Source organism: Roseateles sp. P4_D2, from assembly GCF_056401875.1.
In genome coordinates this window covers 1-56,935 of record NZ_JBFUIM010000012.1, presented here as the reverse complement: position 1 = coordinate 56,935, position 56,935 = coordinate 1, and the positions used below count along the sequence as shown (strand labels likewise).

Annotated in this window: 48 protein-coding genes, 2 tRNA genes and 1 pseudogene (1 of these 51 cut by a window edge); 24 read left to right on the top strand and 27 right to left on the bottom strand. The window is 67.5% G+C overall.

The features are described from left to right. The 4 genes from AC1DW0_RS20815 to AC1DW0_RS20800 form a co-directional block, all read right to left on the bottom strand. On the bottom strand, positions 1–221 hold the 5' end (the start) of the coding sequence (locus AC1DW0_RS20815) for a protein kinase domain-containing protein (protein WP_477947718.1). 2,551 nt of this gene lie to the left of the window's left edge; only the first 221 of its 2,772 coding nucleotides appear in the window; it begins with the start codon at positions 219–221; the stop codon falls past the left edge of the window. Next, complete coding sequence (locus tag AC1DW0_RS20810) at positions 218–808, bottom strand: ECF-type sigma factor (RefSeq protein WP_457326558.1); 591 nt, start codon at positions 806–808, stop codon at positions 218–220. Before AC1DW0_RS20810 ends, AC1DW0_RS20815 begins: the two co-directional genes overlap by 4 nt. A gap of 69 nt (positions 809–877) precedes the next feature. Next, complete coding sequence (locus tag AC1DW0_RS20805) at positions 878–2,248, bottom strand: esterase-like activity of phytase family protein (protein ID WP_477947716.1); 1,371 nt, start codon at positions 2,246–2,248, stop codon at positions 878–880. A gap of 143 nt (positions 2,249–2,391) precedes the next feature. After that, positions 2,392–2,694, bottom strand: a complete 303-nt coding sequence (locus AC1DW0_RS20800) for a c-type cytochrome (protein WP_056201431.1) — start codon at positions 2,692–2,694, stop codon at positions 2,392–2,394. A gap of 59 nt (positions 2,695–2,753) precedes the next feature. Here AC1DW0_RS20800 and AC1DW0_RS20795 point away from each other — a divergent pair, with 59 nt between their 5' ends. Continuing rightward, positions 2,754–3,014 carry a TIGR04438 family Trp-rich protein gene (locus tag AC1DW0_RS20795; RefSeq protein WP_056201434.1) on the top strand — a complete coding sequence of 87 codons (261 nt, stop codon included), beginning with the start codon at positions 2,754–2,756 and terminating at the stop codon, positions 3,012–3,014. A gap of 229 nt (positions 3,015–3,243) precedes the next feature. Here AC1DW0_RS20795 and ilvD read toward each other — a convergent pair whose 3' ends face one another. Further along, on the bottom strand, positions 3,244–4,923 hold the full coding sequence (gene ilvD / locus AC1DW0_RS20790) for a dihydroxy-acid dehydratase (protein ID WP_477947713.1): 1,680 nt from the start codon (positions 4,921–4,923) through the stop codon (positions 3,244–3,246). Between the two features lie 91 nt (positions 4,924–5,014). Here ilvD and AC1DW0_RS20785 point away from each other — a divergent pair, with 91 nt between their 5' ends. From AC1DW0_RS20785 to AC1DW0_RS20760, 6 genes are all read left to right on the top strand, one after another. Continuing rightward, positions 5,015–5,869, top strand: coding sequence for a LysR family transcriptional regulator (locus AC1DW0_RS20785; protein ID WP_477947711.1), 855 nt, complete (start codon positions 5,015–5,017; stop codon positions 5,867–5,869). 74 nt (positions 5,870–5,943) lie between these two features. Further along, a complete protein-coding gene (locus AC1DW0_RS20780) occupies positions 5,944–6,915 on the top strand; it encodes a tetratricopeptide repeat protein (protein ID WP_477947709.1) in 972 nt (323 codons plus the stop codon). Positions 6,916–6,971: 56 nt separating this feature from the next. Continuing rightward, complete coding sequence (gene lgt, locus AC1DW0_RS20775; protein ID WP_457390458.1) at positions 6,972–7,787, top strand: prolipoprotein diacylglyceryl transferase; 816 nt, start codon at positions 6,972–6,974, stop codon at positions 7,785–7,787. Position 7,788: 1 nt separating this feature from the next. Continuing rightward, on the top strand, positions 7,789–8,517 hold the full coding sequence (dnaQ, locus tag AC1DW0_RS20770) for a DNA polymerase III subunit epsilon (protein ID WP_457353146.1): 729 nt from the start codon (positions 7,789–7,791) through the stop codon (positions 8,515–8,517). A gap of 34 nt (positions 8,518–8,551) precedes the next feature. After that, positions 8,552–8,626: transfer RNA gene (locus AC1DW0_RS20765), tRNA-Val, on the top strand. Positions 8,627–8,664: 38 nt separating this feature from the next. Continuing rightward, a tRNA-Val gene (locus AC1DW0_RS20760) sits at positions 8,665–8,739 on the top strand. A gap of 198 nt (positions 8,740–8,937) precedes the next feature. Here the strand turns inward: AC1DW0_RS20760 and AC1DW0_RS20755 are convergent. After that, the gene (locus AC1DW0_RS20755) at positions 8,938–9,147 is read right to left on the bottom strand and encodes a hypothetical protein (protein WP_235532046.1); all 210 of its coding nucleotides are present in this window, start codon (positions 9,145–9,147) and stop codon (positions 8,938–8,940) included. Positions 9,148–9,431: 284 nt separating this feature from the next. Here AC1DW0_RS20755 and aceE point away from each other — a divergent pair, with 284 nt between their 5' ends. The 16 genes from aceE to AC1DW0_RS20675 all read left to right on the top strand — a co-directional run bounded on the left by aceE (position 9,432) and on the right by AC1DW0_RS20675 (position 32,525). Next, positions 9,432–12,104, top strand: coding sequence for a pyruvate dehydrogenase (acetyl-transferring), homodimeric type (gene aceE / locus AC1DW0_RS20750; protein WP_477947706.1), 2,673 nt, complete (start codon positions 9,432–9,434; stop codon positions 12,102–12,104). A gap of 11 nt (positions 12,105–12,115) precedes the next feature. After that, on the top strand, positions 12,116–13,699 hold the full coding sequence (gene aceF, locus AC1DW0_RS20745) for a dihydrolipoyllysine-residue acetyltransferase (RefSeq protein ID WP_477947704.1): 1,584 nt from the start codon (positions 12,116–12,118) through the stop codon (positions 13,697–13,699). A gap of 16 nt (positions 13,700–13,715) precedes the next feature. Beyond that, a complete protein-coding gene (lpdA, locus tag AC1DW0_RS20740; RefSeq protein WP_477947702.1) occupies positions 13,716–15,470 on the top strand; it encodes a dihydrolipoyl dehydrogenase in 1,755 nt (584 codons plus the stop codon). Then, on the top strand, positions 15,471–16,259 hold the full coding sequence (locus AC1DW0_RS20735) for an alpha/beta fold hydrolase (RefSeq protein WP_477947700.1): 789 nt from the start codon (positions 15,471–15,473) through the stop codon (positions 16,257–16,259). 36 nt (positions 16,260–16,295) lie between these two features. Then, positions 16,296–18,593 (top strand): NADP-dependent malic enzyme, encoded by a 2,298-nt coding sequence (locus AC1DW0_RS20730; RefSeq protein ID WP_477947699.1) that lies wholly within the window; start codon positions 16,296–16,298, stop codon positions 18,591–18,593. 8 nt (positions 18,594–18,601) lie between these two features. After that, a complete protein-coding gene (gene lipA, locus AC1DW0_RS20725; protein ID WP_477947697.1) occupies positions 18,602–19,534 on the top strand; it encodes a lipoyl synthase in 933 nt (310 codons plus the stop codon). A gap of 53 nt (positions 19,535–19,587) precedes the next feature. Beyond that, complete coding sequence (locus AC1DW0_RS20720) at positions 19,588–20,934, top strand: dicarboxylate/amino acid:cation symporter (RefSeq protein WP_477947695.1); 1,347 nt, start codon at positions 19,588–19,590, stop codon at positions 20,932–20,934. Positions 20,935–20,970: 36 nt separating this feature from the next. Further along, positions 20,971–22,293 carry an NAD(P)/FAD-dependent oxidoreductase gene (locus AC1DW0_RS20715; RefSeq protein WP_477947693.1) on the top strand — a complete coding sequence of 441 codons (1,323 nt, stop codon included), beginning with the start codon at positions 20,971–20,973 and terminating at the stop codon, positions 22,291–22,293. Positions 22,294–22,532: 239 nt separating this feature from the next. After that, entirely contained in the window at positions 22,533–24,161 is a 1,629-nt protein-coding gene (gene phaC / locus AC1DW0_RS20710) for a class I poly(R)-hydroxyalkanoic acid synthase (protein WP_477947691.1), read from the top strand. Positions 24,162–24,196: 35 nt separating this feature from the next. Beyond that, entirely contained in the window at positions 24,197–25,378 is a 1,182-nt protein-coding gene (locus tag AC1DW0_RS20705) for an acetyl-CoA C-acetyltransferase (RefSeq protein WP_477947689.1), read from the top strand. 34 nt (positions 25,379–25,412) lie between these two features. Then, on the top strand, positions 25,413–26,159 hold the full coding sequence (gene phbB / locus AC1DW0_RS20700; protein WP_477947687.1) for an acetoacetyl-CoA reductase: 747 nt from the start codon (positions 25,413–25,415) through the stop codon (positions 26,157–26,159). Positions 26,160–26,169: 10 nt separating this feature from the next. Then, positions 26,170–26,868 (top strand): DUF6781 family protein, encoded by a 699-nt coding sequence (locus AC1DW0_RS20695; protein WP_477947685.1) that lies wholly within the window; start codon positions 26,170–26,172, stop codon positions 26,866–26,868. A gap of 23 nt (positions 26,869–26,891) precedes the next feature. Then, on the top strand, positions 26,892–28,301 hold the full coding sequence (locus AC1DW0_RS20690) for a cytochrome ubiquinol oxidase subunit I (protein WP_477947683.1): 1,410 nt from the start codon (positions 26,892–26,894) through the stop codon (positions 28,299–28,301). Then, positions 28,298–29,302: a cytochrome d ubiquinol oxidase subunit II gene (locus AC1DW0_RS20685; RefSeq protein WP_477947681.1), complete on the top strand. Its 1,005-nt coding sequence runs from the start codon at positions 28,298–28,300 to the stop codon at positions 29,300–29,302. Before AC1DW0_RS20690 ends, AC1DW0_RS20685 begins: the two co-directional genes overlap by 4 nt. Positions 29,303–29,358: 56 nt before the next feature. Then, complete coding sequence (locus AC1DW0_RS20680; RefSeq protein WP_477947679.1) at positions 29,359–31,155, top strand: sensor histidine kinase; 1,797 nt, start codon at positions 29,359–29,361, stop codon at positions 31,153–31,155. After that, positions 31,152–32,525, top strand: a complete 1,374-nt coding sequence (locus AC1DW0_RS20675) for a sigma-54-dependent transcriptional regulator (RefSeq protein WP_056201505.1) — start codon at positions 31,152–31,154, stop codon at positions 32,523–32,525. The genes AC1DW0_RS20680 and AC1DW0_RS20675 overlap by 4 nt, the downstream gene beginning before the upstream one ends. A gap of 183 nt (positions 32,526–32,708) precedes the next feature. On the opposite strand, the gene AC1DW0_RS20670 is transcribed toward AC1DW0_RS20675, so the two are convergent. The 15 genes from AC1DW0_RS20670 to AC1DW0_RS20600 all read right to left on the bottom strand — a co-directional run bounded on the left by AC1DW0_RS20670 (position 32,709) and on the right by AC1DW0_RS20600 (position 50,929). Continuing rightward, positions 32,709–34,604 carry a glycoside hydrolase family 9 protein gene (locus tag AC1DW0_RS20670; protein ID WP_477947677.1) on the bottom strand — a complete coding sequence of 632 codons (1,896 nt, stop codon included), beginning with the start codon at positions 34,602–34,604 and terminating at the stop codon, positions 32,709–32,711. Then, positions 34,568–37,402, bottom strand: a complete 2,835-nt coding sequence (gene galA / locus AC1DW0_RS20665; RefSeq protein ID WP_477947675.1) for a beta-galactosidase GalA — start codon at positions 37,400–37,402, stop codon at positions 34,568–34,570. The genes AC1DW0_RS20670 and galA overlap by 37 nt, the downstream gene beginning before the upstream one ends. A gap of 167 nt (positions 37,403–37,569) precedes the next feature. Continuing rightward, positions 37,570–38,313: a PEP-CTERM sorting domain-containing protein gene (locus tag AC1DW0_RS20660; protein WP_477947673.1), complete on the bottom strand. Its 744-nt coding sequence runs from the start codon at positions 38,311–38,313 to the stop codon at positions 37,570–37,572. Between the two features lie 151 nt (positions 38,314–38,464). Continuing rightward, a complete protein-coding gene (locus tag AC1DW0_RS20655; protein WP_477947671.1) occupies positions 38,465–39,379 on the bottom strand; it encodes an ACP S-malonyltransferase in 915 nt (304 codons plus the stop codon). Beyond that, on the bottom strand, positions 39,380–40,210 hold the full coding sequence (gene mdcB, locus AC1DW0_RS20650) for a triphosphoribosyl-dephospho-CoA synthase MdcB (RefSeq protein WP_056201517.1): 831 nt from the start codon (positions 40,208–40,210) through the stop codon (positions 39,380–39,382). After that, a complete protein-coding gene (mdcG, locus tag AC1DW0_RS20645; protein WP_477947668.1) occupies positions 40,207–40,839 on the bottom strand; it encodes a malonate decarboxylase holo-[acyl-carrier-protein] synthase in 633 nt (210 codons plus the stop codon). Before mdcG ends, mdcB begins: the two co-directional genes overlap by 4 nt. 3 nt (positions 40,840–40,842) lie before the next feature. After that, on the bottom strand, positions 40,843–41,544 hold the full coding sequence (locus AC1DW0_RS20640; RefSeq protein ID WP_477947664.1) for a biotin-independent malonate decarboxylase subunit gamma: 702 nt from the start codon (positions 41,542–41,544) through the stop codon (positions 40,843–40,845). Next, entirely contained in the window at positions 41,544–42,404 is an 861-nt protein-coding gene (locus AC1DW0_RS20635; protein WP_477947900.1) for a biotin-independent malonate decarboxylase subunit beta, read from the bottom strand. Before AC1DW0_RS20635 ends, AC1DW0_RS20640 begins: the two co-directional genes overlap by 1 nt. Then, a complete protein-coding gene (gene mdcC / locus AC1DW0_RS20630) occupies positions 42,404–42,721 on the bottom strand; it encodes a malonate decarboxylase acyl carrier protein (RefSeq protein WP_457322086.1) in 318 nt (105 codons plus the stop codon). Before mdcC ends, AC1DW0_RS20635 begins: the two co-directional genes overlap by 1 nt. A gap of 7 nt (positions 42,722–42,728) precedes the next feature. After that, on the bottom strand, positions 42,729–44,393 hold the full coding sequence (mdcA, locus tag AC1DW0_RS20625; RefSeq protein ID WP_477947662.1) for a malonate decarboxylase subunit alpha: 1,665 nt from the start codon (positions 44,391–44,393) through the stop codon (positions 42,729–42,731). Between the two features lie 10 nt (positions 44,394–44,403). Next, a complete protein-coding gene (locus AC1DW0_RS20620; protein ID WP_477947660.1) occupies positions 44,404–45,765 on the bottom strand; it encodes a TRAP transporter large permease in 1,362 nt (453 codons plus the stop codon). Further along, complete coding sequence (locus AC1DW0_RS20615; protein ID WP_457322080.1) at positions 45,762–46,337, bottom strand: TRAP transporter small permease; 576 nt, start codon at positions 46,335–46,337, stop codon at positions 45,762–45,764. The genes AC1DW0_RS20620 and AC1DW0_RS20615 overlap by 4 nt, the downstream gene beginning before the upstream one ends. Before the next feature lie 7 nt (positions 46,338–46,344). Continuing rightward, positions 46,345–47,364, bottom strand: a complete 1,020-nt coding sequence (gene dctP / locus AC1DW0_RS20610) for a TRAP transporter substrate-binding protein DctP (RefSeq protein ID WP_457390467.1) — start codon at positions 47,362–47,364, stop codon at positions 46,345–46,347. A 142-nt stretch (positions 47,365–47,506) separates the two neighbouring features. Further along, positions 47,507–49,210: a hypothetical protein gene (locus AC1DW0_RS20605; RefSeq protein ID WP_477947658.1), complete on the bottom strand. Its 1,704-nt coding sequence runs from the start codon at positions 49,208–49,210 to the stop codon at positions 47,507–47,509. A gap of 36 nt (positions 49,211–49,246) precedes the next feature. Then, complete coding sequence (locus AC1DW0_RS20600; RefSeq protein WP_477947656.1) at positions 49,247–50,929, bottom strand: delta-60 repeat domain-containing protein; 1,683 nt, start codon at positions 50,927–50,929, stop codon at positions 49,247–49,249. Positions 50,930–51,114: 185 nt separating this feature from the next. Here AC1DW0_RS20600 and AC1DW0_RS20595 point away from each other — a divergent pair, with 185 nt between their 5' ends. After that, complete coding sequence (locus AC1DW0_RS20595) at positions 51,115–52,299, top strand: hypothetical protein (RefSeq protein ID WP_477947654.1); 1,185 nt, start codon at positions 51,115–51,117, stop codon at positions 52,297–52,299. Between the two features lie 44 nt (positions 52,300–52,343). On the opposite strand, the gene AC1DW0_RS20590 is transcribed toward AC1DW0_RS20595, so the two are convergent. From AC1DW0_RS20590 to AC1DW0_RS20565, 6 genes and pseudogenes are all read right to left on the bottom strand, one after another. After that, the gene (locus tag AC1DW0_RS20590; RefSeq protein ID WP_457353100.1) at positions 52,344–53,297 is read right to left on the bottom strand and encodes a LysR family transcriptional regulator; all 954 of its coding nucleotides are present in this window, start codon (positions 53,295–53,297) and stop codon (positions 52,344–52,346) included. Positions 53,298–53,318: 21 nt separating this feature from the next. Further along, complete coding sequence (locus AC1DW0_RS20585) at positions 53,319–53,897, bottom strand: DUF4337 domain-containing protein (RefSeq protein ID WP_056201550.1); 579 nt, start codon at positions 53,895–53,897, stop codon at positions 53,319–53,321. A gap of 4 nt (positions 53,898–53,901) precedes the next feature. Further along, positions 53,902–54,396, bottom strand: a complete 495-nt coding sequence (locus tag AC1DW0_RS20580) for a dihydrofolate reductase (protein ID WP_457353098.1) — start codon at positions 54,394–54,396, stop codon at positions 53,902–53,904. Continuing rightward, positions 54,393–54,665 (bottom strand): annotated as a pseudogene (gene thyA / locus AC1DW0_RS20575) (thymidylate synthase); the annotation flags it as partial. The gene AC1DW0_RS20580 and the pseudogene thyA, both read right to left, overlap by 4 nt. A 232-nt stretch (positions 54,666–54,897) precedes the next feature. After that, positions 54,898–56,589: a tyrosine-type recombinase/integrase gene (locus AC1DW0_RS20570; RefSeq protein WP_477947651.1), complete on the bottom strand. Its 1,692-nt coding sequence runs from the start codon at positions 56,587–56,589 to the stop codon at positions 54,898–54,900. A gap of 124 nt (positions 56,590–56,713) precedes the next feature. After that, positions 56,714–56,935: integrase core domain-containing protein (locus AC1DW0_RS20565; RefSeq protein WP_457353896.1), on the bottom strand; the 222-nt coding region annotated here is incomplete at its 5' end.

The following is a 56,935-nucleotide window of genomic DNA, read 5'->3' as shown; positions in this document are numbered from 1 at the left end:
GCATGGGCCTGCACCGCCGGCGGCTTGACCTCGGGCATGAACTGCTGCATCTCGGCAGACGCGTCGGCAGCAATCAGCGCGAGCAGTTTTTGGTGCTGCACCGTGTCGGCCTGGGCCTGCGCCAACAGCTCGGCCCGTTCGCTGGCATCGGCGTCGAGCCAGGCGTCGAACAAGGCCATGGCGTCGCGCCAGGGCCCGATGCTGGCGCGTTCGGTGTTCATCCCCTGAGTTGCTCGAACAGGAAGGCGCGCGCCCGGCGCCAGTCGCGCTTGACGGTCGGGACTGAGACGCCCAGCAAATCGGCAATCTCGTCCTGGGTCATGCCGCCGTAGAAGCGCATCTCGACCACCCGGTGGGCGCGCTCGTCGATGGCCGCGAGTGCGTTCAAGGCCTCGTCGAGGCGAATCGGGTCCATGCCTTGCGCAGCCTGCGACGATGGCGAGGTCACCGGCTCGCCCTCGGGTGTCGCGGCGAACTCCAGCAGGGCCGACGTGTTCAGCGTCACCTCGGCCACCCCGCCACCGCGCTTGTCGGCATGGCGGCGGCGCAACTGATCCACCACCACGCTTCGCATGACGCGGCTGGCTAGGGCGAAAAACTGCGCGCGATAGGCCGGCACCACCATGCCGCGTGTGCGCAGCCACAGCTCGTGGATGAGCGCGGGCGGGTCCAGGGTGACGGGGCCCACTGCGTGCAAATGGCGCCGGGCAAGCCGGCTCAGCTCAGGGTAGAGCAGGCTGTAGAGCTGGTCGGCGGCGCCGGGCTCGCCCGCCGCCACACCGCGCAGCAGTTCAGTGACCTCAGCCATGTGCCAATGCGACTTGCATCGCGCAAGTTTCGCATCGGCGGGCTGTGGCCGCGAGGGCCTTTGCCCGGCTCAGCGGCGACGCCGCAGCTTCAGAGCCAGCAGACCCAGGCCACCCAACGACAGGGCTACGCTGCCCGGTTCCGGCACGGCCGACACATTGAGCGCCTGGTCGAGGTGGATCTTCAGGAACTCGGTGTTGTCCGAACCCAGGTTGCGGCCGCCCGTGCCGGGGTAGTTGTTGTCATTGGCGACCAGCAGGGTGTGGGCGTCCAGGATGAGCACACTCTCGATGGTCGTGAACGGAAAGGTGAAGGCGCTGCTGCCGTCGCCGTTCAGATCATGCGGGTCGGCGATGTTCATCAGGTCGATGACCTCGCTCTTGACGAGGTTGCCGCTGCCGTCCAACTGGTTCAGGTCGACCTTGAAGATCTTCTTGAACGGCGTGCCCCCGCTGGTGGCCGTAGCGCCGTTGCGCTCGATGATGAGGAACTCGTGGTCGTTGATGGCCGTCATGTCACCGATGTTGGTGCCGGCGCCGTCGAGCTTGTAGTTCCATTGCTGGCCGGTGTAGCTCTCGGTGCCTACATCGAAGGCGTTGATGCGCAGCGTCTTGGCCGGGTCGCCCGTGACCGTGCCTTCCAGCAGCGTGTAGAGGCGGTCGCCGTTGGGGTTGATGGCCATGCCTTCGAAGCCGTTGGAGCGGCCCAGCGTCGCGCCAATGGTGCCGTTGACGACCGCCTCGTTCTGCGGCGACGCCACGCCCAGCATGCCGATCTCGCGGCGCAGCACTTCGCCCTTGGCATTGGTCTTGACCAGATAGGGCCCGAACTCATCGCCGAACCACAGGTTGCCGTTCTTGTCCTTGCGCACCGACTCGATGTCCAGGTCGGCGCCGGTCAGCTGGCGGCCGCTGCGGATGCTGGGGTCGACCAGCGGGTTGGCTGCCGTGTTGTAGTAGCGCGTGTAGTCGGCCTGGATCTTCAGCGACAGCAACTGGTTTGGATCGGACAGCGTGACGTAGCTGCCAGACGTGAAACCGCCCATGCTGGCGCCGCTGTTGAAGTTGGCGGCCGAGACCGTACCGGTGCCGCCCGTGGCCGTCTTGAAGTTGGGTGTGACGGCGTACATGCGCAGCAGTGCGTCGGCCGAGTTTTCCTTGGCGCCGAAGCCGTTGTCGGGCATGAAGAGGTAGGTGCCAGCGGCAGGGCCGGCCAGTACGGCGGAGAAACCTTGCACGGATTGCTTGTTCAGCAGCGGCAGCGAGTTACCTCCGGCGCCGCTGGCGAACTGGCCGGTGGTCGGACCTTCGGCAAAGGTGTTGGCCGGCATCAGGGCCCAGCCTTCCAGCGTGGCCGAGGCGGCCTGGGCAGTGCTGGCGGCGAACAGGGCAAGGACGGTCGTCGCGAGCGCGGCGGGCTTCAGTGGGCAAATGGAGTTCATGGGCGATGCCGTGGCTGCGCGCAGAACAGCCTGCGCGGCGCGGATTCTTGGCAGCCGCCGTGACGCGCCAGTGACGCGTTGCACCACCGTCCCCAAAAGCAGAGCAGGCCCCGCAGGGCCTGTTTACAGAAGGGGTGACGGCCTTACTTGACCGTCAGCACCCACTTGGCAAGGGTTTCGGCCTCGGCCGGGCTGACCTGGGTATTGGCCGGCATGGGCACGGGGCCCCAAACGCCGGAACCGCCCTTCTGGATCTTCTCGGCGAGCTTCTTGTAGGCGTCCTTGTCCTTGGCGTACTTGGCCGCCACGTCCTTGTAGGCCGGGCCGACGAGCTTCTTGTCCAGCGCATGGCAGGCCATGCAGTTCTTTTTCTGCGCCAGCTCCTGGGTGGCGAAGGCGGCGGGAGCGACGACGAGGGCGAGGCTGAGGATCAAAGCATTCTTCATGCGAACCTTTCGGGGCGTTGGACTACAGTGGTTGCAAAGATACCTGAAGGAGAGCCCGCATGGGTTTCGTGTTGATCGGCGTGCTCTTGATCGTGCTGCGGCTCGGCGGCTGGGTGCAGTTCCACAAGGACGACTTCTGGGCCTGGATCATCGTGCTGTCGCCCTTTGTGCTGGCCGCGGTCTGGTGGGCCTGGGCGGACTCCAGCGGCCTGACGCAGAAGAAGGCGATGAATGCCCTGGACGCCAAGAAGGCGGCCCGGCGCGAGGAACTGATGGAAGGGCTGGGGCAAGGCAAGCCCGGGGCGAAGAAGAAGCGCTGACGTGCCCCTCGCCCAGCCTCGCGCCGCTGAACGCGGGCGAGCCTGGTCGGTCTTGCAGACCGCGCAGCCGACGGAGCGGCTGCTCTTCGGCAGGCACGACAAGTCCACAGGACTTGCCGTGTCCGGCCTCAGCCCCCCGGGGGGACGGCGATGCTTGCCGGATTGACCGGCAAGCAAATCGCCATGACGGGCCGGCTAGGGAGCGGCCCGGCGCTCGGCCCGGAACCCCTCACTCAAACTTGTCCAAAACCGCACCCGAACTCGCGCTCGAAGCGTTCTTCGCAAATTTGGCCAACACGCCCCGCGTGTAGCGCGGCTTGGGCTGCAGCCAGGCCGCACGGCGCTTCGCCAACTCGGCGTCGTCGACATTGAGGTTCAGCACCAGTTGATGCGCGTCGATGGTGATGGAGTCACCCTCCTGCACCAGCGCGATGACGCCGCCTTCATAGGCCTCCGGCGCCACATGGCCGACCACCATGCCCCAGGTGCCCCCCGAGAAGCGGCCGTCGGTGATGAGGCCGACGCTCTCGCCCAGGCCCTGGCCGATCAGCGCGCCAGTCGGGGCCAGCATCTCCGGCATGCCGGGGCCGCCCTTGGGGCCGAGGTAGCGCAGCACCATGACGTCGCCGGCCACGATCTTGTTGGCCATGATGGCGGCCAGCGCGCTCTGTTCGTCATCGAAGACCCGCGCCGGGCCCGTCATCACGGGCGTCTTGAGGCCGGTGATCTTGGCCACGCAGCCTTCGGGCGAGAGATTGCCTCGCAGGATGGCCAGGTGGCCTTCGGCGTAGATGGGCTTGGCGACGGGCTGGATGACGTCCTGGTCGGCGCTCAAGGCGGGAACGTCGGCCAGGTTCTCGGCCACGGTCTTGCCGGTGATGGTGATGCAGTCGCCGTGCAGCAGCCCGGCAGCCAGCAATTCCTTCATGACCGCTGGCACGCCGCCGGCCTTGTGCAGGTCCACGGCCAGGTATTTGCCGCTGGGCTTGAGGTTGCACAGCACCGGGATCTTCTTGCGCATGCGCTCGAAGTCGTCGATGGTCCAGTCCACCTCGGCCGCGTGGGCGATGGCCAGGAAGTGCAGCACCGCGTTGGTTGAACCGCCCGTGGCCATGATGACGGCGACGGCGTTCTCGATGGCCTTTTTGGTGACGATGTCGCGCGGCTTCAGGTCGGCCTTGACGGCCTCCACCAGGCAGTCGGCCGCCAGCTTGACGTTCTCGACCACCTCGTCCTCGACGTTGGACATGCTGGAGGAGTAGGGCAGGCTCATGCCCAGGGCCTCGAAGGCCGAGCTCATCGTGTTGGCCGTGTACATGCCGCCGCAGGAGCCGCTGCCGGGGATGGCGCGCTTCTCGATCTGGCAGAAATCTTCCTCGCTCATCTTGCCGGCGCTGAACTGGCCCACGGCCTCGAAGACGCTGACGATATTGAGGTCCTGGCCCTTGTAGTGGCCCGGCTTGATGGTGCCGCCGTAGATGTAGATGGCCGGCACATTGGCGCGCAGCATGCCCATCATGCCGCCGGGCATGTTCTTGTCGCAGCCGCCGATGACCATGACGCCGTCCAGCCACTGGCCGCCCACGCAGGTCTCCACGCAGTCAGAGATGACCTCGCGCGACACCAGCGAGTACTTCATGCCCTCGGTGCCCATGGCCATGCCATCGGAAATGGTCGGCGTGCCGAACAACTGGGCGTTGGCGCCGGCGGCCTTCAGGCCGATCACAGCGGCGTCGGCAAGCTTTTGCAGGCCGGAGTTGCAGGGCGTGATCGTGGAGTGGCCGTTGGCGATGCCGATCATGGGCTTGCCGAAGTCGCTCTCCTGGTAGCCCATGCCGTAGTACATGGAACGGTTGGGGGCACGGGCCACGCCCTCGGTGATGTTCTTGCTGCGGCGGTTGAAGCTCATGGCGATTTCCTCGTGAAGCCGGCAGTGTGGCGCGCCTCGGTTTGCTTTTCAAATATATTGTTCACTCTGCATTGATATGCATGGTGAATCAATGATCGAACTGCGCCCCCTCCAGCAATTCCTCGCCGTGGCCGAGCTGCTGCACTTCGGCCGTGCCGCCGAGCGCCTGCACATGAGCCAGCCGCCGCTGACTCAGGCCGTTCGCAAGCTGGAGGCCCAGCTCGGTGTGCAGCTGTTCGAGCGCAGCAGCCGCAGCGTGCGTCTGACGCCGGCCGGCGCGGCATTGCAGGCGTCGGCGCAGAAGCTGCTGCTTGAGGCCGCCGCGCTGCCGGCCGAGGTGAGGGCGGTGGCTGACGGCCTGGCCGGGCGACTGCGCCTGGCCTTTGTGTCGACTGTCGGCTTCGGCGGCCTGCCGCTATGGCTGCGCTCCTTCCGCGAGGCCTGCCCGCAGGTGGCCCTGGCGCTGCGCGAGGCGACGCTGGACGTGCAGCTGCGCGAGTTCGAAGCCGGCAGCATCGACGCCGGCTTCGTCATCCACACGCCCGGCGCTGCGCCGGTGGGCTTCCAACGCCTGTCGATCGGTATCGAACCGCTGGTGCTGGCCCTGCCCAGCAGCGACGAAACGCCGACCGACGTGCAATGCCGCTCGGCGCCGCTGGTGATCTTTCCGCGCGAGGTGGCGCCGTCGCTGTACGACGCCATCCTGGCCCACCACGGCGCGGCGGGCGTGGCTCAGGAGGCCATCCAGATGCAGACCATCGTCAACCTCGTGTCGGCCGCCATCGGCGTGGCCTGGGTGCCGGCCAGCCTGCAGGGCCTGCAACGGGCTGGCGTGACCTATCGGACACTGCCCGGCGCCCCCCAGGTCGAGACCAGCCTGATCTGGCGTGCCGATGCGCCGCCCGTCGTCGCGCGCTTCGTCGAGCACGTGCGCACCCATGCCTGAAGTCATGCGTAAAAACCCGTGTCGCCGTGGATGCTGCTGCAACGTTTACGAATTCACACTCTGGAGACCCCTGCATGACCCTTCGCCTGCTCCCCCTCGCCCTGGCCCTGCTGGCCGGCGCCGCCCAGGCCGACCTGCTCAAGGATCCGCAATGGCAGGCGTGGCTGGATGCCGGCAGGACCGCCGACCTCGTGCGCGCCGCCAAAGCCAAGGGTGATGACGACCAGGCCGCTGTCGCTCTCGCCATGGCCGCCGTCGACGACAACGACGGTGCCCGGTTGGAGGCAGCCATCCCTGCCTTGCAAAACTGCTCAGAGAAGCGCCCGCAGGCCGTCTGCAGCTATGCCCTTGGGCGTGTCTACGGCCAGCAGGCCATGGCGGCCAGCGTCTTCAAGATGCCTGGCCTGGCGAGCAAGACCAAGGAGCAGTTCGCCAAGGCCGTCGAGCTCGATCCGGCGCTGTTCGAGGCACGCAGCGGCCTGACGCAGTTCTATCTGATGGCCCCGGGCTTTGCCGGCGGCAGCGTGCCCAAGGCCAAGGAGCTGGCCGCGGAGGCGCAGCCGCGCCAGCCCGAGCAGGCCAAGCTGCTGCGCGCCATGCTCGCCATGAACGACAAGGATTGGGCCGGCGCCGAGCGCGAGTTGGCCAGCGCCAAACCGGGCGACGACCGCACGGTGGTCCGCGAGCTGCGCGGCCAGTGGACGCGCCTGGGTTTCGAGTTCATGGAGCAGAAGAACCTGCCCAAGGCCCGCGGCATCTTCGAGGCCCTGCAGCGCGACTATCCCGGCCACGCCGCCGGCCCCTATGGCCTGGGCCGTGTGCTGACGGAGCAGGGCCAGCTCGATGAAGCCGTCAAGGCCTTCGAGCGCGCGCGGGCCCTGGAAGGTGCGGAGCGCATGCCCATCGACCATCGCCTGGGCCAGGCCCTGATCGCCAAGGGCGACAAGGCCGGTGCCAGGGCGGCGCTCGAGCGCTTCGTGCAGAACAAGCGCGCCAATCCGCGCAACGTCGACGAGGCGAAAAAGCTGCTGGCCGACCTGGCCTGACGGGGCGGGAGGAGGGCGCTGGCTATGATGCCGGCCGCTCTTCTTCCCATCGGGCCATGCTGGTTCATCCTCAGTTCGACCCCATCGCCGTCCACATCGGTTCCGGCGGCATCCATTGGTATGGCATCACCTACCTGATCGCCTTCGGCCTCTTCCTGTGGCTGGCTACGCTGCGCTCGCGCATGCCCCAGCACGCAGCCGTGGGCTGGACCAAGCGGGACGTGGACGACGTGCTGTTCTACGGCGTGCTGGGCGTCGTGCTGGGCGGACGCTTGGGGTACTGCTTCTTTTACAAGCCCGGTTACTACGTCCATCACCTGACCGAGATCATCCGGGTCTGGGATGGCGGCATGTCTTTCCACGGCGGCCTGCTCGGCGTGCTGCTGGGCCTGTACCTGTTCGGGCGCCGTCGCGGCCGCAGCTTCTTCGAGGTGTCAGACCTGATCGCGCCCTGCGTGCCGACCGGCATCATGGCCGTGCGCCTGGGCAACTTCGTCAATGGCGAGCTGTGGGGTCGGCCGGCGCCGGCCGACCTGCCCTGGGCCATGATCTTTCCCCAGGCCAATGACGGCGGCATTGCCCGCCATCCTTCCCAGCTCTACCAGGCAGCGGGCGAAGGCCTGCTGCTTTTCATCATCCTGTGGCTCTATGCCCGCAAGCCACGCGCGACCGGGCAGATCTCCGGCGTCTTCATGATGGGCTATGGCGCGCTGCGCTTCGTGGCCGAATACTTCCGTGAGCCCGATGACTTCCTCGGCCTGCGCGCGCTGAGCTGGAGCCAGGGACAGTGGCTGAGCCTGCCAATGGTCATCGTTGGTGCCGCCATCTTTGCCTGGGCCACCAAGCGCAATCAAAGGCCGGTCCAAGGTTGACATGAGACAGATCTTCTTCGACACCGAAACCACCGGCCTGGAGGCCGACAAGGGCGACCGCGTCATCGAGGTCGGCTGCGTCGAAATGGTCAACCGCCAGCTCACCGGCAACCACCTGCACCTCTACATCAACCCGGAGCGCGCCAGCCACGAGGACGCGCTGCGGGTGCACGGGCTGACCGAGGCCTTCCTGTCGGACAAGCCCAAGTTCGCCGAGATCGTCGACCAACTGCTGGCCTTCCTGGCCGGCGCCGAGCTGGTCATTCACAACGCGCCGTTTGACATCGGCTTCATCAATGCCGAGCTCAAGCGCCTGAAGCGCGGCGTGCTGACCGACCATGTGGGCGGCGTGCGCGACACGCTGCTGATGGCGCGCGACCTCTTTCCCGGCAAGGCCAATTCGCTGGACGCGTTGTGCCGCCGTCTCGAGGTCGACAACACCAAGCGCGTGCTGCACGGCGCGCTGCTGGACGCCGAACTGCTGGCCGACGTCTACATCCGCCTGACGCGTGGCCAGGACGCGCTGTTGATGGACGAGCATGGTGACAACGCCAGCGGCGACAGCCACGCCGCCATCGAGGCCGTGGACCTGTGCCGCTTCGTGCTGCCGGTGCTGCACGCCAGCGAAGCCGAGGCCGCGGCGCATGAGAAATTGCTTGCCGACCTCGACAAGGCCGCCGGTGGCGCCTGCAAGTGGCGAGTGCTGGAGCCCGCTCAACCCATGGCATAATCGCGGGCTTCGCGGAAGTCGAGATTCGCTTTCGGGGCGGTTAGCTCAGGGGTAGAGCACCACATTCACACTGTGGGGGTCGCAGGTTCGAAACCTGCACCGCCCACCAAGACTCTTGGAGTTGCGGTGGATTCAGTTTTCAGGATTGGGCGGTTAGCTCAGGGGTAGAGCACCACATTCACACTGTGGGGGTCGCAGGTTCGAAACCTGCACCGCCCACCAATCAAGGACTCAAGGAAGCCGGCTGCGTGCCGGCTTTTGCTTTTCCAGCTCTGTGTATTGAGCACCACCTTGACATGGTGGGGGTCGTTGGTTCGAATCCAATCGCGCGTACCAAATTCGGTAGGTAGAACAAGCACTTAGCGGCGATGCCAGGTGCTTTTTCTTGTGCGCTCAGCATGAGCACACTCTTGCGGGCGACTACGCTGCCGAGAAGCGTGAGGCGTGGGCTCTGATTGGCGTGAGACTTGAGTCGATCATGGGCGAGTCATCGTAAGCGCTCATGCGGTACACGCCGTCAGTGCCGAGCGCGTGTTGAACACCGTGCGAGCCAGCGACACAGTTGCGCGGGTCGGCGGTGACGAATTCGTTGTTCTGCCGTCGGGAATCGCCGATGAGGACGGTGGACATGGACCTGGGATCCAGCCCGAGACGCCGTCCCCAGCGCTTTGGATTGGACTGCAACATCAAGCTCCAGGGTTTGCGCGCACAGAGCAGCCCGGCGGACCGGGCTGAGCAACTGGGCAAATGCCGGATATCCAATGCCGCGACGCTGTTGGATCGGGTGAATCTATTTCGAATCAAAGACTTAAGTAGATGCTTCGTGCAAAGGGCGCACTGGCACGCCCGTTGCTATTTCCGGAGGCCGGCCGCATTCACGGATGCGAGACACGGCGGACAAAACCGGAGACAGCATGAGCACCATGGGCGATACCGACCCCGTCGAAACGGGCGAGTGGGTCGATGCATTGAGCGCGGTCCAGCAGCACCGCGGTGGCGAGCGCAGCAACTTTCTTCTCAACCGGCTTGTCGACCAAGGCCGGCGGGACGGCGTCTATGTGCCGCGCTCCCTGACCACGGCCTACTGCAACACCATCCCGCCGGAGCGCGAGGAGAAGAGCACCGGTGACCGCGCGATCGAGCACCGGCTGCGCTCCATCATTCGCTGGAACGCGATGGCGATCATCCTGCGGGCCAACAAGGATTCGTCCGAGCTGGGTGGCCACATCGCCAGCTTCCAGTCCGCTGCAACGCTCTACGACATCGGCTTCGGTCACTTCTGGCATGCGGCGACTGACACCCATGGTGGCGACCTGCTCTTCATCCAGGGTCACAGCTCGCCGGGCATCTATGCGCGCGCCTTTCTTGAGGGCCGGTTGACCGAGGCGCAGCTGCTCAACTACCGGCAGGAGACCGACGGGGAGGGCATCCCGTCCTACCCGCACCCGTGGCTGATGCCGGACTTCTGGCAGTTCCCCACCGTGTCGATGGGCCTGGGCCCACTGATGGCGATCTACCAGGCGCGCTTTCTCAAGTACCTGCATGGCCGGGGCCTGGCCGACACGGCGCCGCGCAAGGTCTGGGCCTTCATGGGCGACGGCGAGATGGACGAACCCGAGTCGCTGGGTGCGATCTCGCTGGCTGGCCGCGAAAACCTGGACAACCTGGTCTTCGTCATCAACTGCAATCTGCAGCGCCTGGACGGCCCGGTGCGCGGCAACGGCAAGATCGTGCAGGAGCTTGAAAGCGTGTTCCGCGGCGCTGGTTGGAACGTCATCAAGGTGCTGTGGGGCAGTGGCTGGGACGCACTGCTGGCCAAGGACAAGAGCGGCAAGCTGTTGGAGCGCATGGAGGAATGCGTCGACGGCGAGTACCAGGACTTCAAGAGCAAGAGCGGCGCCTATGTGCGCGAGCATTTCTTCGGCAAGTACGAGGAGACGCGCGCGCTGGTGGCCGACATGAGCGACGACGAGATCTGGGGCCTGACGCGTGGTGGGCACGACCCGGTCAAGGTCTTTGCCGCCTACGCCGCTGCGGTCAAGCACACCGGCCAGCCGACGCTGATCCTGCCCAAGACGGTCAAGGGCTATGGCATGGGCGAGTCGGGTGAAGGCCAGATGATTGCCCACCAGGCCAAGAAGATGACCCAGGACGCGCTGCGCGGTTTCCGCGACCGCTTCCAGATCCCGGTGTCCGACGAGGACCTGCCCAACATCCCCCTCATCAAGCTGGCCGAAGACAGCCCCGAGATGAAATACCTGCGCGCCCGGCGCGAGGCGCTGGGCGGCTATCTGCCGCAGCGGCGGCAGAAGTCCGCGGCGCTGGAGATCCCGCCGCTGGCCAGCTTCCAGCGCCTGCTGGACAGCAGCGGCGAGCGCGAGATCAGCACGACCATGGCCTTCGTGCAGATGCTGGGCACGCTGGTGCGCGACAAGCAGATCGGCAAGCATGTCGTGCCCATCGTGCCCGACGAATCGCGCACCTTCGGCATGGAGGGCATGTTCCGGCAGCTGGGCATCTGGTCGTCGCTGGGCCAGCTCTACAAGCCGCAGGACGCCGACCAGCTGATGTACTACCGCGAGTCCAAGGACGGGCAGGTGCTGCAGGAGGGCATCAACGAGGGCGGGGCGATGTCGAGCTGGATCGTCGCGGCCACCTCGTACAGCACGAACAACGTGCCAATGATCCCGTTCTACATCTACTACTCGATGTTCGGCCTGCAGCGCGTGGGCGACCTGGCCTGGCTGGCGGGCGACATCCGCGCCCGCGGCTTCCTGCTCGGCGGTACGGCCGGCCGCACCACGCTGAACGGTGAAGGCCTGCAGCACGAGGACGGCCACAGCCACATCCTGGCCGGCACCATCCCCAATTGCATCAGCTACGACCCGACCTTTGCCTACGAGGTGGTGACCATCATCCGCGACGGCATGCGGCGCATGTATGCCGAGCAGGAGGACGTGTATTACTACGTCACCCTGATGAACGAGAACTACCCGCACCCCGGCATGCCCGAGGGCAGCGAGGCAGGCATCCTGAAGGGCCTCTACCAGCTCAGCGACGGCGGCAAGACGGCCAAGAAGGGTCTGCGCGTGCAGCTGATGGGCAGCGGCACCATCCTGCGCGAGGTGATGGCCGCAGCCGAGCTGCTGAAGAGCGACTTCGGCGTCACTGCCGATGTCTGGAGCGCCACCAGCTACAACGAGCTGCGCCGCGACGGCATGGCGGTCGAGCGCTGGAACCGCCTGCATCCGACTGAGCCTGCCCGCAAGAGCCACGTCGAGACTTGCCTTGAAGGGCATGACGGCCCGGTCATTGCCGCCACCGACTACATGCGCAACTACGCCGACCAGGTGCGCGAGCAGGTGCAGGCCGCCGGCCGGCGCTACGTCGTGCTGGGCACCGACGGCTTCGGCCGCAGCGACTACCGGCGCAAGCTGCGCCGCTTCTTCGAGGTCGACCGCTGGCATGTGGCCGTGGCGGCGCTGAAGGCGCTGGCCGATGACGGCGCGATCAAGCCGGCCATCGTGGCCGAGGCGATCACCAAGTACGGCCTCGACGCCGAGCGCGCCGCACCGTGGACCGTCTGAGGAGCACATCGATGAGCCAAACAATCGACATCAAGGTGCCGGACATCGGCGACTTCGCCGACGTGCCGGTGATAGAAATCTTCGTCAAGGTCGGCGATGTGGTGAAGGCCGAGGACCCGCTGCTTTCGCTGGAGTCCGACAAGGCGACTATGGACGTGCCGGCGCCGCGTGGGGGCAAGGTGCAGGCCATCCGTGTGCAGGTCGGCGACAAGGTCGGCGAAGGCAGCGTGATCATGGTCTTCGAGGCCGAGGGTGCTGCTGCAACGGCAGAGCCGGCGAAGCCCAGCGTCGTCGCGCCGCCGTCCGCCATCAGCGCACCGGCCGGTGTGGCCGAGGTGCGCGTGCCCGACATCGGCGACTTCAAGGACGTGCCGGTCATCGAGATCTTCGTGAAGGTCGGCGACACGGTGAAGGCCGAGGACCCGCTGGTTTCGCTGGAGTCCGACAAGGCGACGATGGACGTGCCGGCGCCGCTATCTGGCGTGGTCACGGCTATCAGGATCCAGGTCGGCGACAAGGTCAGTGAAGGCTCGGTGATCCTGTCGCTGTCCACCGGCGAGGCCACCGCAGCGCCGCCAGCTGCTGCGGCCGTCGCGGCGGCAACCAGTGCTGCCGCTACGCCCGCTGCGGCATCCGCAAGCACTGGCGCAGGCGTCGACGAAACCGCCTTCGCGTTGGCCTATGCCGGCCCGGCCGTGCGCAAACTGGCACGCGAGCTGGGTGTAAACCTAGGCCATGTGAAAGGCAGCGGTGACCATGGCCGCATCCTGCGCGAAGACGTCGAAGCCTTCGCCAAGGGTGGCGCGCCGGCAGCACCCTCGGCGCCGGCCAAGTCAGCGCCGGCCGCTGCGGGCGGCGGCCTGGACCTGCTGCCCTGGCCCAAGGTCGATTTCGCCAAGTTCGGCCCGGTCGAGCGCAAGGAGATGTCGCGCATCAAGAAGATCTCGGGCGCCAACCTGCACCGCAACTGGGTCGTCATCCCGCATGTCACCACGCATGACGAGGCCGACATCACCGACCTCGAGCAGTTCCGCGTGCAGATGAACAAGGAGCTGGAGAAGAGCGGCGTCAAGATCAGCATGCTGCCCTTCATGATGAAGGCGGCGGTCGCGGCACTGAAGAAGTTCCCCGAGTTCAACGCCAGCCTCGACGGCGACGCGTTGGTGATGAAGAACTACTGGCACATCGGCTTCGCGGCCGACACGCCCAACGGGCTGATGGTGCCGGTCATCCGCGACGTCGACAAGAAGACCGTGCCGCAGATCGCCACCGAGATGGGCGAGCTGGCCAAGCTGGCGCGCGACGGCAAGTTGAAGCCCGACCAGATGCAGGGCGGCACGTTCACGATCAGCTCGTTGGGCGGCATCGGCGGCATCTACTTCACGCCCATCATCAATGCGCCCGAGGTGGCCATCATGGGCGTCTGCAAGAGCTACTGGAAGCAGCACTCCAGCGACGGCAAGAACGCCAGCTGGCGGCTGACCCTGCCGCTGTCGTTGTCCTGGGACCACCGCGTCATTGACGGCGCGGCGGCCGCACGCTTCAACGTCCATTTCGCCAACGTGCTCGCCGATCTGCGGCGCGTGCTGTTCTGAACTGAAGGGAAATCCGATGACTCAATTGCTTGAAGTCAAGGTTCCCGACATCGGGGACTTCAAGGACGTCGCCATCATCGAGCTGCTGGTCAAGCCCGGCGAGGTGATCGCCGTGGAGACGGCACTGATCATGGTCGAGTCCGACAAGGCCTCGATGGAGATCCCGTCCACCCACGCCGGCACGGTGAAGGAGCTGAAGGTCAAGCTGGGCGATAAGGTCAGCGAAGGCTCGGTGATCCTGGTCATCGAGGCGGCGGGAGCGGTGGCAAGCGCGCCTGCTCCGGCCCCGGCTGCACCAGCTCCTGCGCCCAAGGCATCGGCGACGGCGCCTGCCGCCGGCAGCTTCGCCGGCAAGGCCGATGTCGAGTGCGAAGTGCTCGTGCTCGGTGCCGGCCCTGGTGGCTACTCGGCTGCCTTCCGCAGCGCCGACATCGGCATGAAGACCGTCCTAGTCGAGCGCTATGCCACGCTGGGCGGTGTCTGCCTGAATGTCGGCTGCATCCCGTCCAAGGCGCTGCTGCACACGGCCAGCGTGATGGACGAGGTTCAGTCACTGGGCAAGCACGGCATCAAGTTCGCCGCGCCCGAGATCGACATCGATGCGCTGCGCGGCTTCAAGGACGGCGTCGTCAAGAAGCTCACCGGCGGCCTGGCCGGCATGGCCAAGGCGCGCAAGGTCGAGGTCGTCACCGGCGTCGGCAGCTTTCTCGACCCGCACCACGTCGAGGTGCTGGCCGCCGACGGCAAGAAGACCGTCGTCAAGTTCGCCAAGGCCATCATTGCCGCCGGCTCGCAGGCGGTGAAGCTGCCCTTCATGCCGGAGGACGAGCGCGTCGTCGACTCGACCGGCGCGCTGCTACTCAAGGGCATCCCGAAGCGCATGCTGGTGATCGGCGGCGGCATCATCGGCCTGGAGATGGCCACCGTCTATTCGACGCTGGGCACGCGCATCGACGTGGTCGAGATGCTGGACGGGCTGATGCAGGGCGCTGATCGCGACCTGGTCAAGGTGTGGGAGAAGTTCAACGCGCCGCGCTTCGACAACGTGATGCTGAAGACCAAGACGGTCGGTGCCAAGGTGGTCAAGGCCGGCATCGAGGTCAGCTTCGAGGGTGAGAAGGCGCCGAAGGAGCCGCAGGTCTACGACCTGGTGCTGGTGGCCGTGGGCCGCAGCCCGAACGGCAAGAAGATCGCCGCCGACAAGGCCGGCGTGGCGGTCACGGACCGCGGCTTCATCGACGTCGACAGGCAGATGCGGACCAATGTGCCGCACATCTTCGCCATCGGCGACATCGTCGGCCAGCCGATGCTGGCGCACAAGGCGGTGCACGAAGCGCATGTGGCTGCCGAGGCCGCGCATGGCGAGCCGGCCTTCTTCGATGCGCGGCAGATTCCGTCGGTGGCCTACACCGACCCCGAGGTCGCCTGGGCCGGCAAGACCGAGGAGCAGTGCAAGGCTGAAGGGCTGAAGGTCGGCAAGGCGGTGTTCCCCTGGGCGGCCTCGGGCCGCGCCATCGCCAACGGCCGCGACGAGGGCTTCACCAAGCTGCTGTTCGACGAGGCCACCCACCGCATCGTCGGCGGCGGCATCGTCGGCACCCATGCGGGTGACCTGATCAGCGAGGTCTGCCTGGCCATCGAGATGGGCTGCGAGCCGGCCGACGTCGGCAAGACCATCCACCCGCACCCGACCCTGGGCGAGTCCATCGGCATGGCGGCCGAGGTCTTCGAGGGCCATTGCACCGACCTGCCGCCGCAGAAGAAGAAGTAGATGGCACTCGCTCTGTCCTTCGAGACTGTCGGCAGCGGCCCGCCGCTGCTGGTGCTGCACGGGCTGTTCGGCTCCAGCAGCAACTGGCGCAGCATCGCCCGCCAGCTGGCAGCCACGCACACCGTCATCAGCGTTGACCTGCGCAACCACGGTGCGTCGCCGTGGGCCGATGCGATGGGTTACGTCGAGATGGCCAACGACGTGCTGCAGCTGATCGACCGCCTGGGCCTGAAGGCACCTGCGGTGATGGGCCACAGCATGGGAGGCAAGACGGCGATGGCCCTGGCGCTGCGGCATCCGCAGCGGGTCGGCCGCCTGCTGGTGGTCGACATTGCGCCGGTCGTCTATGCCGACCAGCAGACACCCTTTGCCGACGCCATGCGCGGCGCCGACGTGGTGGCCGCAGCCAGCCGCGCCGAGGTACAGGGACGACTGCAGCAGGCAGTGTCCGACCCCGGCGTCGTGCCCTTCCTGATGCAGAACCTGGTGATGCACAACGCCCACTTCGACTGGCGCATCAACCTGATGGGCATCAGCGCCGCGATGCCGCAGCTGTGCGGTTTCCCGAGCGAGCTGCTGGGGGCGAGCTATGCAGGCCCGGTGACCGTGATCGCGGGCCGCGAGTCCGACTACGTCGTGCAACTGGACGGGGCCGCGTTCCGGCCGATGTTCCCGCGTGTCGACGTGCAGGTCATCGAGGGTGCCGGGCACTGGGTGCATGCCGACCAGCCCGCCGCCTTGCTGGCCTGCGTCCGGCAGGCCTTGCGTGAGGCCGCGCCCGTTGCCTGAACTGAAGCCATTCGCAAAGAACGACAGGAGACCGCCATGACCGACAAGCTGCGCGAGGCCGCGCTCGATTACCACCGCTACCCGACGCCGGGAAAGATCTCAGTCACGCCGACCAAGGCGATGGCCACCGCGCGCGATCTGTCGCTGGCCTATTCACCCGGCGTGGCCGATGCCTGCATGGCCATCGTCGACGACCCGCAGGAGGCCGGCAACCTGACGGCGCGCAGCAATCTCGTCGCGGTCATCACCAACGGCACCGCGGTGCTGGGCCTGGGCAATATCGGCCCGCTGGCGAGCAAGCCGGTGATGGAAGGCAAGGGCTGCCTGTTCAAGAAGTTCGCCGGTATCGACGTGTTCGACATCGAGTTGGCCGAGAACGACCCCGACGCGCTGATCGACACCATCGCGCGGATGGAGCCCACCTTTGGCGGCATCAACCTGGAGGACATCAAGGCGCCCGAGTGCTTCTACATCGAGACCAAGCTGCGCGAGCGCATGAAGATCCCGGTCTTCCACGACGACCAGCACGGCACGGCCATCGTCGCGGCGGCAGCCATCCTGAATGCGCTCAAGCATGTCGGCAAGAACATCGGCGAGGTCAAGCTGGTGGCGTCAGGTGCCGGTGCGGCGGCGCTGGCCTGCCTGGACCTGGCGGTCAGCCTGGGCCTGAAGATCGAGAACATCTTCGTCAGCGATGCCAAGGGCCTGGTCTACATGGGCCGCGCCGAAGGCATGGACCCGAACAAGGCCCGCTATGCGCGCGACACCGGCGCCCGCACGTTGGCCGAGGTGATCCCCGGGGCCGACATCTTCCTGGGCCTGTCGGCGGGCGGCGTGCTCAAGCCCGAGATGGTCAAGACGATGGCGCGCGACCCCATCATCCTGGCGATGGCCAACCCGACGCCGGAGATCATGCCGGAGGAGGCGCTGGCCGTGCGGCCCGACGCCGTCATCGGCACCGGCAGGTCTGACTACCCGAACCAGGTCAACAACGTCCTGTGTTTCCCCTTCATCTTCCGCGGCGCGCTGGACACCGGTGCCACGACGATCAACGAGGAAATGAAGCTGGCCGCCGTGCGCGCCATCGCCGAGCTGGCGCATGCCGAGATTCCCGAGGTGGTGGCGGCAGCCTATGGCGCGGTCGGCCTGCGCTTCGGGCGTGATTACCTGATCCCCAAGCCCTTTGACCCGCGCCTGATCGAGGTGGTGGCGCCCGCGGTGGCTCAGGCGGCGATGGACAGCGGCGTGGCCAGCCGGCCGATTGCGGACATGCCGGCCTATCGCCAGCGCATGTCGCAGTTCGTCTACCAGTCGGGCAGCAGCATGCAGCCGCTGTTCGCCGCTGCGAAGCGCTCGCCCAAGCGGGTGGTCTACGCCGAGGGCGAGGACGAGCGCGTCTTGCGCGCCGCCCAGGTGGTGGTGGACGAAGGCCTGGCGCGGCCGCTGCTGCTCGGGCGGCCCGAGGTGATCCGCCAGCGCATCGCCGAGTTCGGCCTGCGGCTGTTACCCGGCACCGACTGTGAGCTGATCAACCAGCTCGACCCGGCGGTCTATGGCGACGCGGCGGACGACTACTTCCAGCTGCGCCGTCGCGACGGCGTGTCGCGCGCGGCGGCGCGGGCCGACATGCGCAGCCGCGGCACGCTGCTGGCGTCGATGCTGGTGCGCCAGGGCCGGGCCGACGCGATGCTGTGCGGCACCTTCGGCAACTACGGCGATCACCTGCGGCATGTGCGCACGGTGATCGGCCTGCACGCAGGCACGCAGACGCTGGCTGCGATGCAGATGCTGATGCTGCCCGGGCGCCAGCTCTTCATCTGCGACACCCATGTCAACCGCGACCCCAGCGCCGAGCAGGTGGCCGAGATCGCGCTGATGGCCGCCGAGGCCGTGCGCCGCTTTGGCGTGACGCCGAGCGTGGCCCTGCTGTCGCATTCCAGCTTTGGTGGCTCCGACGCGCCGTCGGCGCTGAAGATGCGCACCGCGCTGGGCCTGATCAAGGCGCGTGACCCTGGCCTCGCCGTGGAAGGCGAGATGCGCGGCGACGCCGCCCTGTCCAAGACCATCCTGGACCAGGAGTTCCCCGAGTCGGGCCTGGACACCGAGGCCAATGTGCTGGTGATGCCCAACGTCGATGCGGCCAACATCTCCTACAACCTCTTGCGCATCGCGGCGGGCAACGGCATCACCGTGGGCGGCATCCTGCTGGGTGCCGCGCAGCCGGTGCACATCCTGACGCCCTCTGCCACGGTGCGCCGCATCGTCAACATGACGGCGCTGGCGGTGGCGGATGTCGCCGCGGCGCAGCGGGTCAGCGCCCGCAGCATCGACTGAAGACGGGCATGAACGAGCCCGTCATCCAGCGCGGCACGGCCAAGACGGCGCGCATCCCCATTCACGTCGAGGCCACGCCCGCGCTGGCCAAGCCGCCGTGGATACGCGTGCGGCTGTCGCAGGTCGAGAACTTCCGCGAGGTCAAGCGCGTGTTGCGCGAGGGCGGCCTGCACACGGTCTGCGAAGAGGCCGCCTGCCCCAACATCGGCGAGTGCTTCGGCAAGCGCACGGCCACCTTCATGGTGCTGGGCGCCTTGTGCACGCGGCGCTGCCCGTTCTGTGATGTCGCCCATGGCCAGCCCCTGCCGCCGGACCCGCTGGAGCCCGAACGCCTGGCCGACACGGTGGCGGCGCTCGGCTTGAAGTACGTCGTCATCACCAGCGTCGATCGCGACGACCTGCGCGACGGCGGTGCCGCGCATTTCGCCGCCTGCATCCGCGCCGTGCGGAGCCAGTCGCCCGCGACCCGCATCGAAGTGCTGACGCCGGACTTCCGTGGCCGGGCGACGATTGCGCTGGACATCCTCGCCGCCGACCCGCCGGACGTGATGAACCACAACCTCGAGACCGTGCCGCGCCTGTACCGCCAGGCCCGGCCGGGTGCCGACTATGGCCATTCGCTGCGGCTGCTGCAGTCGTTCAAAGAGCGCTGCCCGCAGGTGCCGACCAAGTCCGGCCTGATGCTGGGTCTGGGCGAAACCGATCAGGAAGTGACGGCCGTCATGCAAGACCTGCGCGAGCACGGCGTCGACATGCTCACCGTGGGGCAGTACCTGCAGCCCAGGGCCGGCAACCTGGTCGTGCAGCGCTACGTGGAGCCGCAGGCCTTCGAGGCACTGGCGGCCAAGGCGCGCGCGCTGGGCTTTGTGCACGCGGCCTGCGGGCCGCTGGTGCGTTCGAGTTACCACGCCGACGAGCAGGCGCACGCCATCGGCCTCTGAGCCCCAGGCATCAGCAGCACCGCCCCCCGAATACAGATCACCAGGAGACACACGTGGACCACCAACCCGTATCCAAGCCGTTCTACCGCTCGCTCTATTTCCAGGTCATCACCGCCATCGTCATCGGCGTGCTGTTGGGCCATTTCTACCCGGAGACGGGAGCGGCCATGAAGCCGCTGGGCGACGGCTTCATCAAGCTGATCAAGATGATCATCGCGCCCATCATCTTCTGCACCGTGGTGGTCGGCATCGCCGGCATGGAGGACATGAAGAAGGTTGGCAAGACCGGCGGCCTGGCACTGCTGTACTTCGAGGTCGTCAGCAGCATCGCGTTGGTGGTGGGCCTGGTGATCATCAACATCGTGCAGCCCGGCACCGGCATGAACATCGATGTCACCACGCTGGACACCAAGGGCATCGCCGCCTACACCGGCCCGGGCAAGATGGCCACCACCACCGAGTTCCTGCTCAACGTAATCCCGAGCACGGTGGTCGATGCCTTCGCCAAGGGCGAGATCCTGCAGGTGCTGCTGTTCGCCGTGATGTTCGGCTTCGCGCTGCACAAGTTCGGCGGCCGCGGCACGCTGGTGTTCGACTTCATCGAGAAGGCTTCGCACGTGCTGTTCGTCATCGTCGGCTACATCATGAAGGTGGCCCCGATCGGTGCATTCGGCGCGATGGCCTTCACGATCGGCAAGTACGGCGTGTCCTCGCTGCTGCAGCTGGGCCAGCTGATGGCGACCTTCTATGCCACCTGCCTGTTCTTCATCTTCATCGTGCTCGGCGGCATTGCCCGGGTGCATGGCTTCTCGATCTGGAAGTTCATCAGGTACATCAAGGAAGAGCTGCTCATCGTGTTGGGCACTTCGTCCAGCGAATCGGTGCTGCCGCGCATGATGGCCAAGCTGGAGAACCTGGGCGCCAAGAAGTCGGTGGTCGGGCTGGTCATCCCCACCGGTTATTCGTTCAACCTGGACGGCACATCGATCTACCTGACGATGGCTGCTGTCTTCATTGCTCAGGCAACCAACACGCCGATGACGCTGACGCAGCAGCTCACGCTGCTGCTGGTGCTGCTGCTCACCTCCAAGGGTGCGGCCGGCGTGACGGGCAGCGGCTTCATCGTGCTGGCGGCCACGCTGTCGGCAGTGGGCCACGTGCCGGTGGCCGGCCTGGCGCTGATCCTGGGCATCGACCGCTTCATGTCCGAAGCCCGCGCGCTGACCAACCTGATCGGCAACGGCGTGGCCACCGTGGTCGTGGCGAAATGGACCAATGACCTGGACGTGCCGCGCATGCAGCGGCTGCTGAACAACGAGAGCACTGCCGAAGCCGAAGAACCCGAGGCCGTGCTGGACACGTCCGAGGCGCACATGCCCGTCCAGCCGGTGCGTTCATAACTGAGCCACTTTGCGGTGATCCCCATGAACCCGTCCATGCCCCTGCATCGAATCGTCATCGTCGGTGGCGGTGCGGGCGGGCTTGAATTGGCCACGCGGCTGGGCGACACCCTGGGCAAGCGGGGCAGGGCGGAGGTCACGCTGATCGACAAGAACCGCACCCATGTCTGGAAGCCCAAGCTGCACGAGATCGCCTCCGGCAGCATGGACCTCAGCGCCCATGAGGTGGACTACCTGGCGCAGGCGCACTGGCACCACTTCCGTTTCCGCATCGGCGAGATGACCGGGCTGGACCGCCAGCGGCGCGAAGTCCACGTGGCACCCTACTGCGATGACGAGGGCAGGGAGGTCACGCCCGACCGCGTGTTCGGCTACGACACGCTGGTGCTGGCGTTGGGCAGCCTGAGCAACGACTTCGGCACGCCCGGCGTGGGCGAACACGCGCTGAAGCTGGAGTCCAAGGCCGACGCGCAGCGCTTCCATGCGCGCATGGTGAATGCCTGCATCCGCGCCCATGCCCAGGCCACGCCGCTGCGGCCCGAGCAGCTGCATGTGGCCATCATCGGCGCGGGGGCGACCGGCGTGGAGCTGGCGGCCGAGCTGCATCGCACGACGCGGGAGGTGGTCGCCTACGGGCTGGACCGGGTGGATGCGGACAAGGACATCCAGGTCAACCTCATCGAGGCGGCCGAGCGCGTGCTGCCGGCGCTGCCGCCGCGCCTGTCGCAGGCGACCGAGGCGCTGCTCGCCAAGCTCGGCGTGCTGGTGCACACCTCGGCCAAGGTCGCCGCAGTGCTGCCTACCGGCGTGCGCCTGGCCGACGGCCGCGTGCTGCCGGCCGAGCTGGTGGTCTGGGCCGCGGGTGTGAAGGCGGCGGACTTCCTCAAGGACATTGCCGGGCTGGAGACGACGCGCAGCAACCAGCTGCTCGTCGAGCCGACCCTGCAGACCACGCGCGATGCCGACATCTTCGTCATCGGCGACTGCGCGGCCTGCGCCTGGCCCGAGGCCAATGGCGGCAAGGGCGGCTGGGTGCCGCCGCGCGCCCAGGCCGCGCACCAGCAGGCCTCGCATGTGGCCAAGCAGATCAAGCGCCGCCTGGCCGGCCAGCCGCTGCAGCCCTACCGTTACCGCGACTTCGGCTCCCTCGTCTCGCTGGGCGAATTCAGCACCGTGGGCAACATGATGGGCGGACTGATCGGCGGCAGCCTGATGATCGAAGGCGCCTTCGCCCGGCTGATGTATGTGTCGCTCTACAAGATGCATGAACTGGCGTTGCACGGCTTCGCCAAGATGGCCCTGGACACCCTGGCTCGCCTGATCACAAGGCGCACCGAACCGCATGTGAAGCTGCACTAAACCTAGGTCCGGCAGTTGACCGCTTACTACTTAACGAAAGTCTCGATGCGTCAACAACGTGAGCCTTCCGCAACGTTCACCACTTCGGTGACGAACGCTGCACGCCCGCTGGTCTGGCGCTTCGATCCGCTGGCCGCGTTGCTCCTCGTTGTGGGCACGAGCCCACTGCGTCGTCGCGCCTTGCCACCGGCTCGCCTCGCCAGCCCCTCGGGCGCGCCCAACTGCCGGACCTAGGTTTCATGAACACTCCCGCACCGAAGCCCGATGCCGGCCAATGGCTGGACGACCTGCTGCGCACGCAAGCCACCCTCTGGCCCGCGGCGGCATCAGTGATCCAGACCTGGCAGCAGAACGTGGCCCAGATGGGGGCGTTCTGGACTGCCGCCTTTGCTCCCGAGACTGCCGTCGACCGCCGCTTTGGTGCCGAGGCCTGGCAGAAGGACCCACGCTTCGCGCCGCTGGCGCAGAGCTATCTGCAGTTCACCAGCTCGGTGGACAAGGCGCTGGCTGCGGCGCCGCTGGACGAGCGCAGCAAGGCCCAATGGGGCTTTGCGCTGCGCCAGGTGCTCGACGCGATGAGCCCTGCCAACTTCCTGGCCACCAACCCCGAGGCGCTGCAAGGTGCGCTGGACAGCGGCGGCGCCAGCCTGGTGGAAGGCGCACGGCTGTTCCTGGCCGACATGGGCAAGGGCCGCATCTCGATGTCCGACGACCAGGCCTTCGAGGTCGGCCGTGATCTGGCCACGACGCCGGGCAGCGTGGTCTACGAGAACGAGCTGATGCAGCTGATCCAGTACGCGCCGAGGACGCCCCAGGTGTATCGGCGCCCGTTGCTGATCGTGCCGCCCTGCATCAACAAGTTCTACATCCTCGACCTGCAGCCGGAGAACTCGCTGGTGGCCTATGCGGTGGCGCAGGGCCACACGGTGTTCCTGGTGTCTTGGCGCAACGTCGGCGCCGAGCAGGGCGGCCTCGGTTGGGACGATTACGTCGAGCAGGGCGTGCTTCAGGCTGCGTCGGTGGCGCAGCGCATCAGCCGCGCGACCCAAGTCAACACGCTGGGCTTCTGCGTTGGCGGCACTCTGCTGGCCAGCGCGCTGGCGGTGGCGGCGCAGCGCGGCGAGCAGCCGGCGGCCAGCGTGACGCTGCTGACGACGATGCTGGACTTCAGCGACACCGGCGAGCTGGGCCTGATGGTCGATGAGGCGATGGTGGCCAGACGCGAGGCAGAAATCGGCCAGGGTGGCCTGCTGCACGGGCGCGAGCTGGCCCAGGTGTTTGCGGCCCTGCGGGCTAACGACCTGATCTGGCCCTATGTGGTGAACAGCTACCTCAAGGGCAAGGCGCCGGCTGCCTTCGACCTGCTGTTTTGGAACGGCGACGACACCAACCTGCCTGGCCCGATGTACTGCTGGTACCTGCGTCAGACCTATCTGGAGAACCGCCTGCGCGAGCCCGGCGGCACGGTGCAGTGCGGTGTGCCGGTCGACCTGTCGTCCATCGATGTGCCGGCCTTCATCTACGCCTCGAAAGAGGACCACATCGTGCCCTGGCAGACGGCCTATGCCAGCACCGCACTGCTGGGCGGCGAGACGCGCTTCGTGCTCGGCGCCAGCGGCCATATCGCCGGTGTCATCAACCCGCCGGCCAAGCGCAAGCGCCACCACTGGGTAGGCGAGGTGGCGGACACGGCCTCGGCCTGGCAGGCCGAGGCTGAGCAGGTCGAGGGCAGTTGGTGGCCGGCCTGGAACGACTGGCTGGCCAGCCATGCGGGGCCGCAGCTTGCCGCGCCGCGCAAGCCGGGCAACGCTGCCTTCCCGGTCATCGAAGCGGCACCGGGGCGCTATGTGAAAGCCCGCGCCGAATGATTCAAGCAGATCTTTTCAACCCGAAGGAGACAGACATGACCGATATCGTGATCGTGGCCGCACAGCGAACAGCGGTGGGCAAATTCGGCGGCACCCTCGCCAAGACGGCAGCGCCGGACCTGGGTGCGCATGTCGTCAAAGGCCTGCTGGAAAAAGCCGGCGTGCCTGGCGATGCGGTGTCCGAAGTCATCCTGGGCCAGGTGCTCACCGCCGGTTCGGGGCAGAACCCGGCGCGCCAGACGGTCATCAAGGCTGGCCTGCCGGTGTCGGTGCCGGGCATGACGATCAACAAGGTCTGTGGCTCCGGGCTGAAGGCGGTGATGCTGGCGGCCCAGGCCATCCGCTGCGGTGACGCCGAGATCGTCATCGCCGGCGGCCAAGAGAACATGAGCGCCGCCCCGCACGTGCTGCCCGGTTCGCGCGACGGCCAGCGCATGGGCGACTGGAAGCTGGTCGACACGATGATCGTCGACGGCCTCTGGGACGTCTACAACCAGTACCACATGGGCACGACGGCCGAGAACGTGGCCAAGAAGTACGGCATCAGCCGCGAGATGCAGGACGCCCTGGCGCTAGCCTCGCAGCAGAAGGCCGCGGCGGCCCAGGAGGCGGGGCGCTTCAACGATGAAATCCTGCCCTTCAGCATTGCGCAGAAGAAGGGCGACGCCATCGTGTTTGCGGCCGACGAGTTCGTCAACCGCAAGACCAGCGCCGATGCCCTGGCCGGCCTGCGCCCGGCCTTCGACAAAGCCGGCTCGGTGACCGCCGGCAACGCCTCCGGCCTGAACGACGGCGCCGCCGCCGTGCTGGTGATGTCCGCTGCACGCGCTGCCTCGTTAGGCCTGAAGCCGATGGCCGTGATTCGCGGCTATGCCAGCGCCGGCCTGGACCCCACCATCATGGGCATGGGCCCCGTGCCGGCCTCACGCCTGTGCCTGCAGAAGGCCGGCTGGAACGCGCAAGACCTGGACCTGATGGAAATCAACGAGGCCTTCGCGGCCCAGGCCTGCGCGGTCAACCAGGAGATGGGCTGGGACACCAGCAAGATCAACGTCAACGGCGGCGCCATCGCCATCGGCCACCCCATCGGTGCGTCGGGCTGCCGCATCCTCGTGACGCTGCTGCACGAGATGCGCCGTCGCGGCGCGGCCAAGGGCCTGGCCTCGCTGTGTATCGGCGGCGGCATGGGCGTGGCGCTGGCCGTCGAACTCGCGTAAAACGACTTTCCCAACAACAGACTGGAGACAAACGATGACTCAACAACGTGTAGTGCTCGTCACGGGCGGCATGGGCGGCCTCGGCGAGACGATTTCCGTCAAGATGGTCGACGCCGGCTACAAGGTCGCGGTGACCTACTCACCGGGCAACAAGACCCATGCCGAATGGCTGGCGCAGATGAAGGAGCGGGGCTACGACATCCTGGCCGTGCCCTGCGACGTGGCGGACTTCGACTCCTGCGGCGACGCGGTGGCCCAAGTGCAGGCCAAGTTGGGCGCCGTCGACGTGCTGGTCAACAACGCCGGCATCACGCGCGACATGACTTTCAAGAAGATGGACAAGGTCAACTGGGACGCCGTGCTGCGCACCAACCTCGACAGCCTGTTCAACATGAGCAAGCAGGTGGTCGACGCCATGGCCGAGCGAGGCTGGGGCCGCGTCATCAATGTGTCGTCGGTGAACGGCTCCAAGGGCGCCTTCGGCCAGACCAACTACTCGGCCGCCAAAGCCGGCGTGCATGGCTTCACCAAGGCGCTGGCGCTGGAGGTGGCCAAGAAGGGCGTCACCGTCAACACCATCTCGCCCGGCTACATCGGCACCAAGATGGTCACGGCGATTCCGAAGGAGGTGCTGGACAGCAAGATCCTGCCGCACATCCCGGTCGGGCGCCTGGGCAAGCCCGAGGAGGTGGCCGGTTTGATCATCTACCTGGCATCCGAGGAGGCCGCCTTCGTCACTGGGGCCAATATCGCCATCAATGGCGGTCAACACATGCAATGAGGGTAGCACCATGATCAAACACGGCATCGATCAGGACGCGCTGATCAACCAGTTCTCGCAGGCGACGGCCAAGCAGGGCGAAGCCCTGCGCAAGGCGGTCTACGACGGCACCTTGAAGGCCTTGCAGGGCCGCGAGCTGAGCCTGGCCAACATCAAGCAGGTGCTCAACACGGTGGCCAAGGCGGCGTCCACCGGTGCGGCCAACAGTCCGCTCGACGCGTCTGCCGTCGAGGGCCTGCTCGGCAAGGCCTTTTCCGGCATGGACGCCGCGCTGGAGCAGGCCGTACAGGCCAATCGCAAGGCCTTGCAGCAGATGGTCGACCAGGGCGTCAGCCTCGGCGAAACCCAGGTCAAGAAGGCCCTGGCGGACATCGACAAGATGGAGGACGCGCTGTTCTCAGCCGTGCGCAAGGCCTCGGCAGGCGCGGGCGCTGCCGCCATTCCCGAAGGGCCGTGGGCGAATGTGCTCAAGGGCATGCAGGGCAAGGCCACCGGTACGGGCACGCAGGCCAGCGCGACGCTTGAGCAGCTGATGGACCAGGCGCAGCAAGGCCTGCGCGATGGCCGGGCGTTGGGCCTGAAAGCGTCGCAGGCGATGCTGGACAGCTACACGACGCTGGTCAGCGGGGTGTTGATCGGCATGTCCGATGCGCTGCAACAGGGCGGCTCGGCCCCGGCCCCGGCGCCGACCCGGTCGCGCAAGTCCTGACCCGCTGATAAAGGGGAGCAACGATGGATGCACTGACGCTGGCCCGCATGCAGTTCGCGGCCAACATCAGCTTCCATATCCTGTTCCCCACAATCAGCATCGGCATGGGCTGGTTGCTGCTGTTCTTCCGCTGGCGCTGGCTGAAGACGCGGCACGGCCGAGATGCCGCGCTGGCCCGCGGTTGGCTGGACGCCTACCGCTTCTGGACCAAGGTGTTTGCGCTGACCTTTGCGCTGGGCGTGGTCAGCGGCATCACGATGAGCTTCCAGTTCGGCACCAACTGGCCCGGCTTCATGGAGCGGGTCGGCAACATCGCCGGCCCGCTGCTGGGCTACGAGGTGCTGACGGCGTTCTTTCTGGAGGCCGGCTTCCTCGGCATCATGCTGTTTGGCCACGGTAAGGTCAGCGAGAAGGTGCATCTGATGTCGACCTTTTTCGTTGCCTTCGGCACCACCTTGTCGGCCTTCTGGATCCTGGCGCTGAACTCATGGATGCAGACGCCAACCGGCTACGAGATTCGCGATGGCGCCTATCACGTCAAGAGCTGGCTGGAGGTCGTCTTCAACCCCTCCTTCCCCTATCGCTTCAGCCACATGGTGCTGGCCTCGGCGCTGACCTGCGCCTTCCTGCTGACCGGCCTGTCGGCCTGGCAGCTGCTGCGCGGCGTGGCGCAGCGCTCGGCGCCGCGGGTGCTGCGCGTGGGCATCACGCTGGCCGCGCTGCTGGTGCCAGTGCAGATCTTCGTCGGCGACATGCATGGCCTGAACACCCTGCATCACCAGCCGGCCAAGATCGCCGCGATGGAAGGTGTCTGGGAGACCGAGCGCGGCGTGCCGCTGCTGCTGTTCGCCATTCCCGACGCGGCCACGCGCAGCAACCATTTCGAGGTCGGCCTGCCGCGGGTGGCCAGCTTCATCCTCACCCATGACCTGGACGGCGAGATCAAGGGCCTGAACAGCTTTGGCGATGCGCACCCGCCGCCGCTGCCGCTGTTCTTCGCCTTCCGAGTCATGGTCGGCATCGGCCTTCTGATGCTCGCGACCAGCTGGCTGGGTTGGTGGCTGGGCCGGCGGGTTGGCTGGCAGGCGAGGGCGCTGCCGCGCGCCCTGCTGTGGCTGTTTGCCGGCATGACCTTCTCCGGCTGGGTCGCGACGCTGGCCGGCTGGTATGTCACCGAGATCGGCCGCCAGCCCTTCATCGTCTACGGCCTGGTGCGCACCGCCGACGTGGTGTCCAAGGTGCCGTCGGCCATGGTCGGGGCGACGCTGGTGCTCTACGTCGCGCTGTACCTGGCGCTGATCGTGGCCTACGTGACGGTGCTGAAGTACATGGCCGAGAAGCCCGAGGAAGTGCTGGCGATGGACGCGGCCGAGCAAGCGGTGACGCCGGCCGGCGCCATCACCTCCCCGGTTGTGCAAGGAGGCGCGGCATGAACTGGATGAGCTTCGACGCCGCCCTGCCCATCGTCTTCATGGTGCTGATGGGCGTGTCCATGCTGATCTATGTCGTCAGCGACGGCTACGACCTCGGCGTGGGCATGTTGATGCACCGCGCCACCGACGCCGAGAAGGACGTCATGGTGGCGTCCATCGGCCCCTTCTGGGACGCGAACGAAACCTGGCTGGTGCTGGGCGTGGGTATCTTGCTCATCGCCTTCCCCAAGGCCCACGGCCTGGTGCTGGGCGAGCTCTACCTGCCGGTGACGCTGATGCTGGTGGGCCTGACCCTGCGCGGCGTGGCCTTCGACTTTCGCGTCAAGGCCAAGGACACGCACAAGCGCACCTGGGACCGCCTGTTCTTTGCCGGCTCGACCTTGGCTTCGGTGGCCCAGGGCTGGATGCTGGGCCGCTATGTCAGCGGCTTCGGCGAGGGTTGGAACTACCCGCTGTTCGCCGGCGCCATCGCCATCGCGCTGCCGATGGCCTATGTGCTGATGGGCGCGGCCTGGCTGATCATGAAGACCGAGGGCGAGCTGCAGCTGCGCGCGGTCGCCTGGGCCCGCATTGCCTGGGCGCCCATGGTTGGCGGGCTGGTGCTGATCTCGATGGCCACGCCCTGGGTCAGCCCCACCGTGCGCGAGCGCTGGTTCGCGCTGCCCGAGATCATTGCGCTGCTGGCCATCCCGATGATGACCGGCGTCAGCCTGCTCGCCGTGCTGGCACTGCTGAAGACGCCCCAGGTGCGCGGGCCCCTGTGCTGGCTGCCGTTCGCGCTGCTGGTGCTGGTGTTCGTACTCGGCTTCCTGGGCCTGGCCTACAGCATCTACCCCTACGTCGTGCTGGATCAGCTGACGCTCTGGCAGGCGGCCAGCAGCCCGGAGGCGCTGAAGGTGATCCTGGTTGGCGTGTGCATCTCGGTGCCGGCGATCATTGGCTACACAGTGTTCTCCTACCGCGTGTTCCGTGGCAAGGCGGGTGAATTGACCTACGCATGAGCCAGCATCGTGCTGCTGCTGATGCGTGGAACCCGGCCTTGTGCGATACACGGCAGATGACTCCACGCGATCCGGTCCTGCGCTCCGACACCGCCGCCAGGCGCCGCTGGAGCGGCCTGCCGCGCTGGGGCGCCGCACTTTTGCTGGTCGCGGCTGCTGCCTATGCAGGCCACGAGGTGGCGCTGCGGACCGGCCTGTCGCGGCTGAGCGAGGCGACAGCGCATCGGCTGGACATGTTCGCCACCGGGCTCGAAGCCGACCTGGCGCGCTTCGACTATCTGCCCGCCCTGCTTGAGACCAACCCGGTGGTGCCGGCGCTGCTGGAGAGCCCGTCAAAGGCGGCGCACCGGGAAGCCGCAAATCGCTACCTGAACGGCGTCATGGCGACGACGGGCGCGGAGATGCTCTACGTGCTTGATGCGAGCGGCGTCTCGCTGGCGGCCTCGGACTGGGATCAGCCGGGCACCACCATCGGGCAGGACCTGTCGTTCCGGCCCTATGTCGGCGAGGCGATCCAGCACGGCCGGGGCCGCTTCTACGGCGTTGGCATCACCAGCGGCAAGCCCGGCTACTACATGTCGTACGCGCTGCGCAGCGGTACGGAGGTGCAGGGCGTGGTGGCCGTCAAGGTCAATATCGAGGAGGCGGTGAAGGCCTGGCGCCAGCTGCCTGGCGAAGTGCTGCTGATCGACGAGCGCGGCGTCGTGATCCTGTCCACGCGCGACGACCTCCGCTACCGCCCGCTGGCGCCGCTGGATGCCGGCCAGCTTGCCGAGGTGCAGCGCTCGCGGCCTTACGGCTCCGCTGCGATGCAGCCCTTGGACTGGGTGTCGCTGCAGGCGCCCTCGAATGACACGCAGCTCGTGGCGCTCGACGGCGTGGTGCATCTGGCGTCGACGCGCCCACTTCAGCGCAGCCATTGGCGCCTGGTGGCGCTTGACGATCTGGCGCCGCTGCATGCCGCCGCGCGCTACGCCGCCATGACCGCCAGCTTGGGCGTGGCCGTGCTCCTTCTGGTGGCCGTGACGCTGTGGCAGCGCCGCCGTGCCGTGCGCCACAAGCTGGCCAGCCAGGCCGCGCTGCAGGCGGCCCATGACAGTCTGGAGTCGACCGTGGTGGCGCGCACGGCACAGCTGCGGGCCGCGCAGAGCGAGCTGGTCCACGCCGGCAAGATGGTGGCGTTGGGCCAGATGTCGGCCGGCATGGCGCATGAGCTGAACCAGCCGCTGACGGCGCTGCGCACGCTGTCGGACAGCGCCTGCGTGTTGCTGGACCAGGGCCGCCCGGACGACGTGCGCGGCAATCTGCAACGCATCACCGGCATGGTGGACCGCCTGGCGCGACTGACCACGCAGCTCAAGACTTTCGCCTACAAGAGTGATCTGCCGCGCACCATGCTGCCGCTGGCGCGCTGTATTGCCGATTCGCAGGCCGGCCTTGGCGCCGAGTTGCAGGCGCTGGACATCCACTTCGAGGCCGATGTGCAGCCGCCCGGGCTGGAAGTGCTGGCCGACGAGGCCGCGATGGGCAGCCTGCTCAGCAACCTGATGCGCAATGCCATCGATGCAATGCGGGGCGCGCCCCGGCGCCTGCTGCAGGTGCACGCCCGGCTGCAGGAGGAACGCGTGATCCTCACCGTCGCCGACACCGGCCCAGGCATCCGTGCCGACATCCTGCCGCGCCTGTTCGAGCCTTTCGTGACCAGCAAGCCCGCCGGCGCCGGCCTGGGGTTGGGCCTGGTCATTTCGGCCGAGCTGGCGCGGTCCGTCGGCGGCACGCTCCGGGCCCACAACCGCGCCGATGGCGGCGCGTGTTTCACACTCGACATGCCTACCGCCCAGCCACAGGAATGAACACAGCCACCGCCGCCCCAGCCATTCGAGTCCTGCTCGTCGAGGACGACGACGACGTCCGCATGAGCACCGCCCAGGCGCTCAACCTGGCCGGCTTCGACGTCGAGGTCTTCGCCAGCGCAGAGCGAGCGCGCAGCCAGGTCAGCTTTGACGCGCCGGTCATCGTGGTCTGCGACGTGCGCCTGCCCGGCTTGAGCGGCACCGACTGGCTGCCGGATATCCGCCGCATCGACCCCGAGCTGCCCGTGATCCTCGTGACCGGCCATGGCCATATCGCCATGGCGGTGAAGGCCATGCGCGAGGGCGCCTACGACTTCATCGAAAAGCCCTTCAACTCCGAGCGACTGATCGCCATCGTTCGCCATGCGGTGGAGCAGCGCCAGCTGAGCCTGCAGGTGCGGGCGCTGCACGATGCGCTGGAAAACTGGCATGGCATCCAGTCGGTGCTGATTGGCCGATCAACCCAGATGCAGCAAGTCCGCCGCACGGTCATGGCTTTAGCGGAAACATCCGCTGACGTGCTGATCTACGGCGAAACCGGCACCGGCAAGGAACTCGTCGCGCGCTGCCTGCACGACCACAGCGAGCGCCGGCGCCATCATTTCGTGCCCTTGAACTGCGGCGGCCTGCCCGAGGCGCTGGCCGAGAGTGAGCTGTTCGGCCATGAGGCTGGCGCCTTCACCAGCGCGAACCGCGTGCGGGTGGGCAAGTTCGAGTATGCGCACGGCGGCACGCTCTTCCTCGACGAGATTGAAAGCATGCCGATGGCCGTGCAGATCAAGCTGCTGCGGGCGCTGCAGGAGCGCAGCATCGAGCGCATCGGCTCCAACAAGGCCATCCCCTTCGACTGCCGCGTGGTCGCCGCAAGCAAGGATGACCTCGTCCGCCTGAGTGAGCAGCAGAAGTTCAGGGCCGACCTGTACTACCGGATCGGCGTCGCCTTCATCGAACTGCCGCCCTTGCGCGAACGGCGTGAAGACATTCCGCTGCTGTTCGAGCATTTCACCCTGCTGGCGGCCAGCCGCCACGGGCGTGCGGCACCGCTGCTGAGCAGCGATCAGCTCGCTGACCTGATGGCCTACGCCTGGCCCGGCAACGTGCGCGAGCTGCGCAACGTGGCGGACCGTTTCGTGCTGGGACTGCTGGGCACCCGACTGACCCAGGCCCGTGGCGTCGATGAGCAGGGCGGCCTGCTGGCGCACGGACTGCCGCAGCAGGTCGAGCATTTCGAGCGCACCGTGATCCTCGAGGAACTGCGGCGCCATAAGGGCGACCAACCAGCCACCGCCGCGGCCCTCGGCATCGCCCGGCAGACGCTGTACGACAAGCTGCGCAAGTTCGGCATTGCCGCCGACGAGTTCAGGCGTTGAAGCTGGCGAGAACTTCGGCGACGAGGCAAATGAGCAGGGCTCGGTGAACTCGTGATGAGATCAAAAACCCCATCCTTCACACGGCAGGGGTCGCAGGCTCGAACCCTGCACCGCCCACCAATCCGAATCGTCAGACCCGGCCTTGAGCCGGGTTTGTCGTTTGTGCGATGCGCGGCTTGTGACTCATGGCTTGGGAGTCAGCGTTTGAACGGCCGCTGATACGTACACCAGCGGTGCGTTCCAGTTGATCGCGATCTCGTTGGTGGTGTAGCTGCACAAGGCGTCGAGGTAGGCCTTGGCCGGCACCTTGGAAGGATAGGCGCCGGGGCAATCGTCGCCCGAGCCGGGGTTCGGGCCGCCGACGATCATGCCGGGTACCGGCGGCTGTTGCGGCATCGCGCCGGACGGACGGTGGTGCGGATGCAGCGGCGAGCGCGTTCCGAAGCCGGTCACCATGGCATATCCGCTGGGGTGCCGCCCGAGGACAAAGTCAAGGGCCGACTGTGCGGCGTCGAGCATGCGGCGGTCACTGTCAAGGCGGTATCCCTGAATGAGCATCAAGGCCTGGTTCAGGGCCACGGCATTGCTGCCCCAGATGAAGTCCTCGGTCTGCATGGCCAAGCGATAGGGCGATCGATCCCAACGCTCGGCGAGCGCGGTGGCCAAGGACCGGATCTGGCCCTCGATGAGCTTGCGGTCCGCCACCGGGGTCAGTCGGTCGCGATGCTGGGCGAGGCTTACCCATGCCAGCGCGCCGACGCTGCTCCACCCCGGAATCTCGATGCGCGGCATGGCTTGCTTCAGCGCGTGCCAATAGCCGTCCTCGCGTGTGCTGATGTAGAGCTCTGCGGCGGCCCAGGCAAATTCGTCAGTCAGCTGGTTGTCGTCATAACCGCCGGTGTGGATGTCGGCCGGCTGGCGGTAGATGACGTCGGGATGCGCCTTGGCCCAGTCCCAGGCACGCTTGGAGGCGGTCATCATGCGCGCTGACAACCCCGGGCGTTGTGTATCAAACGCCGCGAACACGCGGCTGGCCTGCGCCATGACGGCGGCGAAGTCGAGTGTGGCCGCCGTCGCCTTCATCACGACATAGCGATCGTGCCGGGCCTCATGGGGCATCACGATGCCGTCGAAGCCTTTGTCGGTGAGCTTGTGATAGACGCCGCCATCGACTGGGTCCTGCATCGACAGCATCCACTCCAGGTTCCACAGTGCTTCGTCGAGGACGTCCGGCAGGCCGTTGCCGCTCTCCGGGATGTTCAGGCGCTGCGCATCGAAGAAGGCCGGGAAATGTTCATAGGCCGCCAGCAGCGTGTAGACGGTGATGCCGGAGTTGACGATGTACTTGTTGTAGTCGCCGGCGTCATACCAACCCTTTGGCGCGGAGAAGACGGTGCCCTCCGGCCTGCCTGGGCCAGCGGCTGACGCATGCACGAGCACGCGGTCGTCCGGATGACCTGCGGGCCTCGCCCAGACACCTGCGTGGACAGGGTCGAGCGCGATGCTGGCGCGGTTGTAGTAGAAGAACTTGAGCGCGGCGGCATTGAGCGCCACATAGGCGTCTGCCGCGATGACGAAAGGAGCAGAAGGCGCAAGCCCTGCAACCTTCAGCCGGTATCGGCCGGGCTGACGCCAGGCAGAGAAGTCGGCCAGGTGCAGCACCTCCTGCGCCGCCTCCCAGCGTTGCGCGCTGCGCAGCGGGCCGCGCCAGACTTCTTGTCCAGTCACTGCGTCGACCAGCGCAAAGCTGCTGGCGGGCACGTCGCGCAGCACTGCCCATTTCGCGCTCGCGGGCAGATAGCCCACCTGGTTCAGCTGTATGGCCTGGGTGTCGATCTCAACAGACAGTTGCGGCTGCGCGATGGGGCTGTGCGACGGCGTGCTGCAAGCGGCAAGGCTCAGGATGCAGGCCAGGCAGAGCGCCAGCGGCGCGCGAAGGTTCACGTTCAAGGCAGGAATTCCCGTTCGATGTGGTCGGCGACGCCACGCCCGCCCGGAACGCGGCCATCGGAAATGACCGAGGGTGAGCGGGCGGCGCCGGTTCAGCGTACCCCTGGCTCGAGCACCACGCGACCCCACAGGCCCGAGGGCTGGCCCGGCGCCGCTTCGACCAGCACGGTCACCTGGCGGCGCGGCCCGCCCTGGGGCAGGGTCACGGCAAATTGTGCCGGCTCAGCGGTGTTCTTCTCGCCCAGCTTGACGCCGTCCACCCAGACCTCGGCCTTGCCGGCAATGCTGCCGAAGCCCAGTTGCGCGCGGCCGTCGTTGCGATCCGCACGCACCGACACGCTGCTGCGGTACAGACGGAAGGATTTCGCCCCAGCGTCATGGCGCATCGGCGGCTCGTCCCAACCCCATGAGTTCATGTCGGTCTCGGCCAGCACGACGTTGGGGTCGGGCCGGGTGGCGTAGGCCGGCGAGACGCGCCAGCCCAGCAGCGGCGTCGTCGGCTCGGCGGTCGGCACGCTCGGCGGCGCTGCGGCGGGCTGCAGTGCCAGCACGACTTCGGCGGCCTGCAGGCCCTCGGCGAAGGCACGCAACTTCAGCTCACCGCGGCTGTCGCGCCGGCCCTGCACGATGAGTTGCGCCAGGCCGTTGAACAAGCTGCGCTCGCTGGCCTTGTCGGGCTCGTGGGAGTTCGGGTCGCCGTTGCCGACGCCAATGATGCTGGCCTGGCCATCGATCTCGAAGCGCACGTGGGCGTTCGCCGTCGGCACTGGTCGCCCTTGGGCGTCGACGACGCTGACCGTCACCGGCATGGCATCCAGCCCGTCGCCGATCAGCGCCTTGCGGTCCGGCGTCAGCACGAGGCGGGTGGGCGCTCCGCTGGTCTCAACCGCATCGCGTGCGATCTCCTTGCCGTCTTGCAGGGCCACGGCCTCGATGCGTCCCGGCGCATAGGCCACCTTGAAGTGAGCCATTTCGTAGGGATCCACATCCTGCTCGCCGACGGCCGTGCCGTTGAGCAGCAGGCGCACGCGCGGCGCGTTGCTGGCGACCATCACTTGCACGGCCTGGCCTTCACGGCCGGCCCGGTTCCAGTGCGGCACCAGCTTGACGACCGGGCGATCCTTGACCCACTGAGCCTGGTGGATCCAGAACGCCGTCTTGGCGAAGCCGGCCAGGTCCATCGCGCCGAAGAAGGAGCTGACGCTGGGCCACTCGTAGGGCGTGGGTTCGCCGCGGTAGTCGATGCCGGTCCAGATGAAGCTGCCGGCAATGAAGGGCCGCTCGCCGATGGCGCGCCAGGCCTGGCGGTGCGTGTTGCCCCAGGACGAGGGTTCGTCGTCGTAGCTGCCGAACACCTGGCCGGCGCGGTCGCTGGCGAACTCGCCACGCGTCATGTAGGCCGCGGTGTCCTCGGTGCTCGTCATCGGGCGCTTCGGGTGCTTCTTGTGATACGGGTCGTAGGCGCCGATCTGGTAGTTCACGCCGACGACGTCGAGCGCATCCGCGGCGTTCAGGTCGGTGAACAGGCCGCCGTGCATGGCGCCCGTCACTGGCCGCGTCGGGTCAAGCTTCTTGATCTCGGAAACCATGCGGCGCGCCATCTCATAGCCGGGCTCGGTGCTCTGCAGCGGCTCCTCGTTGAAGATGGACCACAGGATCACGCTCGGATGATTGCGGTCGCGCCGCACCATCCACGTCAGCTGCTTCAGGTAGTCGGGCGAGGGGTTGAAGTGGCGGTTCTCGTCCATGACGAGCAGGCCCAGGCGGTCGGCGATGTCCAGCACCTCGGCCGCCGGCGCGTTGTGCGAGAAGCGGATCGCGTTGGTACCCATCTCCTTGAGGCGGCGCAGCCGGAACTCCCAGATGGCTTCGGGCACGGCGACACCGACGCCGGCGTGATCCTGGTGGACGCAGACGCCCTGCAGCTTGACCGATTGGTCGTTGAGGAAGAAGCCGCGGTCCGCGTCGAAGCGGATGGACCGGAAGCCGGTCTGCGTTTCGGTGCGGTCGAGTTCGTTCGCGCCGTCGCGCAGCGTCGCGCGCACACGGTAGACGTGGGGCTGCGCAAGCGACCACAGCTTGGGCTCGCGCACGTCGAGCTTGATGTGGGCGACGGCCGATTCGAGCGCGGCAACCCGCGCTCGGGCGCTGCCCTTGGCCACTTCGCGGCCCGACGGATCGATCACGACCACGTCGATGGTGCCGCTGCGCTCGGCCTTGGCGCTGCTCTGCAGCGTCACTTCGACCGGAAGGCTCCAGCGACCGTTGCGCTGGACCGGGTTGGCATGCAGGCCGTCGGTGGCGATGTGCAGCGCGTCGCGCTTGACCAGCCAGGTGTGGCGGTAGATGCCGGCGCCTTCGTACCACCAGCCTTCCTGTGCGTCGGCGTCCACGCGCACGGCGATGGTGTTGGCATCGGCGCCGTAACGGACATAGGGCGTGATGTCGATGCTGCGGCCGTTGTAGCCCGACCAGTTGCGGTCGACGACGATGCCGTTGACCCAGACCGTGCTGTGCGTGGCGACCGCGTCGAACTGCAGCTCGATGTGGCGGCCGCGGTCGGATTCGGGCAGCGGCAGATAGCGCCGGTACCAGCCGATGCCGCGCTGGCGATAGCCCTGCGAGGCGTTCTCGTTGCGGTCGAAGGGGTTCTCGACGGCCCAGTCATGCGGCAGGTCCAGGCGCCGCCAGCCGGAGTCGTCGAAATCGGCGGCGGCTGCACCCCAGGCGCCGTTGGCCTTGCCGTTGTGATAGCTCATGCCGTGGCCCTTGACCACGGGCATTGGCACGTCGCCGCGATGGAAAAGCCAGCCGCTGTCGAGTGACAGGCGTTCGCGGCCGGCGGCCTGCGCAGTAGCGGTCGCGAGCGTGAGCGCCGCGAAGAGCATGAGGCTGAGCCAATGAAGGATGCGCGGCGCGCGTGACATAACTTGGTTTCCCGTCGATCGAACTGCTGATTCAAGGCAAGCGCTGCTGCGGCTGTCCGAGCCAGGCGCTTGATTTGTCAAAGGAAAAAATGCGTCGCGCGATCCCGTTGGAGATCGCGCGACCAAACCAGGTCAACGTGTGCCTGGCCGACTCGGAGACGAGCCAACTAATCTTTGCGGCGGCGAAGACGTGCGCCTACACCTGCCAGGCCGGCCAGCCAGAGGGCCATGGTCGCCGGTTCCGGAACGGCGGTCACGGAGTCGGCAGACACCGCCAAACCGATGGCCATTCTGAAAAAGCCCGCCTCTCCCGGATTCGTCCAGGTGGCGCTCAAAAGCGTCGGGCCGGTGTAGTTCGGGAAGGACGAGTCGATGAAGGCTTCCGTGTAGTTGCCGGGAGCGCAGGTTTCCGCCCAACTGCAAAAGTCGATGTAGACATTCGCCTGCCCGTGAGGGCCACTGACCTGCAGGCTGCTCAAGGCGACGGTCACGGTGACGGTTGCATTTTCGCTGGCCTGGAACAAACCATCAAAAACCTTCGCGTTGGCCCAACCGGACTGTCCTCCGGTGACGTTGACCTTCGCCGAAGCGGACACGCCGTTCAAGCTGCGGGAGTTGTCGGTGGCGGTTGTCGCAGTCAACTTGGCTTCCGCGATGGAGCCAGCAGAGGCAACCGATGCACCGATCACATCACCCTGCCAGCCGCTGGCGGTGTCGCTGAAACTTGGATCCGCCAGCGCAACCGATGCGCCCGATGGCAGCGGCAGCCAAGTGACTCCCTTGAACACCTGGGCCCATCCCTGGGAAGTGCTGAAGTTGATGTTGCTGATGCTCGCTTCGGCGGTATCCGCGGCGGCCACTTGCGAAACAGCGAGCAGCGCTGCACTGAGGACGTACTTGAAACGATGCATGATGGGTCTCCTGCGTGTTGTTGTCGGACCGGGCGAGACGCCCGCGGGGTTCAATTGAGTGCCTGGTGATGTCTTGAGCCGCGGGTCATTGCGGTATTACCAGTTTCTCATTTTCAGCCAATGTGGTCATACCAGAGAAAACACCTACAGCTCAGCTGAGTTGCCGGCCCAGCCAGCCCAGCACGCCGTCCGGCCCCTGGAACTCGTCGATCGACCGAGCCGGGATGTCGGGGTGCCGCTCGCGCCACATGGATGCCAATGCGGCACCGGGGCCGATTTCCAGCACGCAGCGAACGCCGCGTTCGGCAATGCTGTCCATGCAGTCGTCCCATCGCACCGTGCTGGCAATCTGGCCGGCCAGTGCGGCCGCAAGAGCGGCAGGGCTTTTGCTGGCGGCACCAGTGAAGTTGCAGACCACGGCGGTGCGTGGCGCCTGGAGACTGACCGTCGCCAGGTGCCGTGCGAACACCGTCGCCGCAGCCGCCATGGCCGGCGTGTGCGAGGCGATGCCAATGGGCAGGCGCGTGCAGCGCAGGCCGGCGGCGGACCAGCGGGCTGCGTTGGCGTCGAGTTCGGCCGCCACGCCGCCGACGATGACGCGCTCCGCGCTGATGCGGATCGCGATCGCCAACGAGGCTGGGGAGGCTTGGGCCAGGCGCAGCGCGTTCGGGCCCTGAACAGCAAGCAGCCCCGTGTCCTGGCCGGCCACGCTGTCACTCATGGCCTGCGCGCGAACGGCCGCGAGATCGAGGGCGGTTGAGGCGTCAAACACACCCGCCGCCGCGAATGCGGCCAGCTCGCCGACGCTGTAGCCGGCTACCACCGCCGGTGGCGGCAAGCGCGCCGCCAGCGCCTGCCAGGCGGCGATGCCGACACCCGTCAGCAGCGGCTGGGCGACCCGATTGGCATGCAGCCAGGCCGAGTCACCCAGGCGATCACGCCAGCCCGGACCCAGGTGCCGGGCCAGGGCATCCAGCGCCGGCCTGGCAGCGGGCTGTGCGTCCAGCCAGGGCAGCATCTGCGGGTGCTGTGCGCCCTGCCCGGGGAAGAGCAGCGCCAGGCTCATTCAGCTCAGGCGTTCCAGCCAGCAGGCGGCGGCGAGGGTGTCGGCCGCGCCGCCGGGGGACAGGCGCTGGCGCACGAACTCGGCGCTGATCGTTTGGACCGTTTCGAGGCCCTGGGATGCACCACCCGTGGCGAGGAAGTCTCGCGCGGTGGCCTGCGCGAAGCGCAACCCCTCGAGGCCGCCGCGGTGGGCGAGGTTGCTGTCGTCCAGCACGGCCATGACGGCGAACAAGGTGTCGAGCCGGGCCGCGGCCGCCGAAAGGCCGCGCGCCCGGGCCGAACGCAAGGCTGGCTCGGCCGTCTCGAACAGCGTCGGAAAGCCCAGAGCGGCTTCGGTCGAAGCGCTGCGCAGTTGAAAGCGCTGCGCAGCCAGCCCGCCGGGCAGCGTGGGAGGGCGCTGCGCGCGAGCGGCCAGCGTCTCGCCCCAGCGCGTCAGCAGCGTCTGCCTGATCAGGGCGGGAGTGGGTTGTTGGCCCAGCGCGCCCGCTGCAGCGCACAGCAAGCCCAGCATGAAGATCGCGCCGCGGTGCGTGTTGATGCCGCCCGTGGCGGCCAGCATGCGGGCTTCGGCCGCGATGCCGCAGCGCTCCAGCGCCTCGAAGGGCGCGCCAGCGGCCCCCAGTTCGGCGATGCGAACAAAGTAGCTGCGCAGCGCGAACAGGCTGCGCATGAAGCTGTGGGCGTCCATGTCGGCATGGCTGCCGCGGTCGGTCAGCGTGACGAGGCCGGGCTTGGGTGACAGCGCGAGCTCGTCATAGAGCGCCAGCGTGGCGGCGCGGCCGATCTGCTGGGGCGTGGGGGCGCTGGGCGCCAGCGCGCGATGTGGCCTCATGCCAGCGCCTCCATCGAAGCGCCGTTGAGCCGTTTCACCAACAGAGCCTGCGGGCCACCGCTGCGCCAGGCGAGCCACTCACGCCAGGCAACGGCGGCGTTGCCGTCGAAGACGAGTTCGCCATCGAGCCGCCGGGAGGGCGAGGCGAAGGCGTTCAATGCGGCGGCCGCGGCATCGGCCTGTTCCTTGCTGCCGACTCCTACCCACACGTCGAGATCCGAGCCCTCGCGCACGTGCTGCAGTCCGGTGATGTGTTGCCAGCCATGGCTGCCGTAGACGCGGGCCGTTGCGCCGCAGGCCTGCAGGGCCAGGGCCAGCTGGCGGGCGGGTGCGCGGGTGCTCGGAGGCAGTTGGGTGAGGACCTGGTCCAGGCGCGGGAACTCGTCGAAGTACAGCACCTCGGTGCGCTCGACGCACAGCGCAATGCGTCGATGGCCCCAGCGGCGCGGCGCGCACAGGCCCAACGCAATGCCGTCGTCGTCGCGTTGGCGCGTGACGACGAGGGGCAGGCCTCGCGCAGCCCAGTGACCCAGGCAGTCGAGGGCTTCGGCGTCCCAACTGCCGCCGAGCAGGCCCTGCCAGCCCACGGCCGACAGCCAGGCGATCTGGTGGCGATGTAGCGCGGCCATGGCTCAGGCGGCGTCGAGCACCCGCTGCGCGACCGCTGCGGCCATCTGCCGCCCGCCGCGCGCGGCGCCATCTTCAGCACGCCGGTCATCGGTCGGCGCATCCGCCAGGGCCTCGCGCAGCGCCTGGGTCAAGTCGCCTTGCCAGAGCCGCCGCACGCCGCCCATCGCCACGTAGTTGCCCACACCCGGCGCAAACACCGGGTTGGATTCGGACAGCTCCGCCAGCAGCGCCTCGGGCAGTTTGGTGACGCGGGCCATGGCCGGCAAACGCATGACGCGGATCTCGGCCTCGGGCAGTGCGTCGCAGGCGTCGGCGATGAGGCCCGAGGTGATGAAGCCGCCGGACAAGGCTTGGTCGTAGACGAGGCCGAGCACGCGGTGGCCACGCCGGCGGGCCAGGTCGATGCACATGCCCAGATGGGCCATGGCACGGTTGATGCCGAGAAGCTCATCGCGGCGGCGCAGTTGCTGGCCTTGGGTGTCGATCAGCAGCAGGATGGCGCGGCCGGGGTGCTGGGCCATCGTGTCCAGCACTGCGCGGGCCTGGGTCAGCGCGAGCTGCACGCCGATGGGTGCGTGGTTGGTCGTGCCGATGACGGCGATGGGTTCGCCGTCGAACTCGACCTCGCCGCGCAGGAAATCACCGTCGCGCGCGATGCCGTGATCGGCGCCGAAGAGTTGGGTTGCAAGCGTCTGCCAGTCCATCAGCGGGCTCCCAGGGCCAGCACGCCGGCCACGTCGAGGTCGGGCACGTGGGAGGCGCTCTGCACGCCGAGCGAAGCCCACAACGCAATGGCTTCGGAGCCGTCGAAAGTGAGCCGCGCACTCAGCCGCGCGTGCTCGGCTTCCAGCAGTTCCAGCGTGACCGGCCGCCCCGAATCCAGCGCCGCAATGGCTGCCGCGCGGAACTCGGCCACGTCGTCTTCCACCAGCACGTCGCAGTCGCTAGTCAGCCAGCGGTGCTTGCCGCCCGTGGTGCGCCACACCAGCGCGCGGTCGCGTGAGTCGAACTCCTCGACGCCATGCGAGGCCTCGATGACCTCGGGGCCGGACATGGCCAAGCGGCCCAGGTCGCTCATGACGATGTGGTCGGCACAGCGCGCGACGATGCCCATGCCGCCGAAGCAGCCATTGGCGCCGCCGATCAGCACGACGACCGGAATGCCGGCGGCGCGAACATCGAGCAGCGCGCGCATGACCTCGGAGACGCCGATGAGGCCGGCGTTGGCCTCGTGCAGTCGCACGCCGCCGGATTCGGCCAGCAGCAGCACGGCACGCGGCTTGTCACGCAGGGCGCGCTTGAGCAGGCCGACCAGCTTGGCGCCATGCACCTCGCCGACGCCGCCGCCCATGAACTGGCCTTCCTGCGCGGCGACGAAGACCTCGCTGCCTGCCAACGTGGCGCGCCCGATGGCCACGCCGTCGTCGAAGGAAGAGGGCACGCCGAGCTGGGCGAGGTGAGGGCTGGTCAGCCGCATGGCGGGCGGCAGCCACTCGTGGAAGCTGCCGGCATCAACAACCCCGGTCAGGCGCTCGCGCGCCGAGCATTCAGCGTAGGAGGTGATCACGGCTGCAGCTCCTGCGCGGCCTGGTCCAGCCGCAGGCTGACGACGGCGGGCGTGGCGCCCATGTCGTGGATGGACAGCTGCACGCCGGCGAGCTGATGGCGCTGGTGGAAGTCGCTGACGACGGCCGACCAGATGGTGCCGAAGCCGCGCGCCGAGGTTTCGATGTGGATGCGGCAGTCGCTGCCGGCCGCGGGCTCCAGCAGCACTTCGAGGTTGCCGGAGCCGACGACGCCGACCAGCACCGGCGTGAAGCTGCCGGCGGGCCGTGTGCCGGTGAAGGCGTAGTCCAGGGTTTCGAGGCCAGGGGTGGTCATCTTGTCCTCACCAGTTGCGGAAACGCTTGGGCGGGCTGTACAGGCCACCCGAGGCGCGCACGAGGTCGCGCATGCTGCGCGCGGCCAGCAGGTTGCGCGTGGCGTCGCGCGGATCGATGCCGAGGTCGGCAGGCCGCTTGATGACACCACGGTCGCGCAGGTTCTCGACCATGCACGCATCCCGCGCCAGACCCACCGCCGTGTAGCCCGCCACGCCGCGGATGGCCTGCTCGCGCTCCTCGTCGCTGCGGCACAGCAGCAGGTTGGCGATGCCTTCCTCGGTCAGGATGTGGCTGACGTCGTCGCCGTAGATCATGATCGGCGGCAGGGCCATGCCGGCTTGTTCCTGCAGCGTCCACGCGTCGAGGCGTTCGACAAACGCGGGCTGCATGTGCTCGCGGAAGGTCTCCACCATCTGCACAACCAGCTTCTGGCCACGAGGCGTGCCGGCGGCGCCTTGCCTTCCCGCACGGGCCTCGGCACCGGCCTTCAGCCACGCGGGGCTGGCGTGGCGGCGGCCGCGCGCGTCGGCGCCCATATTGGGCGCGCCACCAAAGCCGGTGATGCGGCCCAGCGTCGCGGTGGAGCTGTTGCCCTGCAGGTCGATCTGCAGCGTCGAGCCGATGAAGAGGTCGCAGGCGTAATGGCCGGCGGCCTGGCAGAAGGCGCGGTTGCTGCGCAGGCTGCCGTCGGCGCCGGTGAAGAAGACGTCGGAGCGGGCGCGGATGTAGTCCTCCATGCCCAGCTCGGAACCGAAGGAGTGGATGGACTCCACCCAGCCGGCCTCGATGGCAGGAATGAGAGCAGGGTGCGGGTTCAGCGCCCAGTGCTTGCAGATCTTGCCCTTCAGCCCCAGCGACTCGGCATAGGTGGGCAGCAGCAACTCGATGGCCGCGGTGTCGAAGCCGATGCCGTGGTTCAGGCGCTGCACGCCGTACTCGGCATAGATGCCCTTGATGGCCATCATGGCCATCAGCACCTGGATCTCACTGATCTGCGCCGGGTCGCGGGTGAAGAGCGGCTCGACGAGGTTGGGGCGCGGCGCCTGCACGACGAAGTCCACCCAGTCGGCCGGGATGTCGATGCGCGGCAGCACGTCCACGATCTCGTTGACCTGGGCGATGACGATGCCACCCGAGAAGGCCGTGGCCTCGACGATGGCCGGCGTGTCTTCAGTATTGGGGCCGGTGTAGAGGTTGCCTTGCGCGTCCGCGGCATGCGCGGCCACGAGGGCAACCTTGGGCGTCAGGTCGACAAAGTAGCGCGCGAACAGTTCGAGATACGTGTGGATGGCGCCGATCTCGATGCCACCGCTGCTGACCAGCTTGGCCAGGCGCGCGCCCTGCGGGCCGGAGAAGCTGAAGTCGAGCCGCTTGGCGATGCCGCTCTCGAACACGTCCAGGTGCTCGGGCAGGGCCAGCACCGACTGCACCATGTGCAGGTCGCGCACGCGCTGCGGGTCCACCTGCGTGAGCGACTGGGCGAGGAAGTCGGCCTGCTTCTGGTTATTGCCTTCCAGGCAGACACGGTCGCCGGGCTGCAGCACGGCCTCCAGCAGCGGCACGATGGCGTCGGTCGCCACGCGCCGGCCCTGTACGCCGGTGAGTTCGGCCGCCCGCGAGAGCCGCTCGCGGCGCTGGCGGTCGCGCAGGTTCCAGGCGGGAGCATTCATGGCCGGCTCCTCAATGCGACTTGGCGGCGACGCCCATGACCGCGTCGGGCAGGGCCGTCGCGATGCCCGGGAAGATGCAGATCAGCAGCACCGCCAGCAGCATCAGGACGACGAAGGGCAGCACGCCCCAGATGATGTCGCGCAGCTCGATGTCGGGCGCGATGTTCTTGATGACGAAGATGTTCAGCCCCACCGGCGGGTGGATGAGGCCGGTCTCCATGACGATGGTCATCAGGATGCCGAACCAGATCAGGTCGAAGCCGGCAGCCTTGAGCGGCGGCAGGATGATGGGCGCCGTCATCAGGATGATGCTGACCGGCGGCAGGAAGAAGCCCAGCAGGATGACCATCAGCAGCACCGCGGCCAGCAGCACCCACTTGGACAGCTGCATGCCGACGATCCACTCCGCCGCCGACTGGCTGATGTGCAGATAGCTCATCACATAGGAGAACAGCAGCGACATGCCGATGATGAGCATCAGCATCGTCGACTCCTTCAGCGTCGACTGCAGGATGGGTGCCACGTCCTTGGGCCGCCACACGCCGTAGATGACGGCGATCAGCGCCAGCGCCAGCAGGGCACCCAGGCCGGCGGTTTCCGACGGCGTCGCGAAGCCGCCATACAGCGCCACCATGACGCCGATCAGCAGCAGCACGAAGGGCACGACGCGCGGCAGCATCTCGAACTTCTGGCGGTTGGTGAAGGTCTCGTTGGCCAGCAGCGCCGAGGCGGCACCGGTGCGCTTGTATTCGGCCTCGGCCAGCGCGTACTCCTTGCGGTAGCGCAGCGCCGCGTAGCCGGCGAACAGCGCCACCAGCAGCACGCCCGGCATGATGCCGGCCAGGAACAGCCGGCCCAGCGACTGCTCGGCCGCCACTGCGTACAGGATCATCGTGATGGACGGCGGCAGCAGGATGCCCAGGGTGCCGCCGGCAGCGATGATGCCGGCCGCAAAGCCGGGCGAGTAGCCGCGCTTGCGCATCTCCGGGATGCCGGCGCTGCCGATGGCCGAGCAGGTGGCCGGGCTGGAGCCGGCCATGGCCGCGAACAGCGCGCAGGCGAACACATTGGCAATACCCAGGCCGCCGGGGATGCGGCCCATCCACACGTGCATGGCGGCGTACAGGTCCTGGCCCGCGCGCGATTTGCCGATGGCCGCGCCTTTCAAGATGAAGAGGGGAATGGACAGCAGCGTGATGCTGGCCATCTCCTCGTAGACGTTCTGCGTGACCGTGTCCAGCGCCGAGGCCGGCATGAAGATGGCCATGAACAGCACCGCGACGCTGCCGAGCGCGAACGCGATCGGCGCGCCCGAGAACATGAACAGCAGCGTGACGACGCCGAACAGCGAGCCGAGGACGAGCATGCTCATGCTGCGACTCCTGAATTGGATTTGAAGAGGCCGTTCACGCGCGCCGTGAGCTGCACCAGCAGCTGCAGGCTCAGCAGCGTCATGCCCACGGACATCAGGCCGTAGGGAATCGACAGCGGCGGGGCCCAGGAAGACGAGGTGGTCTGGCCGTCGACCCAGGCCTCGTGGAACAGCGTCCACGACTTCCAGGCGAAGAAGGCGCAGAAGGCGGTGCCCATCAGGTCCACGAGCATCAGGCGCAGGCGGTTCACGGCGCGGGGCAGCAGGCCGGCGATGGCCTCGATGCCGACGTGGCCGCGCAGCGACTGCACGAAGGCGCCGCACAGGAAGGTGGCGCCGACCAGGCAGAAAACCGCCGCCTCGTCCTGCCAATCCGTCGACGCCTTCATCACATAGCGCGACACGACGCTGTAGGTCAGCACGCAGGACGCCACCAGCAGGGCCAGCATGCCGAGCACGACCATGGCGTGGTTGATGAAGTTCAAGCCGCGCGCGATGGGGCGCAGCAGGGCGGGCGTGTCTGGGTCGATGCCGGCGACCGCCGCCGGTCCCATTTCGAATCCGTGACTCATGGCGTGCTCACAGCAGCTTCTGAGCGGCCTTGAGGATGGCGGCGCAGGATTCGTTCTTCTCGCCGAAGTCCTTCCACGCGGTGTCGCGTGCGATGGCCTGCCACTTCTTCAGCGTCGGCTCGTCCATGTCGTAGACCTTGGCGCCGGCCTTGGCGTAGATTGCGGCGGCGGTCTGGTCGTCGGCCTTGGCGGCATCGCGGGCAAAGACTTCCAGCTCGGCGCCCACCGCCATGACGATGTCCTGCTGGGCCTTGGGCAGCTTGTTGAAGACCTCCTTGGAGATCATCAGCGGCTCGAACATGAACCAGTAGGTGCGCTGGCGGCCCGAGGTCAGGTGCTTGGCGATCTCTTCGAGCTTGAAGGAGATGAAGCTGGTCGACGAGGTCATGGCCGCATCCATGGCGCCGGTCTGCATGGCGGCGTAGATCTCGTTGGACGGCAGCGTGATGACCGAGGCGCCGGCCTGCTTCAGCATCATGTCCATCTCGCGGCTGCCGCCGCGCACCTTCAGGCCCTTGGCGTCGTCCGGCGTCACCAGCGGCCGTGCCCGGCTGGCCACGCCGCCGGCCTGCCAGACCCAGCTGACGATGAGGACGCCCTTGTCGTCCAGCACCTTGGACAACAGCTTGCCCACCTCCGCCGTCTTCCACGCCGCGCCCTGCTCGTAGCTGGGCACCAGGGCCGGCATCAGCCCGGCATTGGTCTCGGCCACCTCGCCGCCGGCATAGGACAGCGGCACCAGGCTCATGTCCAGCGCGCCCTTGCGCAGGGCCGAGAACTGGGCATTGGTCTTCATCAGCGACGAGCCCGGGTAGACCGAGGCCTTCAATGCGCCGCTGCTGCGCTTCTCCACCTCGGCGGCGAACTTGCGGCACAAGCGGTCGCGGAAGTCGCCCTCGGTGAGCGTGCCGCTGGGGAACTGGTGCGAGATCTTCAGCGCGCCCGCCTGGGCGTGGGCGCTGGGCAGCCAGAGGGAGGTGGTGGTGCCAGCGGTGGCGGCCAGCCATTGACGGCGATTGAGGGTCACTTGATGTCTCCAGGTCCGCCATTCAGTGGCGGTATGCGGCCGCAGTGTGGGAGCGGCCCTCGGGACGATCAATCAACCTCGCCGGCCGACGTTTACGCCGACCGCAACGATTCTGGGTAAACCCTGAACGCGACGAACGATTTCACTGCGGGCGCCCCAGTGCCCAACTGCGCTCGCCCAGACCGTTGTCGGAGCCCGCGATGCGGCCTTGCGTGACGACGCCCTCGGCGGTCCACACATGCCCGGCTTTGGTCGGCGCGCTGGTGCTGCCGGTCGGGCAGCTGACGGTCATCGTCGAATCCCACAGCGTGGCCAGGTCCAGCTTGTAGCGCGCCGGGCTGGTGGATTCATCGACGATGAGCTGGCCGGTGGCCTGGGCCTGCGCGAGCGGGATGTGCGTGGGCGTGACTGTGTGTTGGCAGACCGGATCCACCACCGTGTAGAGGTGCTCGGCATTGCCGGTGGGGTGGTAGACGCGGCGGGTCGCGGTGCTCTGCGCGGCATCAAGGGTCCAACGCGTGTCGAGGTTGTACTTGTGGCCAGCCCCGAGATCGCCGACGAAGGCCTCCAGTTTGCCGACCCAGGCATCTTCGGTGACGCGGATCTTCGCGCTCAGCGCCAGACGGCGCCCGTTGCTGTTGTTGACGCTCTGGAAACGCAGCGTGAGCGGATTGGTGGCGGGCACCTGGGCGGGCGCGGTGTAGACGATGCCGGTCTGGGGCTCAAGGGCCAGCGTTCCCAGGGTGGCGGCGGGCGTGGTGCTGCCTTCCAGCGTCCACTGGCGCTGGAAGCCGGCCCTGGTATTCAGCACCGGCACCTGCACGTCGCGCAGCACCGGCGTGGGCAGGCAGAACTCCTCGCCAGTCTGCGTCTCACAGGGCTGGCTGCCGCGCATCACATAGATGCTGACGGGCACGAAGCGCTGGCTGCCGAGGGTGCGCACGCTGGCCGAGGCGGGCACGAGCTTGTGCGCTTTCACGCGCACGAACTGGCCCTTCACGCCGCGTACCGAGGTGGCCGCCGCACGGGCCAGCTGCGCGGACACCGCGGGCTGCTCCTCCACCCACAGGCTGGGCGGCAGGCTGACCTGCAACAGACGCTGGCCCTCGTCATGGGCGGCCAGCGGCAGCAGCCACCAGCTGCCATCGGCCTGGCGCAGCGCGATGCGGTCCTGCAGCACCTCGTCGACGTCCTCGTCGGCGCCGTAACGCATCGACAGCGTCAGCGTGCGGGCCGGGCGCTCGGGCAGGCTGAAGCTCAACCCCGGGCCGATGCCGTCGGCCAGCGGATTGGTGACGGGCTGCAGTGTCGCGGTGCCGGCCTGGCTCAGGCTGCCGGCGGGGAGGTCGAGCTGCAGGCTGCCGTCCGCCAGGCGCAGGCTGGTTGTCGTCGGCTTGTAGGGCAGCGGGATGCCCGCGCCCACGGCCGTCGGGGCCGCGGTCGTCAGCACCGCCTCGCTGCCGGTGCGGGCGGTTGCCGTGGCCAGCACGCTGCCGTCGGCGCGACTGAGGCGATAGGTGTAAGCGGTGTCGGCACCGAGCCCACTGTCCAGCCAGAGGCCCGCGCCGCTGTCCACCTCGGCGACGAGGGCGTAGTCGCCACCGTCTTCGCGGCGGCGCTCCAGGCGCCAGGCGGTACCCGCATTGCCGCCGGTCCAGGAGACGGTGGCGTGTTGCGCCGAGCCGGACAGCGCCGACATCTGCGCGTCGGGGGCCGGTGTGGACGGGGTGGGCGGGATTGTGGGCGTGCCCGGATTTCCGGGCGTGGCCGGGTCGGAACCACCGCCGCAGCCGGCGAGGATGAACAGGGCGGCACACAGGGGTGCCAGGCGTCGAGACGAGAACATGAGGGCTCCAGTAAGGTTGCGGCGGCGCGTCGGGGCTCAGAGCCAGTGGCGCATCAGCACGACGTCGAGGTCGCTGTTGCCGCTGGCTTCGCCGGCCTGCAGCACGCGCACCGTGGGCACGCGCTCGTCGGGCTGCAGGGCCAAGGCGCGGCCGCTGTCGGTGCGGATGCCGCTGGCCACCGCGGTGACGCGGATGCCGTTGGGTGAGAAGCCGGTGTCGCGGCTGCCGTCGGCGTTCAGGCGCAGCAGCACGGTGTCGGCGCTGGAGCTGTTGCCGGTGTACATCCAGCCGCCGAGCAGCAGCCGGCCGTCGGCCTGCTGCACGAGGGCGGTGGCTTCGTCCCAGTTGTCGGCGCTGACGGCGACGACGGCACGGCCCCCGGTGCCAAAGCTTGTGTCCAGGTTGCCGTTGGGCAGCAAGCGCACGGCGGCGAAATCGTGGTCGCGGTGGCCGGCCAGCACTAGCTTGCCGTCGGCCGTGACGACGACGCCGCGAGCGGCGCCGGTGATGCTGCCGAACAGGCTGCGCACGATGCCGGCGGTGCCAAAGCCGGCATCCAGCGTGCCGTCGGCGCGGTAGGCGGCGGCGATGAAGTCTCCCTCGCCGCCGGCGGCGACGATGCGCGACACGCCCGCCGCGGTCTGCAGCGCCAGCGCATAGATGGTCTCGCGCGCGCCGTCGCTGCCGATGGCGGTCAGCACCTTGCCGCCGTTGCCGAAGCTGGCGTCGAGGCTACCGTCGGCGTTGTAGCGGGCCATTGCGAAGTCGCTGCCGTTGGCGCCCTGGCTGCTGTCGCCGCCGAGGACGATCTTGCCGTCGGGCTGCAGCAGCAGGGCGTAGGCCTTGTCGGCGCCGTTGCCGAAGGAGGTCGTCACGAGGCCGCCGCTGCCGAAGCTCGTGTCCAGCATGCCATCGGCGTTGTAGCGGGCCAGTGCGAAGTCGTAGCCGGTGGCGCCCTGGTCGCTGCTGCCGGCAACGAGGATCTTGCCGTCGGCCTGCACGGCCACGGCCTGGGCCTCATCGCTGCGGCCGCCGTTGTTGAACGCGGTGCTGACCTTGCCACCGTTGCCGAAGCTCGGGTCCAGGCCGCCGTCGCGCAGGCGGCGTACCAGCATGAAGTCGGTGCCGGTGGTGGCACTGAAGACACCGAAGCCGGCCACGACGGCCTTGCCGTCGGCCTGCACCGTCACGCCGCGCACGTAGTCGTCGGTGATGCCGCCCGGCGTCACCAGCGTGCCGCCACCGAAGCTGGTGTCGATGTCACCCGCCTGGCCGCGCACCGTCACCGTCAGGGGCTTGCTGGCGTTGGCCGTGCCGCCAGCGCCCTTGATCGTGACGCTGGTCGGCAGCGAGTGCGGTGCCGTGGTGGCTGCCTGCAGCGTCAGCGTGCCGGCGTTGCTGCCGGCGGGCACGCTGAGCACCGCGGTCGCCGCACCGGCGGGCATGCCCTCGGCGCTGAACTGGATGGCATCGGTGAAGCCGGCGTCGCGCTGCACGGCGACGGCGACGCTGGCCTGCTGGCCCTGCCAGACGATGGCCTTGCTCGTGTCCAGCGTGAAGCTGAACCCAGCTGCGGCGGGCGGCGGTGTGGTGGGCGTCGGCGTTTGCGGCGTGGGAGCCGGGCTGCCGGTGGCGGCATCGGTGCCGCCACCGCCACAGGCGGTCAACGCAGCGGCGATCAGCAAGGAGAGGGGGAAACGGGAAGCAGTGGTGGTCATGTGGACTCCGGTCGATTGGGGTGGCGGCACTGTGCCGACCGGGTGCGCGGCTGCCATCCGCCCGACAGGCCATGGCGGCGCTCATCGGAGAGCCATGCATGCCACGGCCGCGATGGCTCTTCAGAGCGATGACAGCGCCCTGGCGGGTCGCAACACTGGCGCCTCGCTATCGCCATCCGTCGACCATGAATCCCTCATTCCGCTTCGACCTTCAGATGCCAGTCACCAAGGCCCTGCGCCTGTTCCTGAACGACACCTTGCCGCGCGCTGCTGCCGCGATGAGCACGTTGGCGCTGCTGGCCGTGCCGCAGCCCGCCGCCGCTGCCATCGACTGCTGGGTGGATGCGGAGCACCCCACCACGGCGGACCAGCGCCGCGTCACCGACCCCGCCGTCGCCCCGATGCGGCAGGCGCTGCAACGGGTCAACGCGATCCTCCATGCCCAGCGGGAACTGCACGAGCTGCCGCGCACGCGGCTGCGCAGCAGCTGGCAGGTGGGTGGCCAATGGGACGCACCCGCGCGCAGCGGCAGCCTGCTGCTGCGCGACCACCGCGAAAGCATGTGGCTGCCCGGCCGCTGCGACGTCAACCCCAAGGCCAACCGTCTCGGGCCGATGGCCGCGGTGGTGGTGGCCATCAACGCGCCCACCAGCTTCTTCGAGTCGCCCCACGCCGAGTTGCGCGACGAACAGCTGCAGGCCTGGCGAGAGCTGCCCGCCACCGGGCAACTCAACAGCTACACGCTGTACGGCGGCCATCAGCTGGTGTTCACGCGCGGTGGCCGCCTGCCTTGGGTGGCGGTGACCACCGCCGAGTACGTGGACTTCACGCTGCGCGACCTGAAGCGCCGCATGCAGGAGGACAGCAGCGCCCGCGCGGGCCTGCCGGCCGAGGGCGACACTGCCGCGCGCGAGGCCTTTGACGAAGCCCAGGTGCAGAAGGTGACCGCCGGCCTGCGCAAGGTGGACCCGGCCGCGGCCGAAAAGATGACTGTCGAGTTGCGCGACCAACTGCGCGCCACCCGCGAAGCCGAGGCACGCACGGCCCGCCGCAAGGCAGCCGCCGGTGTCGACGCCAACCCGCTGCAGACCATGCTTCGCCGCGTCGAGGTCTGGCGCGCCGGCCTGTCGCCGCAGCAACTGGCTGCGCCTGCGCTGCTGGGCCTGAACGGGCTGCACGACGCCGCCGTGCCGCTGGACCGCTACCCGCGCTTGGTCAAGCCCGACCCGGATTTTCCATGGGACCGCAACCACCCTGGCCGGCCGCAGATGCTGAAGGTGGCCGTGAATGGCGGCGACGTCTTCACCGAACCGATGCAGCGCGTGCTGCAGCAGCTCGACCTGAAGGCGCTGCAGGCGCTGGTCGATTGACCGAAGGTTCTTGAGAAGCGTGCCGACTCGGTGGGCGGCAGTCCCTACCCACCGTGCCCCGGCATCAACGGCGGCGGGAGGTTGGCTTCCAGCTCCGCCGTGTGGCTGCGGCAGGCGGCCAGCAGCGACAGCAGGTTGGGGTCACGCTCCCGCGTGCGCAGGAAGACGACACTGATCTTCTGCCTCATCTGGTAGCGCGCCGCCAGCGGCACGAGGCAGACGCTGCGCGGCAGCACGCCGCGCACGCGGCCGGGCAGCAGCGTGCAGCCGATGCCGCCGCCCACCAGGTTCATCAGCGAGAAGATGTCGCTGGTGGTCATGACGACGTTGGGCTCGAAGCCCGCCACCTGGAAGGCTTCGACGAAGCGGTCGCGCGTCACATAGCCTTCGTTCAGCGACACGAAACGCTCGTCCGCGCAGGCGCCCAAGTCCACCTCGGTCTGGCGGGCGTAGGCCGAGTCGGCAGGTGCGGCGAAGAAGATCTCGTCCTCGAACAGCAGCTGCGACTCGACGTCCGCCGCGCCCTCGGGAAAGCCCATCACCGTCGCGTCCACGGCGCCGTCACGCAGCTTGCGCAGCAGGTCGCTGTTGGAGCCCAGCACCAGCTCGGTCTGGATGTCGGGCTTGCGCAGGCGCAGCGCCATGATGAGGGCCGGCACGGTGCCGCTGGTCAGCGAGTACAGCGAGCCGATGCGGATGCGATCGGCCGCGTAGCCAGCGATCTCGCGCGTGGCGCGGATGCCGTGGGCCATCGCCTGCAGCACCTCGCGGGCCACGTCGGCCAGTGCGTGGGCCGCGTCATTGGGCTGCAGGTTGCGGCCCTCCAGCCGGAACAGGCTGCAGCGCGTGCCCGTCTCCAGAGAATGCAGCGCCCGGTGCACGCTGACCGCGCTGATGCCCAGCCGCTCCGCCGCCCGCGCGAGATTGCCGCTCTCCATGAAGGCCAGCAGGATCTCCAACTTGCGGAAGGTGATCTCTTCGTCGATGCGATGGAGCATGCCGGGCGTCCTGGGGCGGCGTCAGATGTGCGCTGCGGCCAATCCACCCAGCACGATGCCGATGCCGCCCGCGGCGATGGTGGCCCATTCCATCCAGCGGCGCTTGGTCAGCAGCGCGATGGCGGCCAGCGCGATGGACACCTGCAGCGCCGTCGTCGCCTGGGCCCAGCGGTGATGCATGTGCAGCTGCGCCTCGCTCTTCTCGTCGAAGTGCTTGGACTCGGCTTCCAGCGCCTCGGCAGCCAGCTTGATGTCGGCCTTTTCCTTCTCGTAGCGGGCGACCTTGTCGCGGTACTTGGTCTTGGCTTCTTCGCTAGGGCTCAGCTCCAGCGCGAGCTCCGCGAGGTTCTGCTTGCTGCTCTTGGACTGGTAGTAGTTCCACTGGTTGCCGGCCTCGGTCTTCTTGATGGCCGCATCGTTCTTCAGGATGCCGGCATTGGCCTGGGTCGCGCCGCCCATGTACGAGAAGCCGGCGCCGAGCGTGGCCAGGATGGCGGTGATGACGGCCAATTGGCCGGCAAAGCCCTTGGCATCGTGCTGGGCCGCATGCTCCAGCTCGTGCTCGTGCGGGCCGTGGACGTGGAAGCCGTGTCCGGACATGGGGTTACTCCTTGAGAACGTAGTCAACAAAATCGAAACGAAGACCGTTGGCGCCGGCGTGCGGCTCGCGTCGGTCTTCGATGAAGCGGTCGCGCGGCCAAGCCGGGAAATGCCGGTCCGCATCTGGGAAGACGGCATCCACCTCGGTCAGCGCCAGCTTGTCAGCCCGCGGCAAGGCCAGCGCGTAGATCTCGCCGCCGCCGATGACGCAGGCCTCGGGCGCGTCCTGGCAGGCGGCCAGCGCCGCATCCAGGCTCGCAAACACCTCGGCACCGGGCAGTTCGACCCCCGAACGGCTGATGACGAGATTGCGGCGGCCCGGGAGCGGGCGGAACTTCGGGGGTATCGAGTCCCAGGTCTTGCGGCCCATGACGACGGGCTTGCCCAAGGTCAGCGCCTTGAAGTGCGCCATGTCCTCGGGGAGGTGCCAGAGCAGCGCGTTGTTGCGCCCGATCGCGCCGTCTTTCGCAACGGCTGCCACCAGCGTGACCTTGCTCATACGGCCACCGGCGCCTTGATGGCCGGGTGCGGGTCGTAGCCGCTCAGCTCGAAGTCCTCGAACTCGTAATCAAAGATCGACGCCGGCCGGCGCTTGATCGTCATCGTCGGGTAGGGCCGCGGCTCGCGGGCGAGCTGGGCCTGCACCTGCTCGACGTGGTTGTCGTAGATGTGGCAGTCGCCACCGGTCCAGATGAAGTCGCCCAAGGCAAGGTCGCACTGCTGAGCCAGCATCATCGTCAGCAGCGCGTATGACGCAATATTGAACGGTTTTGCACTATCCGTCGAAACGGCGATTTCGTTATCCATGTGGGCGTGGGCAGGGCCGTTCCGAGGTTGCCGGATCTTACGGGTTACCCCTGGCTTCTTGGCTTCAGGTTCTCTCTAACGCTGAGTGTGGGCAACAGGGGAACCGCCCATCGGGCGGCTGTCCACACCCTTGTGGTGTGGGCAGCCCTGTTGTCCACACGCCCCTGCCACGCCCCGCTTTGTTGGAGCCTGCCTACACCGTTGCTTCGGTGCGAGCTTCCAGTCGGTCTGCGATGGCCCTGAGCTTCTTCGCCGTCACTTTAGGCGAGTCGCTAGACATCAGCTCGAGTTGCAGCCCCGCGAGCCACCGATGCCGGCGAGTCAGCTCTTCGGTGGCCAGCCTCGCTTCTCGCTGCGCGTTAAGACTGGCCCGTCGAGTGGCGGCTTCGGAAGTGCGCATCCTGCGGTCGAGCACATAGTCCAGGTAATGCTTCAGGGAGGATGGACTGGAATGCCCCATCTTGGTGGCCACGCGGGTGAGGATAGTTTCCACCCAGGAGGAGCCCGCTTCAAACTCGATGCCTTCCTCCAAGAACGCGTCCAGCATCGTCTCCACGCACTCGACTGCGAACTTCGCCCGGAGCCGATGCACGTTGGCTCGCTTCACGCCAACTTTGCGGAAAAGGCGGCCGACCAGTCCGGTGAGCGATCCGGCTTTCAGCACGTCGCCGTTGCCAGAAAGAAAGATCTCCTCAGGCTCTTTGTAGCTGGGGTTCTTCGCCTTGCATGCGGCAACCAGAGCCTTTCGAAGCGTCAGGTAGTGCTTTGTCTTCAAGAGACAGTCAGCGGACACCTTGAGAACGCCTTCTCCACCGCCCTTTCGGATGACAGCTATCGACCAGTCCTCCCCGCTTTCAAGCAGGTCCTCGAGTTGGTCCGGGTCGGGAAGCTGCGAGACGCGGATCTGTAGCAGCTCCGCCCGGCGGCCGCCGGTGTCGTGGGCCCAGCTCAAAATGGTCGAGTTCCGAATGCCGTGCCTAGCCTTAAGAGCTGCCCGATGCAGGTCCTCAATCTGGGCATCGGTCGGTGTGACGCGATTTCCGATCGAGCCGCCAGGTGTTCGGTAGAGCAGGGGCGTTATCCACCTTCCACTGCTGCTCCTCTTCGCACTGATAGCAAACTTGATGCGTCGCATGCTCTCTGGCAATGCGTCGCGCTCGTAGCAACCAACATGGTAGTCAAGAACCCCTTCCAGCTCACACCATTGGTAGTAGCTGAAGATGACCGTAAGCGAATCGTTTACACGCTCCTCCGAAACCTTCGTCACTTTCAGGAGATAGGTAGCCCACTTGATGAGGAAGCGGTCATCGACAAGATGCCAAGGGCGTTTTCGATGTCTGCAGAAGACAAGAAACGGACGAAGGGTGTCTGCGTACGTTCCAACAGTGCCTGGCTGGAGCGACCGGGCGATGAAGAGATGGCGTAGCCAATTGGCGGATGTCTGGTCGATGCCGTCAGCGAACGCAATGGTTGGGATGCCCGGATACGACACGTCGCCGATCACACAAGTCTCGTCCGTCATCAGTAGCCAGGACTGGTGAGAGCCTTCTTTGAGGGCGCGAGTCGGGACCTCGGGTAACGGGAGCCGCGACAGTACTTGCTGTACGCATTCCCTAAGAACGCGAGAAGCGTCGTCACCAAACAATCTGTCGATTTGATCAACGATGCTGCGAAGCTTCGTGTTCTGTGACAACGTTGAAACCGCGCAGCCCACCCGCGCGGCGAGTTCTTTGCGAGTCGGTCGGGCACTTCCGGCAGGAACATGACCGCGTAGCAGGTCAAGAATCAACTTTGCTCGCTCGACGAAGAGAGCAGCTTTGACTGAGTTCGCCGTCGTCTTCGACGGCGGGTCCCATAAGTTCCCGATGGTGCCCAAGGCGCTCAATTCTTGATCCTCGGGAACGCTGTCAAACCTTTGAGCTCGCGCCGAGCAGCGCTCAGATCGCCATTCAGAGCGGCCACTGTCTCATTCAGTGCAGCAACTGACCTGCCCCCAATCGCCGTACCAGTCATTGCGAGGGAGCCCTGGGGGTCAAGGGTATCGCCAGTGCGGCGGTTGAAGCTGAACCTTCCTCGACAGCCTGCTGCCGTTGAAGGCGTGCGAAGCACCTGGGTGGCATGCGGCCGATGCTCGAATGCGGCCGCACCTCGTTGTAGTCCTGTACCCAGGCCTGGATCACGACCCGGGCCTGCGCCAGCGTCTCGAACCAGTGCTCGTTGAGGCACTCGTC

Excerpts from the sequence above, each read along its gene's own strand:
- AC1DW0_RS20735 (WP_477947700.1), top strand. The coding sequence starts at position 15,471 with ATGGCACTCGCTCTGTCCTTCGAGACTGTCGGCAGCGGCCCGCCGCTG.
- AC1DW0_RS20680 (WP_477947679.1), top strand. The coding sequence starts at position 29,359 with ATGACTCCACGCGATCCGGTCCTGCGCTCCGACACCGCCGCCAGGCGC.
- mdcC (WP_457322086.1), bottom strand. The coding sequence starts at position 42,721 with ATGACCACCCCTGGCCTCGAAACCCTGGACTACGCCTTCACCGGCACA.
- lpdA (WP_477947702.1), top strand. The coding sequence starts at position 13,716 with ATGACTCAATTGCTTGAAGTCAAGGTTCCCGACATCGGGGACTTCAAG.
- AC1DW0_RS20800 (WP_056201431.1), bottom strand. The coding sequence starts at position 2,694 with ATGAAGAATGCTTTGATCCTCAGCCTCGCCCTCGTCGTCGCTCCCGCC.
- AC1DW0_RS20600 (WP_477947656.1), bottom strand. The coding sequence starts at position 50,929 with ATGACCACCACTGCTTCCCGTTTCCCCCTCTCCTTGCTGATCGCCGCT.
- galA (WP_477947675.1), bottom strand. The coding sequence starts at position 37,402 with ATGTCACGCGCGCCGCGCATCCTTCATTGGCTCAGCCTCATGCTCTTC.
- phaC (WP_477947691.1), top strand. The coding sequence starts at position 22,533 with ATGAACACTCCCGCACCGAAGCCCGATGCCGGCCAATGGCTGGACGAC.
- AC1DW0_RS20805 (WP_477947716.1), bottom strand. The coding sequence starts at position 2,248 with ATGAACTCCATTTGCCCACTGAAGCCCGCCGCGCTCGCGACGACCGTC.
- dnaQ (WP_457353146.1), top strand. The coding sequence starts at position 7,789 with ATGAGACAGATCTTCTTCGACACCGAAACCACCGGCCTGGAGGCCGAC.
- AC1DW0_RS20755 (WP_235532046.1), bottom strand. The coding sequence starts at position 9,147 with ATGTCCACCGTCCTCATCGGCGATTCCCGACGGCAGAACAACGAATTC.
- mdcG (WP_477947668.1), bottom strand. The coding sequence starts at position 40,839 with ATGGCCGCGCTACATCGCCACCAGATCGCCTGGCTGTCGGCCGTGGGC.
- AC1DW0_RS20590 (WP_457353100.1), bottom strand. The coding sequence starts at position 53,297 with ATGCTCCATCGCATCGACGAAGAGATCACCTTCCGCAAGTTGGAGATC.
- AC1DW0_RS20705 (WP_477947689.1), top strand. The coding sequence starts at position 24,197 with ATGACCGATATCGTGATCGTGGCCGCACAGCGAACAGCGGTGGGCAAA.
- AC1DW0_RS20655 (WP_477947671.1), bottom strand. The coding sequence starts at position 39,379 with ATGAGCCTGGCGCTGCTCTTCCCCGGGCAGGGCGCACAGCACCCGCAG.
- AC1DW0_RS20810 (WP_457326558.1), bottom strand. The coding sequence starts at position 808 with ATGGCTGAGGTCACTGAACTGCTGCGCGGTGTGGCGGCGGGCGAGCCC.
- aceE (WP_477947706.1), top strand. The coding sequence starts at position 9,432 with ATGAGCACCATGGGCGATACCGACCCCGTCGAAACGGGCGAGTGGGTC.
- AC1DW0_RS20640 (WP_477947664.1), bottom strand. The coding sequence starts at position 41,544 with ATGGACTGGCAGACGCTTGCAACCCAACTCTTCGGCGCCGATCACGGC.
- aceF (WP_477947704.1), top strand. The coding sequence starts at position 12,116 with ATGAGCCAAACAATCGACATCAAGGTGCCGGACATCGGCGACTTCGCC.
- AC1DW0_RS20730 (WP_477947699.1), top strand. The coding sequence starts at position 16,296 with ATGACCGACAAGCTGCGCGAGGCCGCGCTCGATTACCACCGCTACCCG.
- mdcA (WP_477947662.1), bottom strand. The coding sequence starts at position 44,393 with ATGAATGCTCCCGCCTGGAACCTGCGCGACCGCCAGCGCCGCGAGCGG.
- AC1DW0_RS20695 (WP_477947685.1), top strand. The coding sequence starts at position 26,170 with ATGATCAAACACGGCATCGATCAGGACGCGCTGATCAACCAGTTCTCG.
- AC1DW0_RS20595 (WP_477947654.1), top strand. The coding sequence starts at position 51,115 with ATGAATCCCTCATTCCGCTTCGACCTTCAGATGCCAGTCACCAAGGCC.
- AC1DW0_RS20615 (WP_457322080.1), bottom strand. The coding sequence starts at position 46,337 with ATGAGTCACGGATTCGAAATGGGACCGGCGGCGGTCGCCGGCATCGAC.
- AC1DW0_RS20795 (WP_056201434.1), top strand. The coding sequence starts at position 2,754 with ATGGGTTTCGTGTTGATCGGCGTGCTCTTGATCGTGCTGCGGCTCGGC.
- AC1DW0_RS20690 (WP_477947683.1), top strand. The coding sequence starts at position 26,892 with ATGGATGCACTGACGCTGGCCCGCATGCAGTTCGCGGCCAACATCAGC.
- AC1DW0_RS20660 (WP_477947673.1), bottom strand. The coding sequence starts at position 38,313 with ATGCATCGTTTCAAGTACGTCCTCAGTGCAGCGCTGCTCGCTGTTTCG.
- AC1DW0_RS20685 (WP_477947681.1), top strand. The coding sequence starts at position 28,298 with ATGAACTGGATGAGCTTCGACGCCGCCCTGCCCATCGTCTTCATGGTG.
- AC1DW0_RS20605 (WP_477947658.1), bottom strand. The coding sequence starts at position 49,210 with ATGTTCTCGTCTCGACGCCTGGCACCCCTGTGTGCCGCCCTGTTCATC.
- AC1DW0_RS20585 (WP_056201550.1), bottom strand. The coding sequence starts at position 53,897 with ATGTCCGGACACGGCTTCCACGTCCACGGCCCGCACGAGCACGAGCTG.
- AC1DW0_RS20785 (WP_477947711.1), top strand. The coding sequence starts at position 5,015 with ATGATCGAACTGCGCCCCCTCCAGCAATTCCTCGCCGTGGCCGAGCTG.
- phbB (WP_477947687.1), top strand. The coding sequence starts at position 25,413 with ATGACTCAACAACGTGTAGTGCTCGTCACGGGCGGCATGGGCGGCCTC.
- AC1DW0_RS20620 (WP_477947660.1), bottom strand. The coding sequence starts at position 45,765 with ATGAGCATGCTCGTCCTCGGCTCGCTGTTCGGCGTCGTCACGCTGCTG.
- AC1DW0_RS20780 (WP_477947709.1), top strand. The coding sequence starts at position 5,944 with ATGACCCTTCGCCTGCTCCCCCTCGCCCTGGCCCTGCTGGCCGGCGCC.
- ilvD (WP_477947713.1), bottom strand. The coding sequence starts at position 4,923 with ATGAGCTTCAACCGCCGCAGCAAGAACATCACCGAGGGCGTGGCCCGT.
- mdcB (WP_056201517.1), bottom strand. The coding sequence starts at position 40,210 with ATGAGGCCACATCGCGCGCTGGCGCCCAGCGCCCCCACGCCCCAGCAG.
- AC1DW0_RS20715 (WP_477947693.1), top strand. The coding sequence starts at position 20,971 with ATGCCCCTGCATCGAATCGTCATCGTCGGTGGCGGTGCGGGCGGGCTT.
- lgt (WP_457390458.1), top strand. The coding sequence starts at position 6,972 with ATGCTGGTTCATCCTCAGTTCGACCCCATCGCCGTCCACATCGGTTCC.
- AC1DW0_RS20580 (WP_457353098.1), bottom strand. The coding sequence starts at position 54,396 with ATGAGCAAGGTCACGCTGGTGGCAGCCGTTGCGAAAGACGGCGCGATC.
- lipA (WP_477947697.1), top strand. The coding sequence starts at position 18,602 with ATGAACGAGCCCGTCATCCAGCGCGGCACGGCCAAGACGGCGCGCATC.
- AC1DW0_RS20675 (WP_056201505.1), top strand. The coding sequence starts at position 31,152 with ATGAACACAGCCACCGCCGCCCCAGCCATTCGAGTCCTGCTCGTCGAG.